The organism is Chryseobacterium antibioticum (genome assembly GCF_012927325.1).
GTDB classification, from domain to species: Bacteria; Bacteroidota; Bacteroidia; order Flavobacteriales; family Weeksellaceae; genus Chryseobacterium; species Chryseobacterium antibioticum.
Genome location: NZ_JABBGI010000009.1, coordinates 57,672 through 115,342, shown reverse-complemented (window position 1 = coordinate 115,342; position 57,671 = coordinate 57,672). Strand labels below are relative to the sequence as shown.

The window sequence follows — 57,671 nt, the reverse complement described above, 5'->3', positions numbered from 1 at the left end:
GTTCCGGGTGCATTTGAGCTTAACTATGCAAGCATGCAGCTTTGCAAAGAAAGAAAGTATGATGCAGTTATTGCTATCGGATGTGTGATCCGTGGTGAGACGCCTCATTTCGATTTTGTATGCTCAGCAGTAGCACAGGGAATCAAAGACTGTAATGTTTTAACGGATACCCCTACTATTTTCTGTGTATTAACAGATGACACTAAAGAGCAATCCATTGCCAGAAGCGGTGGAGATTTAGGAAACAAAGGGGTAGAAGCAGCCGTTACCGCTTTAAGAATGATTGATTTTAAAAAGAATCTTTCTAACAAAAAAGGAAACATCGGTTTCGGGCACTCTTAATTTTTTAATACATCTTAACAGCATACAGGACTATTTTTTAATAGTCCTTTTTTATTGATAATCAACTTCCCTCTGCTCTTTTTCATACATTTGGTTTTATGACCTAATAAGTTAATTCTTCATTAATAATTCAAAAAAATGATAAGAAATGTCATGTTTTCGTTTTTTCTTATTAAAAGTTATATACAAAAACTATCTTTGCGAAAATTAACTTATACTTAACGTACATGTTTCCAAGCAAAATAAAACCATTCTTATATTTAGGAATTTTCTACCTTATTATTTCACTGATCGTACGGATCGTATTCATTTTCCACCCGATCACTACGGCCAGTTTTAGCTTTTTTGAAGTGATAAAAGTCCTTTCTATCGGTCTGTTGAATGACATTTTTGTTTTCACCTTAGCCAGTACAATTTTGGCGGTTTACTTTTTATTTTTATCGAATTCAAAATATAAAAAACCATACGGATATATTATTTTTGGAGCCCTGGTGCTGTTTTTCCTGTACATTCTGCTTGTTCCCAATAATATTTTCAATCAGTATGGGGGATCTATTTCAGAAGTAGCTTTGGCCTTTGTAGGAATTAAGACTCTTTTTTTCGGTCTGATGCTTTTTATCCCTTCAAAGAGGATCAGGATCAGAAATACATTATATTTCATCACACTTTTGCTGTATGTTCTTCTGATCATCTTTAACGCAGTAAGTGAATATTTCTTTTATAATGAATTTGGGGTACGCTACAACTTCATTGCAGTAGATTACCTGATATATACCAACGAGGTCATTGGAAACATTATGGAAAGTTATCCTGTAGTTCCTTTGTTTTCAGCCATCCTGATCATCACTTTAGCCATTACCTGGTTTATTTATAAAAAAACGAAAGACGAGCTTTTAGAACTTCCGGATTTCAAACAGAAAATGATACTGGTCGGTACTTTTGTTGTTTTGGCAGGCATCAGTATTTTCGGTATATCTTCATTAATGCAGATCAGGTCAGATAATGTGTTTGCTGACGAGATCGAAGACAACGGACTTCCAAAATTCTATTGGGCATTTACCCACAATGAACTGGATTATTTCCAGTTTTATCCACAGATCGGTCAGCAGGAAGCTGAAAAGAACTTTTTGAGCCAGTACTCTGAACCTTCCTTAACACGAAATATAGTTGCGGAACAGCCGGAACTTAAGAAAAACGTCGTTCTGATCTCTATTGAAAGTTTATCTGCCGACTTTATGGCACATTATGGTGGTACTTTAAAGATCACCCCTTTCCTGGACAGTCTTGCAGACCGCTCGATGATGTTCACCAATCTTTATGCTACCGGAAACAGAACGGTAAGAGGGCTTGAAGCATTAACGCTTTGTATTCCTCCGACTGCAGGTGAAAGCATTATCAAAAGAGACGACAATAAGAATAAATTCACGACAGGAAGTGTATTCAAATCCAAAGGATATGATGTGAAGTTCCTGTATGGTGGCTACAGCTATTTCGATAATATGCAGGACTTTTTTGCTGGAAATGGCTATGGTATTGTCGACAGAAATAATTTTAAACCTGAAGAAATCACTTTTGCCAATGTTTGGGGCGTTGCCGATGAGGATATGGCTAAAAAAGCAATTCAAACCATGAATGCTGAGGCTAAATCCGGAAAACCGTTTTTCAACCACTGGATGACTGTTTCCAATCATAGGCCTTTTACCTATCCTGATGGAAGAATTGACATTCCGGGAACAGCAAAATCACGGGACGGAGGGGTAAAATACACCGACTATTCACTCAAAATGTTCTTTGAAATGGCTAAAAAGCAGGATTGGTACAAAAATACAGTCTTTGTTATTATTGCCGATCACTGTGCATCCAGTGCAGGAAAAACAGAACTTCCTATGGACAAATACAGAATTCCGGCGATGATTTTTTCGGAAGGCTTTATTCAGCCTCAGAAGTTTGACAAACTAATGTCTCAGATCGATGTGATGCCTACCCTGTTCGGGTTATTGAATTTTAATTATCAATCTAAATTCCTTGGTCAGGATGTCTTCAAAAAAGAATTCCAGCCAAAGGCTTATATCGCAACATATCAGGACCTTGGGTTAGTAAAAGACGGACATCTAACGATCATTTCACCGGTCAAAAAGGTAAAACAATATTCTTTACAACTGGAATCCAGCAGCCTGGCTCCTGAATTCAAACTGCATTATGAGGAAAAACTGGTAAAAAATCCAGAACAGAAACTGGTTAATGATGCGGTATCTGCGTATCAATCTACTTCATTCTGGCTTAAAGAAAAGAAACTTAACCGATAAGGTGAGGTACAAAACGGCTCTGGTTATTGGTGATCAGGTGAACACTCTCTCTGATCCCAATACCGGCAGGCTCCTGCCCGATTACCCAGCTGCCAATCACCGGATAATTGCCTTCAAAATTGGGAAGATCAAATAATTGCTGATAAATAAAACCTTCTTTGCCATATATCCCATCGTTCTCTTCAACAGGAATATTATTTTTGTGTAAGATCACATTGGCTCCCTCTCTGGAATAAACAGGCTTTTTAGCAAAGTCTTTCAGATGTCTGGGTTCAAAATAAGACTCCAACAGATACGGATGATCAGGGTACATTTCCCAAAGGACCGGCAGAATTGCTTTAGATGAAAGCAGGATTTTCCATGCAGGTTCAATCCATTGAGATCTGAAGCCATTTTTCACAAGCTTTTCTCCAAAACCATCTGCAAGAATCCATTCATAAGGATAAAGCTTGAAAATATACTCCATCACGGATAGGTCACCGGCCACGAATTCTGAAATATTCTCGGCCCAGCCAATATCCTGAACAGGAATAAACTCCGTATCAAAACCTGCCTGTGAAGCACAGTCACGCATGTATTCCACATTGGTGACATCTTCAATATTGGTAAGCGATGCGAAATAAACATGATGAGGATTCAGGTAGTTTTTAAGATGTTTCCAGTACTCTACAAGCTTCTCATGAATAGAATTAAACTGATCTTTATAGGGAAACTGTTCCTGAAGCCAATACCATTGTATTACTGATGCTTCATATAAAGAAGTAGGTGTATCGGCATTAAACTCCAGTAATTTCAAATTTTTACCATCAAAACCAAAATCAAATCTTCCGTAAATGGACGGATGATCTTCTTCCCAGCTCGTGATGATATAATTCCGGAACCATTCAGGAATACTGAATTTTTCCCAAAGATTTTTTTCAATAATATAATCTACTGCTTCCAGACACATTTGCCAGAGTTCAGCAGTGGCACTTTCAATTCTATTAATTTCCTCTGGGGTCAACTGATAATAATGACTTTCGTCCCAGTAAAGCCCATCCAGAGAATGATATCCGAAGCCCAGATTTTCAAGTTTATGCTGCCAGTTTTTCCTGAACTGTGATTGAATTCTTTCCATAATTTATGATGATGCACTGAAACCGCTTCTTCCCAGTTGGCCTCTTACGACATTTCCTTTGTAATTATTTCTCCCGATATTGGATTTATTGCTTATTGCATCACTGTAATAGCCAGCCTTCCGATAAGAACCGTAGCTGTAAGCTCCGTATGGTCTGAATGCATGGTATAGAAGGATTCCAGCCATAAAACCATGCGTCCTTGTATAGGAAGCCGTAGTATCAGACCTCATATAGACTTTCTTTTCTGCTTTATCTTTAGGCTTTTCCTGAGAACAGGCTGCCAAGACACCTGTTACAAAAAGTAATTTTATAGAACCGGACTTTTTCATTATTGAACCGTTATAAAAAATTGATAATCTTTTTTTGTTTTGGCAGTATGGTCGTAGCCATTACTGTCTTCTCCTGCTACCAGAGTATCTCCGAGACTCGGGATGGTATCTCTTTTAACAATTTCTTTAAAAAGCTTTTTGTCCTTCCAGATTTTGTGTTTGGTGATAAGAATATCTGTATTATCAAGATGTTCCACAGAAAGCTCAGTCTCAATAGAACCACTCTTATCGACACTGCTTACTTCATCTTCTTTTTCTTTTTCACATCCTGTAAGTGCCATTATGCCAACTAATAACAGGCAAAGTTTAATTTTTTTCACGAGGGCAGTAATTTTTCACAAAAGTAGTAATTTAGTAATGATATTATTTTAAATTTACAAGGCAAAAATTTTATATTATGAAATGGACAGACGATAGAGGCGGGAACGTAGACGACCGCCGTGGTTCTGGGGGTAGTGGAGGTATGATTGTAGGTGGAGGACTCGGAACTTTAATTGTAGCTGCGATTATTTTCTTTTTGGGAGGTGATCCATCGGGGATTTTGAACTCCGGAAGCATACAATCTTCCGGAAGCGGACAACAACGAGAACTCACCGCCCAAGAAAACAAAATTGGAGAAATGGTTGATATGATGGGTAAATGGAACATCGTTACCTGGGATCAGATCTTTAAAGAAAATGGAATGACATATACAAAGCCGGGGATTGTTCTTTTTGAAGAGACCACACAATCCGGATGCGGAACAGCCCAATCTGCTATGGGGCCATTTTATTGCCCTGCAGACCAGAAAATCTATATGGATATGAGCTTTTTTAATGAGCTTCAACAAAGATTTGGAGCCCAGGTAACCGAATTTACTGTTGCTTATGTTTTAGCTCATGAAGTAGGACATCACGTGCAGACTCTTCTTGGAACCACGCAAAAGGTAGACCAACTGAGAAGAAGCGGAAGGTATTCTGAGGCAGAAATGAACAGAGTTTCTGTTGCCACCGAACTTCAGGCAGATTTTTATGCTGGTGTTTGGGCAAAAAGAACAAATGATACAAAAGGTATTCTTGAACCTGGCGATATACAATCTGCCATAGATGCAGCTCAGGCTGTGGGTGATGACAATATCCAGAAAAGGTCTCAGGGTTACGTCAACCAGGAAAGCTTTACTCACGGTTCTTCAGCCCAGCGTAAAGAATGGTTTATGAAAGGGTACAATACGGGAGATATTAAGCAGGGAGACACTTTCAACCAGCTTTTGAAATAATCCCCTTTTTATACAATTAAAAACCCCTGAAGAAAATCTTCAGGGGTTATTTTTTACTGCAGCTCTATAGGATTGCTATTTCTCTTAGCTTCTTCTTTTGCTCGCTCTTCCATCCTTTTTCTCAAATCGGCCGGATTTTGATTTCCACCTCCGCCACCGGAAGCTCTCGGTGGTGCCGGAAAACCGCCTCCGCCTCCACTGTTCTGCATAAATGACATCGGATCTTTTTTATATTTTTCCTGTTGCTTTACATAATCTGATCTTTTTACTTTCAGGACATTTCCAAACTGGTTCAAAGCAGGAATTTCAGCAATTTTATAATTCTTCATTAGATCAAAAGAATATTCTCCTTTATCATCTTCCACTTTAACGATCAGTCCCGGAAGTTCATTAAATTTATACGGTCCGTCCTGATAAGGCAGATCTGTGGTAAACCAGGCTGTCCATTTTCTTCCGCCAAAATCCGTGGTTGCTTTTTGAACTTTGTACTCTCCTATTTTGGTGGTTTCAGAAGACATCTTCCAGTCCAGATGACGATCTTCCTCGTAAACATAAATATCTCTTCCTATCCTATCCTTATAAGACATTTTCTGGGTAGACTTATCTTTTTCAATAGAATAATTGATATTGGACCTGAATGCTTCCAGCTGCTCTCTATTAATTGAACCTCTTCCACCGCCGCCCTGAAAAGCTTTCTGCAAGGTAGAATCTCTCTTGTACCTGTTTTCAGAATAAAAAATTGATTTTTCTGCGGAAATATCTAAATATGCATTTTCAGTTTTAATATCGGATTTATTTTCCGCATCAGGTTTCATGGTTACCTGGTACACAAACCTGTTGTTTTGTGCAGAAATATGCTGCATAAACAGTGCTAAAGCAATAATGCCTATTTTTTTCATTGTACAATAAATTTATTCTTTGGATGTCAAAAGATTAACAAAGTTAAGCCATCAATAATAAAAATCGATAAAATAAAAATGCTAATTTTTATATCCTGATTTTTGTTCGTATTTTTGCATCATTAAATCATTCTAAATAAATACAATGATAAAAGTATCAGACCAAGCAAAGGCAAAAGCCATCCAACTTATGTCGGAAGATGGCTTCAACCCTGCTGAAGATTATATAAGAGTAGGGGTAAAAAGTGGAGGATGTTCTGGTTTAGAGTATGTTTTGGGATTTGACAATCAAAAAACAGACACAGATCAAGTTTTTGAAGACAATGATGTGAAAATTATTGTTGAGAAAAAGTCTATCCTTTATTTAGCAGGAACAATCCTTGAATATTCAGGAGGATTAAACGGAAAGGGGTTTGTTTTCAACAATCCTAATGCATCCAGAACGTGTGGTTGTGGAGAGAGTTTTTCTTTATAATTAGAAGTTAGAAACCGGAAGTTAGAAATAAGCTCATTGCAAAAACTAACGCCTAAAAACTAACATCTAAAATCTATTAAAATGAGTAAATATACTGAAGACGACCTAAGAGTTGATCTTGAAAATAAAAAATATGAATTCGGGTGGGAAACGAAGATCGATTATGAAGATTTCCCAATCGGGTTAAACGAGGATATCGTTCGTGCCATTTCTGCTAAAAAAGAAGAACCGGAATGGATGACAGAATGGCGTTTGGAATCTTTCAGAATCTGGCTGAAAATGACGGAACCAACTTGGGCTAACATTAAATATGAAAAACCTGATTTTCAAGCCATAAAATATTATGCTGCTCCGAAGGTAAACGCTGAATTGGCAAGTCTGGATGAAGTGGATCCTGAATTATTGAAGACTTTTGCAAAATTAGGAATCAATATCGAGGAACAAAAAAGACTTTCAGGAGTTGCTGTCGATATTGTAATAGACTCTGTTTCCGTTAAAACAACTTTTCAGGATACCTTAATGGAAAAAGGAATTATTTTCTGTTCTATTTCTGAAGCGATTAAAAACCATCCTGACTTAGTAAGAAAATACCTTGGAAAAGTAGTTCCAAGAGGAGATAATTTTTATTCAGCACTTAATTCCGCAGTATTTTCTGACGGAAGTTTCTGCTACATCCCAAAAGGCGTAAGATGCCCAATGGAACTTTCTACTTACTTCCGTATCAACCAGGCAGGAACAGGACAGTTTGAAAGAACGCTTGTGATCGCTGACGAAGGAAGTTATGTATCTTATCTTGAGGGCTGTACAGCACCTTCAAGAGACGAAAACCAGCTTCACGCAGCTGTTGTGGAACTGATTGCCATGGATAACGCTGAGATCAAATACTCAACCGTTCAGAACTGGTATCCGGGAAATGAAGAAGGAAAAGGGGGTGTTTTCAATTTTGTAACCAAAAGAGGATTGTGTGAAACAAAAGCAAAAATCTCATGGACACAGGTTGAAACAGGTTCTGCTGTAACGTGGAAATACCCTTCTTGTATCTTAAAAGGTGACGGAGCCATCGGTGAGTTCTACTCTATCGCTGTGACAAATAATCACCAGTATGCAGATACAGGAACAAAAATGATCCATATTGGAAAAAATACGAGATCAACGATCATTTCAAAAGGGATCTCCGCAGGAAAATCTCAAAACTCATACAGAGGTCTGGTAAAAGTAATGCCTTCTGCCAAAGGAGCCAGAAACTTTTCACAGTGTGACTCTCTGTTGATGGGTAATGAATGTGGTGCACATACATTCCCTTATATTGAAATCAAAGATCCTACTGCTCAGCTGGAACATGAAGCAACGACTTCGAAAATTGGGGAAGATCAGATCTTCTACTGTAATCAGAGAGGGATCAATACAGAAAAAGCGATCGCATTGATTGTCAACGGGTTCAGTAAAGAAGTTTTGAATAAACTTCCAATGGAATTTGCCATTGAAGCACAAAAATTATTAGAAATCTCTCTGGAGGGGTCTGTTGGATAATTTGAGTATGGAGACTACAGAAAACTTAATTTTAAGAAAACCTGAAGAAAACGACTTTGAAAGGTTTTTTGAAATTAATAAAGATCCACAAACTAATCTGTATAACCCAAGTGGACCTATGAGTTCTGCTAAAGCAGAAAATACATTCAAAAGAATGCTGGAACACTGGGATCAATATAATTTTGGAGGTTGGACCATTATAGCAAAAGAAAGTAAAAGCATTATCGGCTTTGGTGGCTTGAGCTATAAAATGTATGGAGAAGAAGAAAAACTAAATCTTGGATATCGCTTTGCCGTGGAAGCATGGGGAAAAGGATATGCAACAGAGTTTACAAAGAAAGCTATAGACCTGGGATTTACCGGCATCGGTAAGGACGAGATATTTGGAATTGTTCGTCCAGATAATATAGCTTCTGTTAAAGTTTTGGAAAAGGCAGGTATGACACATATAGGGAAGTTTAACGATGTCCCTGGTCAGCCTGAAAGTTTAGTATATAGAATTCAAAAATAATTTGTTTAGCAAATAAAAATGTTAGAAATAAAAAACTTGCACGCCAGAATTGAAGACGGCGCAGAAATTTTAAAAGGTATTAATCTTGAAATAAAGCCGGGCGAAGTTCATGCGATCATGGGACCGAACGGAGCTGGAAAATCTACTCTTTCTTCTGTAATTGCAGGAAAAGAAGATTATGAAGTAACGGACGGAGAAATACTTTTTCAGGGAGAAAACATCAGCGAAGATGCTCCTGAAGAAAGAGCACATAAAGGAATTTTCCTTTCTTTCCAATATCCGATAGAAATTCCGGGAGTTTCTGTAACCAACTTTATTAAAGCTGCTTTAAACGAAACAAGAAAAGCAAACGGACTGTCAGAAATGCCGGCAAAAGAAATGCTTGCCCTGATTCGTGAAAAATCTGAGCAATTAGGTATAAAAAAAGATTTCCTTTCAAGATCACTGAACGAAGGATTCTCCGGGGGTGAAAAGAAAAGAAACGAGATCTTCCAGATGATGATGCTTAATCCGAAACTGGCAATCCTTGATGAAACAGATTCAGGTCTTGATATCGACGCCTTGAGAATCGTTGCAGACGGGGTAAACCACTTTAAAAACGAAGGAAATGCAGTTCTTCTGATTACTCACTATCAGAGATTGCTTAACTATATTCAGCCTGACTTTGTTCACGTTCTTGCCAACGGAAAAATCATCAAAACCGGTGATAAATCTCTGGCTTTAGAACTTGAAGAAAAAGGATACGACTGGCTTCTTAACTAAGAAGGAATTTTTCAGACGGGATTTTATCAATCCTTTCCGAAGATGCGGAAAACCCGCAGTACATAATGTTATTTTTAAATATATAAAATAAGGTGTGATGGCCGAAATATCAGTAATGGCTTTATACGATCAGATTATTGACAATCACGGTGAATTTTTGGAGAGTCTTCATCACAGATTTCTGGATGAAGAGAGAAAATCTGCTCTTCAAAACTTCGAAAACTCAGGTTTTCCGACTAAAAAAGACGAAGAATATAGATATACCAACGTAAAAGAGATCACAGAGAAAAATTATAATTTTTTCCCTAAAGAAAGTCATAATATCACCAGAGAACAGCTGGACCAGCTGCATTTGGGTGAAGCGAATTTTGACTGGATCGTTTTTGTGAATGGTAAACTTCATAAAGAACTTTCGAAAGTTTCTATCGAGAACGTAGAATTCCTTTCATTCAACTATGCTTTGAATGATGAGAAACACAAAGAAGTATTTGACAAGTATTTTAATACCATTGCTTCTAAAGATACTGCTTTCACGAACTTAAACCTTGCCTACTGCAAGTACGGTTTCTTTTTGAAAGTTCCTAAAAATGTAGTGATCGAAAAACCGATCCACATTTTCTATATTTCTCAGAATCAGGAAGAAAACACATTCTACAATACACGAAATTTACTGATTGTAGAAGAAGGCGCTAAGGTAGAGGTTATAGAAAGTCACCACAATTTTGACAGCACCTATGTGCTAACGAATTCTGTGACAGAGATCTTTACTTATCCCAATGCAAAAGCAGACTGGCACAAGCTTCAGAATGACAACAATACGTCATATCTTATCGACAGTACTTTTGCAAGACAGGAAAAAGACAGCTTAACGACTGTGAATACGTTCACTTTCGGAGGAAAGTTGGTAAGAAACAATTTGGACTTCATTCATAACGGAAGCAATATTAATTCGTTTATGAACGGAATCACGATTATTGGGAAAGATCAGCTGGTGGATCACCATACAGCAGTTCACCACAATTTCCCGAACTGCGAAAGCTACCAGAACTATAAAGGTATTTTCGACGGAAATGCCCATGGAGTTTTCAATGGAAAGGTTTTCGTAGATAAATTGGCTCAGAAAACAAATGCTTACCAACAGAACAACAACGTCCTTTTAAGCGAAGGAGCGACGATTGATACCAAACCTCAGTTGGAGATCTTTGCAGATGACGTAAAATGTTCTCACGGCTGTACAGTAGGCCAGCTGAACGAAGATGCCCTGTTCTATCTGAGAGCAAGAGGAATTTCTAAGAAAGAAGCTCAGGCATTGCTTTTATATGCTTTCGCGAATGATGCGATGCAGAATATTGACATTGAGCCGCTTAAAGAAAAAATTTCGAAACTTTTAGCTGAAAAGCTGAAAGTGGATTTAGAGTTTTAAGACTTATATAAATTGATACCAAAAAAAGCACTTCTCATTTGAAGTGCTTTTTTATTGATACCCGGTGCAGAATTATTTCTTCATCCAGGACTGATTATCTTTCTTATCAGAACGTTTTCTCCCGTTATCGATATTATAGGCGAAACCAACTCCCAAAGTCTGTTTAAGCTGTGTTTTTTGGATCTGGTTGTGGTCATACAACAGATCCAGCGTAATATTGGTTGAAATAAACTTATTGATCTTCATATTAAGAATTCCGCTGTATCCAAGAACCAGTCTGCTAGGATGGTCAAGATAGTTGGAAAACACAGAAGCCGTATTCGTCAGATTAATGTTCTCCATGATTTTGATCTTATATATCGCTGTCCCCAGAAAACCGAACTGGAAAAGAGAAGAATCTCCGTCATTTTTAAGCCCGTACGTTCCTGCTGTCTGAAGATCTTCATCCAGAACAAAAGTCCATCTGGCATTGGCAGGACGAAGCGTCATCGTAAAGTTATCATTGGGACGGTAAGTAACCCCCGCACCGATATTAAGATATCCCGGAGCCATAAAATTGGAGATCTTTTTGGCTCCGGGATTATTTCCATCTTCATAACCACCGGCAAATTGCGTCTGAAGACCTATACCTCCTGAAATATACCAATTCTTGGCAAATTCCCTCCCGTAATTAGTCGATAGATTGATCACATCCTGCGTCTTTCTGGTACCAATACCTTTTGTATTGTTCTGGCCATAGCCCAGAATAATAATGTTTTCCCAAAGGTCTTTGCCTTTTTCATAGGTAAGGTTATAATTCACTCCGGCAAGCCATCCAACATTGTTGGCTCCACCACCAACCCAGTTTGAAAAGGCAGCCTGATTGAGCATTAGTGTGTTTTGTCCCTGGATAGACCATGCTTTTACAGTATCTGCTGTAGCGGCATCAGGCTTAGCCTCCTGAGCCATTGTGCATACTCCAATAGATACAGATGCGGCCAATAAAAATTTTTTCATAAGTAAGAATTTTTCGTTACAAAAATATACATATAATTTTTGTTAAAAAAATAGTCGCCCACCATTGAAATATAAAAATTATTGTTTAATCCATTATAAACAGGCATGTTACCACCAAAAAACATCTATAAAAGCGAAGAAATGAACTTATCAATACTTAAAAATACCTTTAATTGTGTGACGAAAAAAAGCCTCGTACTAAAGCACTTTCTATTTAATATGCGATGTACTCTATTTCTTAATCCACCATTGGCTGTCTTTACGGTCTGAACGTTTTACCCCGTTATTCAAGATGTACGCGAATCCTATCCCCAGAGTCTGTTTCAGCTGTGTTTTCTGGATCTGATTATGGTCATACAGAAGGTCTAAGGTAATATTGGATGAAATAAACTTATTCACTTTAAAGTTGACAGCAGCTCCGTAGGCAAGAACAAACCTCTCAGGATGATCCAGATAATTGGAAAATACGGAAGCCGTATTGGTGATATGGACATTCTCCATTAATTTCACCTTGTATAGCGCCGTTCCAAGGAAACCGAATTGTAATAGCGAAGTATCACCGTCATTTTTCAAACCGTAACTTCCTGCAAACTGGAGTTCTTTATCTAAAACAAAGGTCCATCTGGCGTTGGTAGGACGCATTGTTACCGTCAAATTATCATTAGGCCTATACGTGATCCCCATACCGACATTCAGATAACCGGGAGCCATAAAATTGGAAATCTTTTTGGCAGCAGGATTATTTCCGTCTTCATATCCGGCGGCAAACTGCGACTGCAGGCCCGCACCCAAAGAGAAATACCAGCTTTTGGAAAATTTACGCCCGTAATTGGTGGAAATATTGATCACGTCCTGTGTTTTCCTTACACCAAGGCCTTTGGTGTCATTCTGACCATAATCCAGGGCGATAATATTCTCCCAGAGATCATTGTCTTTTTCATAAGTGATATTGTAATTCACCCCGGCAAGCCAGCCTACATTGTTGGCCCCTCCACCAGCCCAGTTCGAAAAGGCAGCCTGATTGATCATTAAACTATTTTTCCCTAATACCGACCAGTATTTTACCGTATCTACGATTACTGAATCTTTTTTCAATTCTTCTTGTGCACTTGCATAAATCCCCATAAAAAAGGAAAGAATCAATAAAAACTTCTTCATTATCTTACATGATTTTCATTACAAAAATATTAATATAATTTTTTTTAAAGCAAATATTGGCTTATAAAAACCCATAAACAGGCTAAACTCTCTTTAACCAACCAAAAACAAGCCACTTTAATACATTCAATGTCAAAATATTAAGCTTCATCTGTTAAAATTGAAACCTTTTGTCTTAAATTAAACAGGCCTGATCAGAATACATCGACAAATTTTCCGAAATTTATCATTGGCTTTTGATTTGACGTACTCTCCACATGTTTAAAAATATAATTTCCAAAAGAGCTGTTATAACCCCATTGCTGATGCTTTCGGCCATGTGGTTCGGCTACTTTCTGCAGATGCAGGGCTTTTTTCAAAGCTGTTTTGGGGCTATTATACCTCTGTTGCCGGAAGGCTTGCTGGGAATCGTTACGGCTCCCCTTCTGCACGGAAATATTGATCATATCATAGGAAACTCCATTCCGGTAGCTGTCCTTCTTTTTCTTCTGTACCAGTTTTACCCATTAGTGGCCAATAAAGTCTTTCTTATCGGCTGGCTGGCTACAGGACTTCTTGTATGGATGTTGCCTCCAATAGACATCATTACGGGCGACTATATGTACACCTGCACCATTGGTGCCAGCGGAGTGGTATACGTCCTTGCATTCTTCCTGTTCTTCAGCGGCGTTTTCAAATGGAATACGAAGCTGCTTACCATATCTCTTCTTGTCGTTTTGTACTATGGTAGTTTGATTTGGGGAATGTTTCCGGAAGAATTATTTTACAATCTGCAGGAACCAAGTAAGATTTCATGGCAGGCTCATCTTTCGGGAGCTGTTGTAGGAAGTATTATTGCTTTTGCGTTTAAAAATGTTGGGGGAAGAAAGAAAAAATACATCTGGGAATTTCCTAATTATTACAGCGAAAAAGATGATAAACTATGGCAGGAATACAAGGAAAATCATCCGGACGACTTCCTAGAACTACCTTATAAAAAAAGAGATGACATTTGGGATCATTTGGAAGAATTAAGAAGGAAATAAAATTGAACTGGACGCTCGGAGAGGAAGGTTGGAAGTTACTATTAGACTTAGTATATCTTAAAGTTATCGAAAGTTCTGGTGAGTCCTATTAAAAAAGTAATAAAAACTGACCTATGGCTATTCATTAGGTGATCAATAACTTTCCTCATCAAACTTCAGGCTTCCTGACAATATTCAACTCAGGTTATTTTATTACTTTTGATAAAAAACACACATGGTCTCTGAAGAACACCTGTATGCAATCGCCCTGCGTGAATGCAGCCTGATTGGCGACATCAATTTCCATAAACTTGTACGAACTTTCGGAAGTGCTGAAGAAGCCTGGAAAACAGCAAAAAAAGAGTATAACAAAGCGGATGGTATAGGCCGGAAAACAGTCGCTGATATCGGAAATGAAGACTATTTGAAATTTGCAGAAAAAGAAATACAATTCTGCGAAAAGAACAATATCAAAATTATGTTGAGGCATCTCAATGAGCTTCCTTATTTACTCAGTGAATGTGATGACGCTCCTGCTGTCCTTTACCAAAAAGGGAAATTTGATGATTCTTTGCAGAAGATCAGCATTGTGGGAACCCGAAATATGACTTTGTACGGGAAACAGTTTATTGGGGAGTTCTTCGAAGCTACAAAGGCTTCCAAATATATCTCTGTCAGTGGATTAGCTCTTGGTATTGACAAAGAGGTTCATGAACAATCTATTCAATGTAAAATTCCTACGGCCGCTGTGCTGGCTCACGGTTTTCATATGCTGTATCCTTCCAAAAATAAAAAACTGTCCGAAAAGATTCTGGAAGAGGGTGGCGCGCTGCTCACCGAGTTCAATTCATCCCGAAAACCGGACCGTGAAAATTTCATTCAGAGAAACAGAATTATAGCAGGGCTTTCCCCTTCAACCATCGTTGTGGAGACCGGATTCGGAGGAGGATCTGTAAGCACCGCTGCCTTTGCCAATGACTATAACCGGGAAGTTTTCGCATTGCCCGGAAAGATCACAGATCCATACAGCCAGGGGTGCAATCAATTGATTTTCCAGAATAAAGCATCAGCTATTTCTTCCATAAAAGATCTTATGGATTCGTTGGGCTTTAATCATTCAAAAGAGAAAGTAGCCGATCTGTTCTCATTTAATGAGATAAGTATACAACTTACTGAAAATCAAGAAACCGTTTATGAGTGCATAAAAGCCAATCCTCAGGTATCTCTGGACGATCTGGCACAGATGATTTCGATGCCTTCCTATAAAATTCTTCCGGTAATTTTGGAATTAGAGCTTTTGGGGAAAGTAAAATCATATTCCGGGAGGCAATTTACCGTAATTTGAGAATTAACGATTTCTTAATATTGCATTATTTGAGACTTAACTTTTAATTTTCAACAAAATTTGATCATTAATTATCAATTTAATAATATTTCGGGACATTATTATTTAATTTTCAGCAATGTTGAAATACAGTATTGTGAATCTTGAAAAAAAAATTAAATTTGTTGACAATAATAATCAACCCTAATATATGGAACAATATAATATTGACCAGAAAATCCAGGAGTTTATTGCCAAGATTGAAGCAAAAAATCCTAATGAACCAGAATTTTTACAAGCCGTAAAAGAAGTAGCTGTGACTGTAATTCCGTTTATTATGACCAAAAAGGAATATACGGGAATGAAGCTTCTAGAGAGAATGGCTGAAGCTGAAAGAATCATTATCTTCAGAGTTCCATGGGTTGATGATAAAGGAGAGATCCAGGTAAACAGAGGATTCAGAATCCAAATGAACTCTGCGATTGGACCATACAAAGGAGGAATTCGTTTCCATCCTACTGTAAACCTTTCAGTTCTTAAATTCTTAGCTTTCGAGCAGGTATTTAAAAACTCATTGACGACTCTTCCGATGGGAGGAGGTAAAGGAGGTTCAGATTTTGACCCACAAGGAAAATCTGATATGGAAGTAATGCGTTTCTGCCAGGCTTTCATGACTGAATTATGCAAGCATATTGGTCCTGAAACAGACGTACCTGCAGGAGACATTGGTGTAGGAGCAAGAGAGATCGGATATCTTTTCGGACAATACAAAAAAGTAAGAAACGAATTTACAGGAGTACTTACAGGAAAAGGTCTTGCGTACGGAGGTTCACTGATCCGTCCTGAAGCTACAGGATACGGTGTGGTATACTTCGCAGAGCAAATGCTTAAGACGATCAATGAAACTTTCAAAGGTAAAATTGTAAGTGTATCTGGTTTCGGAAACGTAGCTTGGGGAGTAATCAAGAAGGCTACTGAGCTTGGTGCTAAAGTAGTAACGGTTTCTGGTCCTGATGGATACATCTATGATAAAGATGGTATCAGCGGAGAAAAAATTGATTATTTGTTAGAACTTAGATCTTCCGGAAACAACAGAGCGGAAGACTATGCTAAGAAATATCCTTCTGCCGAGTTCCACGCTGGAAAACGTCCTTGGGAGGTTAAATGTGATGTAGCATTCCCTTCTGCCACTCAAAATGAACTGGATCTTGAAGATGCTAAACTTTTGGTAGAAAACGGGTGTGTTTGCGTTACTGAGGCGGCTAATATGCCTTCTACTTTAGATGCAATCAACTATTTCTTAGATAATAAAATCTTATTCTCGCCTGGTAAGGCTTCCAACGCTGGAGGTGTTGCTACTTCAGGTCTTGAGATGACACAGAACTCTATCCGTCTTAACTGGACTTCTGAAGAAGTTGACGCAAGACTGAAAGAGATCATGATCGGAATCCACAAGGCTTGCAGAGACTACGGAAAAGATGAAAATGGCTATGTAAACTACGTGAAAGGGGCAAACATTGCCGGCTTCGTGAAAGTTGCAGAAGCAATGCTCGCTCAGGGAGTAGTATAAAAAATAATAAAGGTTGGGAATGTTCCCAACCTTTTTTGATAAAGCCTGTTCCCGGGATAATGGGAAAAAAGTAAAAAGTGAAAGGAGAAAGCGCTGTACATGTACAGCGCTTTTTTTATTTTGTGAGGACTAAAAAACCAATTGAATTCCAAGAAGCTTTCCTATCTATTACTTTAAATATTCATTGGTTTTTATATTTCTGTTTTCATTATTTGCATCTTCTATAGCTTTCAGAATGGTTTTGATTTGTTTCTTGTTAATTACATACTTATTAAAAAACACGTATTCGATAGTCTTTGTATTTTTAATATTTTCCAATGGATTTCTACTAAGCAGTACCAGATCCGAATAATATCCCACTTTTATTTTTCCTGTTTTACTTTTCATCCAATTGCCCGGCGCAACAGTCGCGGAGTAAATCGCCTGTGAATTGGTCATCCCTGAATTAGATAAAGACTCCAGCTCATTGTGAAGAGAAAACCCGGGAACAACAGTAGCTACGTTAGCATCCGTTCCGGCCATAATGGTCACTTGATGATCTGTCAAAGCCTTTGCCATCATGTGGATCGCTTCTACATACGTCTTCCAAAAAGTCAATGACCGTTTCTTTGCTGCAGGCTCATCTTTTCCATCATATTCGTATCCGTTTTTACCTGGTAACCAGCCCAGTTTGTAAAGTGGAGTTCCTTCAATAATGGGGGGATTGACATACTTTAATTCAATTTCTTTAAGTTTAGACTTTAAATCAAATCTTTGACCGATAAAACTTTCAGATAACCAAACCGTTGAAGTAACACTGATGTTTTTATCCTTCAATTTTCTTGCTATCTGCCCTGAACGTATTTTGAGAAAGCTGAGGTATTCTTCCGGATTTTCAGAAATGGATTTTCCAAATTCATCGATCGTCTTAACTGTAATTTCTTCAATATGAGCCACCTCAATTTGACCTGACTGATAAAAAGTATCCAAATTAATCAATGGGATATGCCCGATAACCGGAATGTGATTTTCTCTGCCCATTTCTATGGTTGTTTTAAACATTTCCGGATTCACAAAACCGTACATTTTAACGGCATCATAACCTTGTTTGCTTATTTTACGGATTGCTTTTTGAGCATCGCCTTTATTGGAAAAATTAATAGACTGTCTTGTCCAAGCGTAATAATAACCCGCTAATCCTTTTTCACTAAATATGGGTGGAGATGCAATAAACATTCGCGGCCCGAGACCGTTTTTACGTATTGATTTCCTCCATTCTAAAATAACCGGCTGGCCTGCCATTTCTCTAATGTAGGTCACCCCATTAGCCAGGTATAAAAACAAATCGTTTTTGCTTTCTTTTAAATGAACATGACTGTCTACAAGGCCTGGAATAAGATACTTTCCTCTACCGTCAATACTGGTAACCATTCCATTCACTATCTGATTTTCGCCTAACTGAACGATCACGCCATCCTTAAGGAGGACATTCTGGTTCTTAATAAAATGACTGCAATCTTCTGACAGGACATTCACATTCCGTATCTGAATTATTTTTGACGGTTTAATCATTGAAGAGAAATCTACAACCTTCGTACCCTTACCCAAGACCTTATTTAATTCATGATCTGCCCACATAAATCCAAAAATAAGAACGCCTGACAATAGCATAACAGAATACAGAACTCTCCTGACCCAGAGCTTTTTCATAAATTATTTATTTTTATTTGAAAGGCAAAATAAATACAAATGCTCCCTGAAACCATGTGATTTCAGGAGTTAGGGATAAAATATGAGGTTTTAGGTACGAAAATTATAAGGATAGTAAACGTTCCCTGTAATTTTTAGAAACAGGTATTTCAAGCTGGGTAAGAAAAATGGTATCCTGATTTTTCCAGGCCTTAAAATGAGACGGATTTATTAAATGGGAACGATGAACCTGAATCAAAAAATCACAGTCACTCTGAATTTTTTTTAGAGTACTTCGAATAAGCTTTGTTTTTAAATCATTACCGTCTATAAAGAAAATTTCAACATAATTTTGTGCATTGGAAACACAGATTAAATCACTTTTTTTAATGTTTAAAATATCCAGTTTATTCTCCCCTCTGATTATGATACGATCATCCCTGGCAGGAATTAATGTAACAACGTACATCCTGGCCAAAACTAATATTGGCGTGGAAATTAAAGCTAATTTAAGGGTAATTGTACTTACAAATTCAAGGAAATCATATCCTCCATCTAAAACAGGACTTTTATAAAACCCATATGTACTTATCGCGTAAAAAAGTTGAAAAAAAATGAGGCTCATTATTTCAAATCCAACGTTCCATTCTGACCGTTTATAATAAATCCTTTTCTGAATTACTGCCAGTACACCATAACATAGAAAAGCAATCAAGCTAAATCCGGTACTGATAAGAACCCATACTTTAAGGCTTATTGTTCCATCATCAAATGGTCTTATAAGAAAAGCGAAGATGAAAAGCCAGATACCGAGGAGGATTCCTATCAGTAAATGATGCTTAATCGAAGGGTTTAATCTTTTCATTGAATAAAAAGGCTGTTGGCCTGGTTGGTTTCTGTTATATTTTTCCTCAACAGGAAATATACATAAATAATACTTTGATTAATTGATTACCAATAAAAAATCCTGAGACATTACGCCCTAGGATTTCCTTTCTACTTTGTTCAATATTTACTTCGATGACTTTGCTTTTTTCTTAGCTTTTCTTTCTGCTCTTGTGGCTTCTGAAGGTTTTGCAGCATCTGTAGTAGTCTCTGCATTCACTGTGGCCGTAGCATCAACTGTTGTGGCCGGAGTGGCTGCTGCATCTACCGTTGCAGTAGCAGTGGTATTTTGTTTCTGAGCATCAGTAGAACTGCCCGTTTGTGTATTCTGCTGTTGAGTTTGAGTGGTCTGGTTATTAGTGGTGGTATCGGCTGGCTTTTGCGGTTGTGTCTGTGTTTGTGCCGATACTGCGATTACGCCGACTAAAGTAAACGCTGCTGTTAAAACTAACTTTTTCATAATACAATATTTAAATGGTTGTTTAAATTAAACGACACAGTTTTTATTAAATTATGTGTAAGAGTCTTATTTAACGTACTTTATTATTATTTAAGAGATTTTACAAAGTAGGATTTATTTTGAAATATTCTTCATCATCTTTTCAACGAATTCAAATGCAGCGGGACAGATCACTGTATTTTTCAGCATCAGATCGTTGATCTGGTAGATTTTTTTCCGGTCTGTATGCGGGTATTCACGACAGGCTTTCGGCCTTACTTCATAGATGGAGCAAGTATTGTCATTATTCAGGAAAAAACAGGGAAGATTTTGAAGTACCTTGTCATTATCTTCATCTACCCTTAAAAATTTTGATTCGAAATCAACCTGCTTCATGCGCAGATGCTTGGAAATGCGTTCGATGTCCTTTTCGGTATATAAAGGTCCGGTTGTTTTGCAGCAATTGGCGCATTGAAGGCAATCTACTTCATCAAAAACTTCATCATGGGTCTCCTGGACTATATAATCAAGGTTTTTGGGTGGTTTCTTTTTCAGTCCTTCCAGAAACTTTTTATGTTCCTTCTGCTTCTGTAAAGCCTGTTTTTTATAAAGGTCTAAATTCATTTATTCATTATCCTCGGCCATAGCCGGAAGGTCTGTTTTTTGGTATTCGTTAATTTTATCCAGATCCAATATCGTTGTCTGATCATTGGTATCCGGGTAGTACATCGGGGTAAATTTAGCTCCATACACAATCTCTTTCGAGACATACGAAGATCTCTGCACCACAGTATTGGAAAAGACTTCATCAAAGGCACGGACCTGAACAATAATCTCAATATCCGTATTCTTAAAATCCTCATCCGAAAAGCCGTAAAATGGTGAGTCTTCTTTGATCTCATGAACCACTGTCCAGTTCAGTGCCAGCGTATTGATTTTGCTTAAATGGGTCTTTAAAGAATAAAAATTACTTTTCGGAGACCCGTTTTCTATGACTTCAATAGCTGCAGAAACAATGACATCAGCATCAGTCAAAGCATTATTTTTAAAAGGTGCCAGCCTGAACATCAAAGCCCGCGACTCTTTGAACGGAGCAATAACAGCAATATCCGAAAACCTCAGGTAAGCTCTCGGCCGTGAAAATCTTCCGTAGAAAAGTCCCGTTGCAATGGCAAAGGTAAGCAATCCCAGAAAAGCTTCAAAAGTAGCCACCAGACTCGCTGTAAAGCCTACAGGCGCAATCCTCCCGTACCCTACGGTGGTAAAGGTCTGCGAACTGAAGAAAAACACATCAATGAACTCGTTCAGCGGATCACTTTTATCGATTCCGGTAAGGTGCTCTACTCCAATGAGGTAATAGATCATCGCAAATACCAGATTAATCAGAATATATGCGATTACCAGATAGGATAGGAAACGGAAAGTCGACAGGTTCAGCATGGTATGATACCAGCTCAGTCTGTTGAATACATTTACGCCTCTTCGCTTTACATTCGGAAGCCCGTCTTTATTGATGAACCTTCCGGATGCATTGCTTCCAAAACCACTGTTTTCAGTGTTTTTCTGACGAATCTTCTGTCTGAAGCCTCTTGCCATTTTATATGATTTATTTTTTGTTCAGATTAACCTCAAAAAAACAAATTTGCTTTTTTGCGATGTATCCCTTTTACCATGCAAAGATAAAATATTGTTTTCATGAAATTTATCAAGCTGATGATTGAATTTTTAATTTGATTTTGCAGTACTTTTGAAATATGAAAAAATTGGAATCAAGAGAGGATATTGAACACCTTGTTAACTCATTTTACACCAAAGTTATTAAAGATGAGACGATTGGATTTTTCTTCAGCGATGTCGCGAAAGTAGACTGGGACAAGCACCTTCCGAAAATGTATTCATTCTGGGAATCTATTCTGTTTGGGCAGATGAGCTACAAAGGAAATCCTATGGGAGTCCATTTTCCAATCAACGAAATCCAGGCTATGGAGCAGAAGCATTTTGACCGTTGGCTTGAGCTTTGGAGAACAACGATTGAAGAGAATTTCGTCGGAGAAAATGCCGAAATGGCCATTTATAAATCCGAAAATATTGCTAAGCTGATGGCTTTTAAAATGGAGCTCGCGAGGAGGCTGTGATACAAGTTTGAGAGTCGGAGAGTTTTGGGTTTGAGAGTTTGCTAGTGAGGAATGTTATGGGACGATGACCGTAAAGATATAGGCGGCAAGATTCACCAATAAAACAGTTCCATACAGGACATTCGTTTTTCCGCGGCTTAAAGAAAGCATGACAATAAATACGGATAGTGAAAGCAGAATAATATCTTTTTTATCAAGCCCTAAAACCAATGGAATATCATACACAATACAAACGGTAGATACTGCCGGGATAGTCAGTCCGATACTTGCCAACGCAGACCCCAATGCCAGATTTAAACTGGACTGTATCTGATTGCTTCTTGCGGCACGTATGGCAGCCACTCCTTCAGGAAGAAGCACAACACCTGCAATTATTACCCCAACCAACGATTTCGGAGCACCTATGCTCTGTACCATTCCTTCTATGGTTCCGGAAAGTCCTTTAGCCATCAACACTACAATAACAAGACATACGACCAAAAAGCCAAAGCTTATCAGCGTTTTATTTAATGAAGGGATATAATGCGCCTCAGGATGTTCATCGGGAACGATAAAGTAGCTTCTGTGACGCACGGTCTGCACCATTAGAAAGACTCCGTAGATCACAAGACACGCAATGGAAATAAAAATAAGCTGAGCTTCGTTATAGAAAGGTCCGTTGACACTTGAAGTAAAATTGGGAAGAACCAGAGTAAGCACCAGAATGGAAACAATGCTCACTAAATAGGTTGTCGCAGAAGTTCTTGCAAAGAACTGTTCATGATATTTAACGCCACCCACAAGGATACAAATCCCCAGAATTCCGTTAAGAATAATCATGACGGCAGCAAAAACGGTATCTCTGGCCAGCGTGATCGCCTGATCTCCGCCGGCGACCATGAGCGAGATGATCAGCGCAACTTCAATAATGGTAATACATAAGGCAAGAATGATCGTTCCGAACGGTTCCCCTACTTTGTGAGCCACCACTTCTGCGTGATGTACTGCGGATAAAACACTTCCGGTAAGCAGAAGTCCTGCGATAATATCATAAAAAACTCCGCCCCCCATCAGTCCGGAAAAATAATATCCTACCGCTAAAACAGGAAAAATATACGTATAATGTAAAAGTTCTTTTAATCTCATAAAGTGTCTACAAAATACAAAAAATCTATGAAATTTGAAATATCAAAAGAAAATATTAATCATATTTTAATCTAATAAGTAAGAAGTCTGAAGTTGGAAGAGAGAAGTTATTGGGGTCATAAAGGATAACCACTACTCCCTTTTTATTCTTTTACATCCTACTTTGTTAATTTACTATCACCGCAATTGATATTAAAACTGAATATTAACTTCCAGCCTCCTTCTTCCATCCTCTTAGTGCACCCACAGGTTAAAATCCAGAAAATCCGTCAGCATATGAAACAAAAGACCAATGGCTACAATTCTGATATTTCCCTTAAAAAAGAACAGCAAAAAATACACCGCCATGGCATAATAGGAATGTAAAACATGAAAACCTATGCTGTTTCTTGATGGATTGAACACCGGATTGGCAAAAATATGGTCCAGGTCTACCAGCATCGTGGCCAGCATAATAAGGTATGCTTTTTTCCAGTTTTTGCGGAAAAAGATCAGGACAATGAAAACCGGAAAAACCAGATGTAAAAAATAATGGGTGAACGTTTTCAGTAATGCAATTTCAGATAAAGTCATTAATACTCAGTCAGTTTTTTAGGATTACAGGATTTTTACCATCTTAAAATTAAAGGCAGTTTTCCCTTCTTAGCTTTGATCTTCACCCAATAATTTTCTGCTTTATTTCCGTAAAATATATACTCAAGGTCTGAAAGCAGTTTTTTCTCTGTTGATGTTAAAATACTTAACGATGAGAGGAGCAATGGGCTATTTTTGATGAAGATATAATTTTGTGCAAGATTTGGGGATAAAGATACCGGTTTCCTTGTAGATTGAATGACAAGCCCTCCGCTCCGTCTATCGATATGGTTGGGTTGAAAAGGAATCGCTGTGAATTGATTCTGGGCATTGATCCATTTTTTATGCTGAAAATATTCCCATGTTTTTTCGGGAACAGAACTCTGAAGATTAATCGCATAATTGGGCTGAATAATTTTCTGAACGGTTTTTTTCTCGATTTCATTAAAATTATCGTCATAGCCGTAGCTGATAACGGTATCATTCACCTGCTCAAGATCAGCGGTTGCTTTAAAATAATTGATTTGAGAGGAGTCTATTAAGCTTTTATTGAAAAATCGGGCGTAATTTTTCACATTACGGGCATCTAATTCTGCTTCTAAAAAGTGATTTTTTTTCTGAACTTCTGAAATAAGAGAAGCTAAAGTTCCGACATCTGTTGTATTCTTTATTTCAATTTCATCTGCTTTTAATTCGATAGAAAAATTCTGAATTTTCTGTCCTGAAATGAAGGAGATACTTCCTGCGGTATGAGCAATAAACTGATCGGCAGTCAGCGTATTTTTTCCGGAAGATTGGAAGAGCTGATTTTTGATAGTCTCAAAAGCTGAAGCGGAAGTTCCTATGATTCCGTTTTCACCTTCTATCTTAATGAAAATCTGATCTTTCTGGAAGAGGTCTTTCCCTTTGTTTACAAAATGATGGTTTTTTAAAAAAGTGATGAATTTTTGCGGGTCTTTCAGTTCAACCACGCTGTACCATTCCGAGAATCTGGTGTCTTTGAGATGGAAAATCTGTAAAAAATCCGGAATTCTGATGCCTGAATCTTTTAACGAAATCTCCTTTTTATCTTTTGTTTTGCTTCCCGACCATTTTGAGGGATGCACAACCAGGTTTGAAATATATTGCCTCGTTAATTTTTTCACATCGATTAAAACAACCGCATCTGCATTTCTAGGGACCAGCTTTAATGTTTTGTCTGTATAAAAAAACACAAAATAAATCGCGGCTGCGAGTAAAAGAATTAACGGGGCAATAAGTTTCTTTTTGTTCATTTACAGGATTTGAGGCTTCTTTTCTGATTCTTTAATTTTAAAAATTTCATCAAACAGATCAAAGAAATACATCAGGCTGTTTTCCGAAGAATTCTTGATGTTATAATCTATTTCTGTTTCGAAACTTTCTCCTTTTACTTCAGTTCTGAAGTAAACTTCACCTACATTTTTTCTGAACAGATCCAATGTTTTTCTTTCAGAAGGTGTTTTAAATTCTTTTTCCAAGCCGATCATAAGTTTCTGCATATCCAGTCTTCCGGATAACGGATATTTAGATGAATCTTTAGCCCATTGTTTAGAAATATCAGATTGGCTTTGAGGGGTAATATTGTCTGTAGAACTTGTCAGATACACGATCCCATCTTTTACCGTCATGTACAATTGATCCATATATCCGTCCCCTTTTTCATCCTTAAATGAGTAAAAGTTTCCGATTTTTGAGAATTTCTTAGACAAATGTTTATTGGTAGCCATTACATTGAACACACGGTTCCAATAGCCTTCGTTTTCTGTTGCAAAAGCAAACGTAAAATTCGGAACGGCTACATCTTTAGTTTTCTTTACTTCTTTTTCATTGTAGTCATCATCATATTCGTAGTCTGTATAATCTACCTTTTTGGATTTTAATTCATTCAGTACAAAAATTCCGTTTCCTGGGGCTATTTTAGCGATAGCTTCTTCATCCAGAATAATTTTCATGGTTTCCATCACCAGTTCCATCTCCTTTTTATATTCGCCTTCTCCTGAATCCTGAAGCAGGCTGTACATCATGTCAAAAGATTTAGCTCCATTGACATTCATTACGTAGTAACCAATGCTTTTTTCATTGATAAGTTCTGCCAGTTTTTTGTTCTTCTTCCCTTTATAAACGGATGAAATCGTTTTCTGGGTTTCCGGATTTTTATGCTGATAATTATTCACCAGCTTTACTTTGTCTTTATCAAAATATAAATTGTAAGATGAATCTGAATTGTATACATTTCTCAGGAACTGCCAAAATTCCAGTTGCTTCATCATTTTTCCGTAGATCCCGTCATTCACCATTTTCCCGTAATCTGTGTAGACGAACACATCAGAATTCGGGTCTCTGAAATTGAGCATGGATTTAGGAACTTCAAGTTCTAAATTGGAACTGAAATACTGATCAAAACGATCTTCTGCAATTTTCTTGACGATCTTGAAATTCTCAATATTCATGGAGTCCAGTTCTTTCTGATATGCAGAATCTACTGCAGGTTCTACATACTCCTCTTCTTTAGGATAAACATCCGGTTCACCTTCAGAATGCTGCGTATCAACGTTTTCCTTCGGATATTTATGATTCTTTTCCAGATACTTGATATCTTTCTGAATTCTGGTAATCTCCTTGTTATTTTCTCTGATGTTATCTTTTAAATATTTGATCTCATCCTTCAGGTTGATGATTTCTTCTTTGTAATCGAAAGGTTTTTCCGGCTCTATGGCATAAGCACTGTCCGCTACAGCAGCAGCCTCAACAGCCGCTGTCGCAGCACTATCTACTTCAGCATCCCATTCCAGAGCTTTATAAGGTTTGGTATAATTCACCATACTCAAAACAGCACGATCATTGTTCCAGGCCACAAAGATATTATCGTTGATATCTACAAACGAATAGTTCTTTTTCTTAGAAATTTCCAGGCCTTTTCTTTTGGTAGAGTTGATGAACTCCTGGAATTTCTCTTTATTGTCTACAATAAAATGAGTGGTATACGTTTGTATAGAATCATTAAAACTGGCGTAATGATATTGTGTAGCATCATATTTAATCCCTGTTTTGGAATAGTCATTCCACGAGGATTTTTCTTCGCTCTTTTTGCTTAACTCGTGCAGTAAAGGATTAAGCTTCTGCCAATTGATTTTCTGATTGAGTTGTTTCCCGTTGATTTCCATATAAAATACGGCATCAGTGGGAAGTTTCATGCTTTTTTGTGCGAAAACAAGCATAAAACCAAAAAGTACGAAAGTAATTGTTTGTGTTTTTAATAGAATGGATTTCATGGTTGAGTGTTAGAATTTATTGAAATAATATCGTGTTTTGTAATTGTTTTTTTTGAAAAATAAGGTCTAAAATATCCGCTTCCAGCTTCACTGCTTTTTTATTCGGAGCCAGTACATAAGAGTTGTTGGTTTGAGATTTTACCGTATTTTCAAACTGCATGATGGAGGTATATTTTGCATCATTGAAGACTTCTCTGTCTGCCTTCCCCATCTTATCATAATCTGCCTTAAAAGTATTCACCTTGTTTCTGGTCAATGACTTCTTTTGAAGACTCTGACTGTAAATCTGTGTGGGAATCATTTTGCCAAGGATATGTTTTGCCTTCAGCTGTTCAAGTCCGGCGTTGATATTTTCTATCTGTTTAAAATTACAGCTTAATTTGATGATGTAATTGTCAAAATCCATCGAGGTTTTTACATTGCTGATTCCCGGTGTTCCCTTGAAAATTTTGGCAGCCTCATTGATTTTATTTTCAATTTCAGACTTTTTTGGAATCTTTTTTCCATTAATGGTCTCCATTTTAGAGATGGAAGCCAGTCTTGTTTTGCTTTTACTGGCGTTTAGAATAATAGTGTATTCTCCGGTTCCATCAGCTTTCACATTCACTTTATCCAAAATATCAAAACAGCTGGTCAGTAATAATAAAGGAAAAAGCAGTACAAACAGCTTCAGAAAATTTTTCATAATTGAGTTTTAAAACACAAAACTACTTAATTCCGTTTGAAAATACTTTATGGACTCTGTTATTTCACTGAAAACAACCATTTTTTTTTAAATTCTGCCTTTCAAATAATCCTGTCTTACTTCTTCATCCAGCTTTTCGATGGCATATCTCAGACAGGTTCTGGGCATCTCCTGATAATGTTTATTTAAAAAATGGATTAGCTCGGATTCATTTTTCTGTCCCATTTCCCGAAGCAACCATCCGTTTGCTTTATGCATCAGATCATGAGGATGTCTCAGATTTTTGGTCACAAATTCTTTAGTCAGTTCAAAAGATCCTTTTTTTACGTAATGCATCGTGCCCACCACAGCAATTCTCTTATGCCACATTTCTTGAGAGTCCGAAAGATTCCTCAACAGCTCTTCCTGACCATTTTCATAGGCATATCTCCCTAAAATTTTATAACAGCTTGAATCTACCAGATCCCAGTTATTGACATGCGGAAGATGATCCAGATAAAACGCAATGATTTCTTCTTTCACTGCCTTATCTTTCGTTTTTTCAAACTTGGAGATCAGCATGAAAAGTGCGGTAAGCCTGTGTTCGTGATATTTTGACGACAGCAAAGTACTTAGGCCCTCTAGGCTTATTTTTGAATAATATTCTTTGGCCACAGATCTCTGATCCGGAACTTTCACCCCTAAAAATAAGTCTCCTTCGCCATATTCTCCTTTTCCTGTTTTGAAAAATTTTGGAAAGAATTCAGCTTTTTCAGGAATGGACAGTACCGCCAATGCTTCCTGTATTTCTTTGATTATAGTGCTCATGCAGATCTCAGTTAATAGCCCCGAATTTAATTAATTCTAAATAATTATCAATGATCATTTATTAAGCATGCCCATCCAAAACAACCGTTTCCTGTGCCTCTTCTTCTTTCGCAATAGCTTTCGGGTTGGCCACCTTAGCAATAGTAAGTCCCTGAACAATAATTGAGAATACAACCACACAATAGGTGATACTTAAAATGATTTCACTGTATTCACTTTTGGGAATAGACATTGCCAAAGCAATAGAAACACCACCGCGGATGCCTCCCCAAACCAGAACTTTTATCGTCTGTGGACTGAATCTTGATTTTAATGACATGAATCTTGCAGGTACCCAAATAGAAATCAAACGGGCAAATAAAACGACTGCAATGGCCAGTAATCCAGGAACCATAAAGTGTTTCAGATCTTTAATCATCAATAGTTCAAACCCGATGAACAAGAACAATACGGCATTCAGAATTTCGTCGATCAGTTCCCAGAATTTGATCAGATAATCCTGAGTCACAGACTTCATTTTAAACCTGACATTAAAATTACCCATGAATAAACCTGCGGCAACCATTGTCAATGGTCCAGAAATATGCATCTGTCTTGCAATAAGGTAACCTCCCATTACTACAGAAAGGGTTACCAAAACGGAAATAATATAGTCATCCACTTCACGCATCAGCCTGGAGGTAATCCATCCCAATACTACTCCAAGAAGAATTCCTCCACCGGCTTCTTTTATCAGAAGTAATCCTATGCTTTCAACGCCCAGATCCACTTCTTTTCCAATCGCCAGCTGCAGAACCACTGTAAACACCACTACAGCCATACCATCATTGAAGAGCGATTCTCCGGCTACTTTTGTTTCCAGCGATTTGGAAACATTAGCCTGTTTAAGGATACTCAAAACAGCAACCGGATCGGTAGGTGAAATAAGCGCCCCAAAAACAAGACAGTAGATAAACGGAAGCTGAATTCCTAAAAAGGGCAACAGATAAAACATTCCGAATCCTACGATAAAGGTGGAAATAACCACTCCTGCGGTAGAGAATATAAGGACCGGCCTGAACTGTTCCTTGAGATCATTGATATTAATATGGATTCCTCCCGCAAAGAGAAGGAAATTAAGCATAGCGCCCATTAAAACCTCTGTGAAATCTATACTGATCATTAACTTGTTAAGATGCCCAAAAGTACGCGGAAGAACCGCTTCTCCAAACATTACCAGAAAAATGGAAACTACAATGGCGATCACCATAATCCCGATGGTACTCGGAAGTTTCAGAAATCTGTAATTAAGATATGCAAAAATCGATGCTAATACTATTAAGGCTGAAAATGAATAATATAACTCCACTAAGTGTCTTTTTTAATTAATTTTTATAGGTTTAAATAAAGTATTTTAATATATAGTTTACGTCCGTCTTTTTCCCAGATATCAAACATTCCGTCTTTAGTGACCTTGGATCCTCTGGTATACTCTTTTCCAATATTCAGGATATTCAGAAGGATGTATTCATCCCCTACAGAATTCACCAGATAGGCTGTTTTTTCAGAGGCTCCGTCTCCTGAGTTCCTTATCGATTCGGTAAGCAAACGGAATTGGTTCAGGTGATGCATAAAATTGGTCCCGTCCTTCTGTGAGTCGTAAGCCCTGAGAAGTATAAGCAGAATATCCAGGTTGGTAGGATCTTTATCATAAAGAACTTTCCCTTGCTTGATACATTCTTCAAAATTACTTTCTTTAAAAGCGTCCGCCAGACTCTTGAAACTGTCGTCAAGTGTCGAAACTTTATCATCCCTGAAATTTCTGCCATAGTAAAGATACTGGGCTTCAATGCTGTCCAGGGATTTTGGATATCCTTTGTATTTAAAAATCAGCTTCTCATAATTGTAGGGAGAATCTGGTTTTTTGAGACTTTTTTCAATGTCTTTTAAATCAATCTTTGACTTCTGGCTGAATCCAAAAACTGAAAACAGAGCCAATAACAGGAAAAAGTGATATTTCATTAATCGTTGTTTTCGTCTTCCTCGTCGTTGTCGAAATATTCAAAAAGGAAATCATTGTATGGGAATCTGGAGATATGAATCTTCATCACCTCATCATAGATCATTTTCTTCATTTCGGGGAAGTTTTCTTTCGTTAAAGCAGAAATGAAAACAGTAGGATATTTAGATTTACCCATCCATGTTTTCGTCCATTCCTCCAGAGAAATATTCTTTTTTGTGGACGGTGTAAGATCATCTTCATCTTTTTTGTCGTAGCTGAAATCATCAATTTTATTGAAAACCATGATCATCGGTTTTTGATGAGCATTGATCTCCATTAAAGTATTATTAACAGATTCCACCTGATCTTCAAAGCTTTCATGAGAAATATCCACTACATGAATAAGGAGATCTGCCTCACGCACCTCGTCCAAAGTAGATTTAAAAGATTCTACAAGCTGTGTCGGAAGTTTTCTGATGAATCCCACCGTATCTGTAAGCAAGAACGGTAAATTTCCAATCACCACTTTTCTTACCGTAGTATCCAGCGTCGCAAATAATTTGTTCTCTGCGAAAACGTCAGACTTGGAAAGCGCATTCATCAGCGTAGATTTCCCTACGTTGGTATACCCTACCAAAGCAGCACGCACTACTTTTCCACGGTTATTACGCTGGGTAGCCATTTGCTTGTCGATGGTTTTCAGTTTATCTTTTAACAGGGTAATTCTATCGCGAATGATACGTCTGTCGGTTTCAATCTCCGTTTCTCCGGGACCTCTCATCCCGATTCCCCCTTTCTGACGCTCCAGGTGAGTCCACATTCTTGTCAGACGAGGCAAAAGGTATTGATATTGAGCCAATTCTACCTGAGTTCTCGCATAAGAGGTCTGTGCCCTTTGTGCAAAAATATCAAGGATAAGATTGGTTCTGTCCAGAATTTTTACTTCAATTTCTTTTTCAAGGTTTTTAAGCTGTGAAGGGGATAATTCGTCATCAAAAATAATGGTTCCGATCTCGTTTTCCTTTACATATTCTTTGATTTCCTGTGCTTTTCCACTTCCAATAAAAGTTTTGGAATCCGGCTGAGTTAACTTTTGTGTAAAACGTTTTTGAACCGTTGCACCTGCTGTGAAGGCCAAAAACTCCAATTCATCCATATATTCCGTAAGCTTATCTTCATCCTGATTTTGGGTAATAACCCCCACCAAAATGGCTTTCTCGTAATTATGTTCTTTCTTATCTAGCATTAATTTCTTTCTATGTTTATGATTTTTACAAGTTACCATTTTTCATTAAAAAAAACAAAATCATTTTTTAATTCTCTTATATTTTAATGTTAATTTAAGGTTATAGTCATTTTATTCTATGAAAAATGAATAACTTTATGAAGCAGATTTCTAATCCATAAACATTAAAAATTATAAATCTTATAAAAAACTAACACGCAGATCATGATTGCCCACATTAAATGTATGATCATTGATGATGATGAACTGGACAGACTGGTTCTTCAGCATCACATGAGACAATATGATAATATAGAGATTGTTGCGTCTTTTAATTCGGCGGAAAAAGCATTCCCCTATCTTGAATTCCCGATTGACCTTCTGATTTGTGAAACTAAGCTCGATGGCATGAGCGGTTTGGAATTCAGAAAACTGGCTCACAAGATTCCGGCCTGCATCTTTGTAAGTTCCCATCTGGAACTGGCAGCAGAAGCTTTTGAAATGGATGCCCTGGATTTTATCACCAAACCTTTTAAAACTGAACGCTTCCACTACTCGATGCAGAAAGTCTTTAATTTTTTCGAAATGAAAGAAAAATGTGATTGTTTTGATGCTCTTCTTGGGGAAAACTGTATTAAAATAAAAGAAGGCGGCCATATTTCCCAGATCAAACTTACCGACATTCTTTATCTTGAAGCTCTAAAAGATTATACCCGCCTCGTTACCCATGATAAGAAACACTGCATCCTTGATTCCCTCGGAAACCTCCTCCATAAAAGCTTCTTCGACTCCTTCGTAAGGATACACCGCAGCTATGCCGTACCGCGTCATTTTATCCGCGGAAAAAACAGTCATGAGATAGAACTCATTCATCAAATCAAGCTTCCCATAGGCAGAACCTACAAAGAGAGCTTATCTTTCCTTGATCCCTGAAAATTATTGAGTACCAACATTTTGGCGATAAAATGCTGTTGGTCGATTTTTTTAACCGTTAGTCTATTTTCCTCCGATCCGGTTGGGATATGTGGTAATTTAGTGTTCACAAATTTTCTTTTGAAAACTTGCATAACCCATTAATAACCACAAAACTATTTTACATGAAAAGAACATCTATTCACTGCTTCTTTCTCATTCTGTTCACCTTTTCCGTCAGTATTCTGAACGCCCAGTCGACAGTTCTGGCAACAGGAACAAATGCATCAGGAAGCAACGGCTCGGTTTCTTACAGTGTCGGCCAAACAACTTATCTATACAAGGGAGCAAGCTCCCAAATATTGGAAGGCGTACAACAGGCCTACGAAATCACGACACTTTCTGCCAGTGAAACCGTATCAAAGCAAGAAGGCATTTTACTCTACCCCAACCCTGTCAGAGATTATCTGTACATAGATTTTACTTCTGCACCATACAAAGGATCAGAATGCCAACTATTTGACGCTCAGGGTAAACTCATAAAAAAAGGCGTGATATCACAGTCAAAGTCTGAACTCGATCTTTCCTCTCTTCCTTCTGCGGCTTACATCCTAAGGATTAATCAGAATGGAGAAAACCTAAAAACATTTAAAGTTATAAAAAAATAACGCCATGAAAAAAATATTACTAACGCTGGGGATCATGCTTGGTCTATTTATAGGACACGCACAGGCTCCGGAAAAAATGAGCTACCAGGCAGTGATGAGAAATGGCACCGGCCAGCTCTTAACCAATCAAAGCATTGCTGTCAAAGTAAGCGTATTACAGGGCTCTCCTGTGGGAACACTGGTTTACTCAGAACGATTGACCGGAAGTACGAACGCCAACGGACTTATCAGCATGGAAATAGGAACAGGAACGGTACTTTCCGGAACATTTTCTACCATTAACTGGCCTTCAGGAAGCTATTATTTAAAAACGGAAACCGACCCTGCTGGTGGTACTAACTACACCATAGCGGGAACGAGTCAATTGTTAAGTGTCCCTTATGCCATGTACGCTAAATCTGCAGGGGGAACGGGTGGAACTTTTGCGATTCCTTATACCAATACAGTAAATAATGCATCAACTCTATTCTCATTGGTCAATGATGGGGATGGAACATCTTTGGAGGGGGTTAACAATACAACCAGCTCAAGCATTGCCTCTGTACGTGGAATTGTAAGCAATGTAGCACCAGGAGGATTCTCTAGTGGGATTCGCGGGATCAATAACGGAACCGGAGGACTCGGAATAGGTATTTGGGGAAGCCAGGCCGGAACCGGATGGGGTGTTTATGGAGTTACCCCTGCCGGTCTTGGTGTTTATGGGAATTCATCTGGTGCCGGAACAGGAGTTTTTGCCAACAGTAATACAGGAACAGGTCTTACTGCTACCAGTACTAGTGGTATCGCAGCAAGTTTATCTATCTTAAACAATGCCAACAACAGCAATGTTCTTAATGCCAATACCCTTGGAAACGGAACGGTCATCAACGTTTCCTCATCAGGAAGTGGAACCGGAGTCCTTAGCTCAACAGGAAACGGTTTCGCAGTACAGGGTATTACCAGCGCACAAACCTCCGCAGGTATCATAGGAGATAACAACGGAGCCGGTGAAGCAGTCGTCGGGAGAACAACCAGTGATATTGCCGGAGCTGTAGTGGGCAGAAACGATGGTGGAGGTTACGGTGTAAGAGGTTTTGTATCCACGAATACTACGGGAACTTCGGTAGGGGTTTTCGGACAGGTTGGCCTTAATAGTGGAAAAGGACGTGCAGGAAGATTTCAAAACTTAAATTCCAATAATGACAGAAATGCTTTTGAAGTGGAAACCAACGGTGCAGGGAATATTCCTGATAATACACAAGGTAATGCATCATCATTTCTTGTGAATAATACAAACAGTGTAGGAGCTGCAGTAAGAGGTGAAGTGAATACCATTTTCGGAAACTTTGGTGCTGCAGGTATTTTTGGGGTTTCGTCAGGGACAGGAGGACGTGCAGGATTATTCTTTGCATCCAATCCATCCGGAAACGGAGCTGCATTAATTGCTTTAACCGATGGAAATGGAAATGCCATCACCGCTAACGCGGGTAAAGATGGAAACGGTGTAGAAACCAATATCGACGGTGCAGGAAACGCTTTGTATGCATGGGTTCCTACCTTTGCAACAGGACGTGCCGGAAAATTCAACATCTTTAATGACACCAATACCAGTGATGTTATCACAGTCACCACAGTAGGTAACGGTACAGCCGGAAATTTTAAGGTTGACAGGGTATTAGGTACTTCTCCCGCTGTAAAAGGAGAAGTAAATTCACAATTTTCCAACTTTGGGACCGCTGGAATCTATGGTATTTCTTCAGGAACCGGTGGATTTGCCGGGTTATTCCATGCCAGTAACCCATCTGGAAACGGTCCAGCCCTTATTGCTATTGCTGATGGTAACGGTAACGGTATAACAGCCAACGCTTCAAATAGCGGCGATGGTATAGAAACTACTGCCGACGGAACTGGAAATGCAATTTTTGCATGGACCCCTAATTTCAGTAACGGTAGAGCGGCAAGATTCGTTAATTTTAATACAGCCAATACTAATCCGGCCCTTACAGTAGAAACCCACAGCAGCGGGTCACTAGCTGTATTTAAATCCGGCAATCCGGGGACTGTAAATGTTGCGAGAATAGATGCAACAGGACGCGGCTTTTTTAACGGAGGTACGCAGAGTAGCGGAGCCGATGTGGCAGAAGTCTTTGATGTAGAGGGAAACATTTCTGAATATGAAACCGGAGACATTCTTGTGATCTCCACAGATTCGGACCGAACAGTCGAAAGATCTTCAAAACCCTATTCAACCCTTGTAGCGGGAGTATATGCTACCAAACCGGGAGTACTGCTTACCGAGGAGCATATAGATTCTGATATTTCCGGCAAAGTTCCTATGGGAGTGATCGGTGTTATCCCTACCAAAGTATGTCTGGAAGGTGGTAAGATTAAAAGAGGAGACCTTTTGGTAACCTCATCACAATCAGGAACTGCCATGAAAGCGAATCCTAAAAAAGTAAAAATAGGACAAGTGATCGGAAAAGCGCTTCAGGATTACAATCAGAATGAAACAGACAAAATCCAAGTATTGGTAAACATTAAATAAACTATCATGAAATCACTATATATCATTGCATTTTTAGCATTAAGCATTAGTATTTATGCTCAGGAAAATAAAAAAGCTCAGGAACCTGAGGATCAGGCACAAGTTGTAAAACAACTCAGAGAACATGAAGCTCAGGCGACAAAAGCGGCTCAGGAAAATGCTCCCCGGAAACAGACGGCAACTGCTTTGGCTTCAGATCAAGGTCTTGAGGTGAAAAAACAGGACACCAAAACTCCGGCTTCCAGTTCAACTAATAATTCAGGAAAATTGCTGCCCAATACGGCAAGTATCGAGGAAATAAAGGCCTCTATTCCCAACAGACAGGCTTCCCGATCTACTACAACGAATTCTAGGAACACAAATAACAACGTCGTAGGTCTGCCCAATACAGCGACCTTAGAAGAAATAAAGAAAACGATTCCAAAAAACTGATAACCAAACAGATTTCAAAAGAAAGTCCGCTCAACGCGGACTTTTTGTATTTTTAAATAGGATTGCTTAACAATTGTAAGCTCTATAGGTTTTATTTCAAGTCTATTAAAAGGACCTAATCCCAGTCTGCTGCAACAAATTTCATAGAATTCCCATTATCATCAGATAAAGTAAGGAAATGCCCTTCGATGGAATAGTTGGTCATTTTATCAAATTTTTGACTGAAAGCGGTTTCCAGTTCCATATTCTGGCAAGCTTTCAATGTACTTCCTACTCCGGATATTTTCACTTTTCCCCCGCTTTTAAATTCAGAAGTAAAGAAGATATTATTGCATCCCATACTGGCTCCACCTTTTATTCTTCCTTTCTCCATTGCACCTGTCAGATTGACCTCTGCTTTATTTTTAATCAGTTCTTGTTTGGAGAAATTCCCAAAGGAAATGAGCATCCACTGTCTTTGGAGGTTCGGATTTTTTTCCGGAACTGAAGAGCAGCTGACAACTGCTCCTAATAGCAAAACAGCAAAAAATGATGTGAGTATTCTTTTCATAAGGATTATCCTTCCATTTTCATACCATTCCGGGACAGAATATCGTAAAAATTAGTAAATTAGCGACACAAAAATTATTTTATAAAATGAAAAGACTATTTCTACTGTTCACTTTCTTATTGGGCTTTGCTCAGATGAGGGCGGATGAGGGGATGTGGCTGTTAATGCTCATCAAAAGACTTAACGGGGTCGACATGCAAAAAGAAGGACTGCATTTGACACCTGAAGAAATTTATTCGGTCAACAATTCAAGCTTAAAAGATGCTATCGTAAGCTTCGGAGGTTTCTGTACCGGGGAAATTGTTTCTGACAAAGGACTTATTTTCACGAACCACCACTGCGGTTACGGTGCTGTTGCTGCCGCTTCTACTCCGGAAAAAGATTATCTGAAGAACGGATTCTGGGCTATGAAGCAGAAGGATGAATTTAATGCAAAAGATCTTTATGTAAGATTTTTGGTTAGAATGGATGATGCTTCGCAGAGAATCAATTCTAAGCTAAACAACAATATGACCGGAGCAGAGAGAAAAGCAGTTATTGATGCTGAAACTAAAGCAATCCAGACTGAAAACTCTGAAAACGGAAAATATACGGTAGTGGTAAAAGATTTCTTTAACGGAAATGAATTTTACTATTTCGTATACCAAGATTACAAAGACATCAGATTGGTAGGGGCACCCCCTTCATCATTAGGTAAATTCGGAGGTGATACAGACAACTGGGAATGGCCAAGACATACTGCCGACTTCACCGTATTCAGAGTATATGGAGATGCAGCAGGAAACCCTGCAGAATTTGCTCCAAGCAATGTTCCATTGAAACCTAAGCACTTCCTTCCGGTTTCTCTTAAAGGAATCAAACCTGGAGATTTCTCTATGATCTTAGGATATCCTGGTAGAACCAACCGTTACCTTACTTCTTACGGTATCCAGCAGATGGTGAACAAAGACTATCCGGCCTGGGTAGAAGCTTCAAAACTGGCTATGGATGTTATGAAAAAGTATATGAACAAAGACAAAGCGACTCAGCTTAACTATGCGTCTCAATATGCTTCTGTAGCCAACTACTGGAAAAACAGACAGGGAACTATCGATGCTGTAGACAAAAACGGAACGATCTCTGACAAACAAAAAATTGAAGATACCTACAGAAAATGGTCTGCAATGCCAGGTAACACAGCTTATGACGGTATTTTAGAAGATATTGAAGCTTATTACAAGCAGGTTTCTGAGAGAAATGTTGAAAGAAATTATGCTTCACAGTTCTCAAGAAATGCAAAGTATATTACCCTTGCTTTACAGGTAGGATCTGTGCTGAAAGCTTATTCTGCTCAGGACATGCAAGGAAGATTAGCCATGAAGGCTAAAACTGAAGCTGCTCTTAAAGCTGCTTATGAAAACTTCAATCCATCTCTGGAAGGTGAAATGCTTGCTTCTATGACTGGTCTTTACCAGACGAGGGTAACTAATAAGGAAGTGGCTTCTGCTACTATTTTAGGATTAGATTCTAAAACGCTTTCAAACGTAGCTTATTCTTCAATTTTCGCGAATAAGACTTCTGCTACGAATTTCTTACTGAACCCGGATGCATTGAAGCTAGATGCTGACCCACTTTGGAAAATTGCCAACGGAATCGTTGCAGACCAAAAAATGAGCATGGAGAAATATGCGAAAGTGGATGACAACTTCAACAAAAACAACCGTTTATTCTTAGCTGGATTAATGAAAGCTATGCCTGAGAAGAAATTCTATCCGGATGCTAACTCTACCATGAGATTAACATACGGAACTGTAGATAAACTTCCGGTTAGAAATGACAGAAACTACTTCGGTGTTACTGATAACTATTATACTGACATGACAGGTCTTGTAGGAAAATACAAGAAAGGTGACGAAGAATTCGATCTTCCACAGAGAGTGATCGACCTTTATAACCTTAAAGATTTCGGACAGTATGCTGATGCTGCAGGATATATGCCTGTTAACTTCCTTTCTAACAATGATATTACGGGTGGTAACTCTGGCTCTCCGGTAATTGACGGAGACGGAAACCTTATCGGTATTGCGTTCGATGGAAACAGCGAAGCATTAAGTGGTGATATCGTATTTGAACAGGACTGGCAGAAAACGATCAACGTAGATGTACGTTTCGTTCTTTGGACTATTGACAAATATGCCGGAGCAAGAAGACTGATCGACGAATTAAAGCTTGTAAGAGGAGAAAACACACCTCCTGATACAAAGACTAAAAATTCAGGAACAACTCAACTGCCTAAGAAAACAAAAAGCAAAAAATAATCTTTTCTGATCTATTTTTTAAAACCGTGAATTTAGGTTCACGGTTTTTTTATTTTTGGACTATAAATATTTCATCATGAAACCCATAGACTTCACAGCCGTTATAAAACAAAATGGTGAAATGATTCTGGAGGGGAAGAAAGGAGTATAAAAAGAGCTCAGGATTTCCTGAACTCTTTGATTTATTTTGAATTATACAGTTTGATAATTTTTTTATGCAAACGGAGGATTCATACTGTTGACAATATTGACTGGCAGTCCTGAAATACCAGCATATTTTACATTATTAACCAAAGACACACTGTTAGCCGAAGGAAATACATAATTCCCTGTAAAAACACAGTTTTGAAATAGAGCATGGCTCAGTTTGTCAATGCTTCCACCTTTCCATTCTACGTTTTTAAACTGGATATTGCTGATATTTAATTCCGCGGTCGAATTATCATTTTCAAAATTATTCATCTCTCCACTCTCTACAATAACATTTTTCACACTCATTCCACTAAAGCGAAACTTCTTATATCCAAAACAATTTGTTAAAAATATATCTGCTCTATTATTATAATCATTATTGTTCCTTGAATGTACATATGCACTTATGGTATTGGTTACATTAGTTGTCAATCTACCTTCAATTTCTACTGTAGTATTATAATCTTTTTGATTTACACTATCTTTTATAATAAGTGCAGCAATATATGAGGATTCAGGTTTTGCTGTCAGTATAGTATCTGTTATCTTCAAATGTTTAACATTGGTATATTCTGTATTAATTGCTCCTAAATTATAACAATAAATTTCAGTAGCATCCGTATTAATTATTGGACTTATAATATTTACTCTTTCGGGAAAAATTGGCCTAGTGGTAAATGCAGGTGGTGTAACTATGCCACCCGGGGAGGTAAGAGCAAACATATAAATATCCTTTACCGAATATGTATTAAATATTGGATTATTTATATTCACTATCCCACCTAAACTAGGGGTATCCGCCCTGATACCAAAAAAAAGTCTCGCCTTACCGTCTACTCTCGGTGAATTGAGCGTGATATCATTCCCAGCAAATTGAAATGCTGCAAGCTCTAATCCTGTTTTTAATATCGGTTCATTTGCCGTAAAACGATCCGTCCAATGGTCATCTATGCCTTCTTCCCAAACGCCTCTGTTGATGGTTACATCCACACTGTTTCTGCCGGTATATCCATGCCTGCATTCTATTACATTCCCATCATTAATGACAACGCCTATTGATTCATAGTTTGCGATACCATAGCCTACACCATCTCTCTTAAACCCTTTAACAAAAGGACAATTTACTATAATATCAGCACATGTATTTATTTCCAAAGCCGTTCCACCTACACCTACATTATTTGGATCCCCCGCCTTACTGATCTTATTAATAACCTGGGGATAATTAAGTGTTACATTATCTCTACTTACTAACAAATATCTATTCGTATTTAGATTTCCAGCTGTTTCAATATTCAAGTTGTCAATGGTAATAGAATCTTCTAAGATATATTTAGTAACTGTAAGTTTCGTTTTATCCTTATAAGTACAAACTAAAGGGGTAGTCAATTTTCCACCGTTACTTCTTACAAATTCTCTTTTCGTATAGGGATCACCGGGAACACCATCACGCTCAATTAAGATCTCTGTAGAATAAAAATGTAGATTTGCGAAACCTTCGTTAATAAAGCCTACATCTAAAGTACCTCTTAACATTTCTTGATACCAATTGGCAGTATTAATAGCTTCACCAGCGAAACGACGGGCAATCGTTATAGCTACATCCCCATTCACATTTGTAAGAATAAATTTCCCGTCACATCTTCCGCTGGTTTTAATCTCAAAGGGCTGTTTTACAACAACTTTAAACCCGCCCGGAATAACCCAAAACAGATTATTGACATTAACGTAATTAAAATAAGGCAAAACAAACGACGTATCATTGTACGTTCCATTTCCTTTCACCCCAAAGTATCTGACATCCAGATCGTGAGCAAAATTATGTTCCAGCTTGATGCCTCCTGTTTCAATAATGCTTCCTCCATCATCCGTGCCTGGTGTAGCAGACAAATGATAAATAATGGGACTTGGAGTATCTCTTTTCTCATAATATCCTAAAAGGCAAACTCCTTTATAAATGCCGTTTTGTAGATCAGCGATTTCTGCTGTTGACAGATTTCTCATCTCTGCCATCGTGTTTTTTACAATACATTGAAAACTCATAAAAATATTTTTTGTTGGTTAATTTCAAAACGAAGATCTTATTCACTTTTCGTCCTGAAGCAAATATCGTCCGGCACAGCGACAGAACTCGACGTGTTATTTTATTAAAAGAATAAAAAGGCCGAAAACCTTTCTTTTCCGGCCCTATATTCAATAATTGAAATTGAAATTATGATATTGGAATTCCCAGATATTTCAAATAAGAATCCAGCATCTGCTTATCAAATGTAGGTTCCTCAATCCCCGAGTTTTCAAGAAACTGAATAACATTCGAGCAATCCCAAACATAGGTATTCTGATACAGTTCCACGGTGGAAAGTCCTTCATGCATATTATCCTTAAAAAGGCTGGTCAGCGGGTACAGCCGGTTTTTTCTGTCATCTTCCCATTGTTTTCTCCACTCTTTATAGGGAAGTCCTTCAAAGGCAAACGGATAATATTTCTTCAATAAACCAAAGAAATCTTCAAGAGTAAGATTGGTTTCCGGTCTTGCGATGAGATTGAACTTCTTCCCTACCGCTTCTTTATTTTTTGTGATATGTGCCATGGCTTTAGTCATATAATCTACCGTGATCAGCCCTTCCCTTAATTCTGTTAATAAAGGATAGGATTTAAATTCAACACAGTTTTTAACCAAACCGGACCACCACTGATAGGGAGCACTGGCTCCCGTCTCACTATGACACATGGCATAGCCTAGACGGTAGGTGATCAGGGGAAGACCTTCTTTAGCAGCAAGATCAGCAACGGCTTCCATAACCCATTTACTTCTAACATATCCGATGTCCTTACTGACAGACATTAAGTTCTGTGCGATATCATCATTTTCCATCATTACTGTTTTACCTGTAAATACATGTCCCCAGCTATACACAGAAATCGTAGACAGAAGCGCAAGGCATTTGGTTTTTTCGGCCCCGGCAAGCTTTATAATTTCTCTTAATCCTTCCACATTGGGAGCTTTCATATAAGAATAGGGTTCAATAAAATTTACAGAACTTCCGGAGTGATAAATAAGATCCAGCATCCCTGCAAGGCTTTTGAAAAGTTCTTCAGAAAGTCCCAATAACGGAAGGGACAAATCCCCTATTACCGGAATGATCCTTGGTTTCTGCTCTTCTTTCCTTGCAATATGGTACTGTTTAAAACATCCGTCTATTTTCTCCACCGCATGAAATTCATCCTGAGCCCGGACCAGACAGTAAATATCAGCCTCAGTAGTATCCAAAAGTTCCTGAAGCAGATGAATTCCTACAAACCCGGTCACTCCAGTCAACAACAGGGTCCTGGGGTTTTCCAATTGTTTAGGATCGAAGCCGCCGGCAAAAACTGTTCCCGGAGCAAGATAGACATCCTGTTGAAGGGCAACATAAGGCTCTACATCTTCTTCTGGAATCGTATTATGTGTTTCTGTTTCTTTCGCTCTGATGATCAATTCATCGGCGAGTTGTTTAAGTACCGGAAACTGATATAGATCCCGCATATAGACTTTAGTATCAAATCTGGAATTCAGCGCGGTGGCAACTATAGCTACAAGAAGGGAATTCCCCCCAATATCAAAGAAGTTATCTGTAATATTAATCACAGGAAGCTCTAATTCTTCCGCCCAGATGTCTGCGATAATTCTCTCTGTTTCATTGGTAGGAGGTTCCGTAGAAATAGTTTCTTTCGCTTCTTTATCGGCAAGTGTCTTTAGCAAATGGGTGTCTGTTTTTCCGTTGCCGGTTAATGGTATTTTATCTATACTGATGATCTGGGCAGGGATCATATACCCCGGTAATTCTTCCTTCAGCTGTTGTCTTACCCATGCGGCATCTACTTTTTTTCCGGATTTCGGCACTATAAAAGCGACAATATATTTATTGCTTCCTGCATGATCTTTTGTAATAACGGCAGCCTCTTGTATCCCCTCCAATCGGGCAAGAATCCCTTCTATTTCTCCTAATTCCACCCGAAATCCACGAATCTTCACCTGGTTATCTATTCTTCCTAAAAATTCAATATCCCCGTCTGCTTTCCAACGGGCAAGGTCCCCGGTTCTGTACAGTTTCTCGTTTTCTCTGAATGGGCTACCAATAAATTTTGATGCGGTAAGGTCTTCATTATTAAGATAGCCTTTGGCAAGAATGCTTCCTCCGATGTACAGTTCTCCAATAGCTCCAACGGGCAGTAATTCCTTATTTTCTCCTAAAACGTAGGCCTGTGCATTGGCAACCGGTTTTCCAATTGATGATATATACTGTCCGTTCACCTCTTTAACCTTTCTGAAAGTAGCATATACCGTACATTCCGTAGGACCGTAATAATCAATCAATTCATAGGTTAATTCGCTGGTCAGTACGGGTTTTAATTTTTCCCCACCCGTAAAAAGATATTTGAGTTCAAGATCAGTATAATTTCTGGTTTCAGCAACCACAGCCGGGACAAGAACAGTAGGAACAAACCCATGCGTAATCCGGTTTTTACGGTAATAATTGACTAATTCTGAAGTTTCCATCCTTTCTTCATTATCAGCGATAAAAATCACGGCCCCGGCAGTAAGTGCCGACCACACTTCCCAAACGGAGATATCAAATGCCAATCCAGCAACCAGAGTAAGGCGTGACGTATGATCAACATGAAAATACTGATTGTGCCAGGTTACCAAATGCTGGATACTTTGATGGGAAACCATAACTCCTTTGGGGTTTCCTGTAGAACCCGAGGTATAAATCGTATAGGCTAACATATCCTGGTGAAGGGTAATTTCCGGCTGCTCAACAGATAAATGCAACAGACTTTTCATCTTCTCCAGATCAATAATTTCTGTTTTATTAGTTTCTGCCAATACATTTCCCCTGTAGCTATCTGTAAGAATGATTTCCGCAGAGGTGTCTATAATAATGTATTCTACCCGCTTTACGGGATAGGTAGGATCAATAGGAACGTAGGCTGCTCCCGTTTTTAGAATGGCAATAATAGCAACAAGCCATTCTAATGAACGATCAAGCCATACAGGAACGTACATTCCTTCTTTAACTCCTTTCGATGTCAGCACATTAGCAAGTTGAGTACTTTTCTGATCAAGGTCCTGATAGGTGATCTGCCTGTCCTGATAGACCGCAGCTGTATTGTCAGGAAAAAGGGAAACCTGTTTTTTGAAAAGAGAAACCAGTGTTTCTTCTTTTGGATAATCCCAGCTTGTTTTGTTGAAATCGTTGAGAAGTTTTTCACGGTCTTCAGAAGATAAAAGAACCGGAGCACCAGCGGACTGCCCCGTTGGCGTTGATTGGGTATTTGGCATATTAGTTTTTATTTTGGTTGATGATTAGGGTAACATATATGATCTGTATATGTAGCACAGAACAGTAGACATGCTTAAAAACAGTCTATAACAACTCAACCGGCAAAGAATTTGATTAATTCTTCAATAACATTGAACCAACGGCATCCCTAAGTGCTGTTCATTAATTGTTCTTTCATAATAATATTTTCTAAAATCTAGTAATCAAATTTAACATAATATTTTATACAAAAGATGAAATACAGTGAATTTTATCCCGAAAAAGAGAATTAAAACCACAACACCCGTGTTTATCGGCATAAACAGATATGAAACATTTAATTGGCTTAAAATCAAAATTAAACAAAACTGAATCCAGCCTATTATACCATATCAAATAAGAAGAATTTAAAATTTTCTGCCAAGATACTGAGTGTTTCTGAATTATACATTCCAAAACCCACGGTCTAAACTTCTGTACTGTATGGCTTCCGAAATATGCTGGGAAAGTATAGGTACAGATCCTTCGAGATCGGCTGCTGTTCTTGCTACTTTCAGGATACGGTCATATGCTCTGGCAGAAAGATTCAGCTTCTCCATAGCCTGTTTGATAAGGTTAAATGATACTTCATCGAGGCTGCAGAATGCTTCGATTTCTTTAGGCCCCATTTGTGCATTATAACTGATTGCAAGGTTTTTGTATCTATCATTCTGAATACTGCGTGCCTTCAGTACACGTTCTCTGATCTCTACACTCTTCTCCCCTTTCCTTTTTTCGGTTAACTGTTCGAATTCCACTTTCTGTACTTCAATATGAATATCGATCCTGTCTAGCAAAGGACCCGAAAGTTTACTCATATAACGCTGCATTTCATAAACGGATGAGGTATTCCCCGGATCGTCCGGAAAAAAACCACTCGGGCTGGGATTCATAGAGGCTACCAACATGAAGCTTGCAGGATAGTTTACGGTAAATCGGGCTCGGGAAATTGTGACTTCACGGTCTTCAAGAGGCTGTCTCATGACTTCTAAAACCGTTCTCTTAAACTCGGGCATTTCATCCAGAAACAAAACACCGTTGTGGGCAAGAGAGATTTCTCCGGGTTGGGGATAACTTCCACCACCTACCAATGCAACATCTGAAATGGTATGGTGGGGCGATCTAAATGGGCGAACGGTCATGAGGGAAGTTTCTGCTCCCATTTTACCGGCTACAGAATGGATCTTTGTGGTTTCCAGAGCTTCTTTTAAGGTTAAAGGAGGTAGAATACCGGGAATTCTTTTGGCAAGCATTGTTTTCCCACTTCCCGGAGGACCAATCAGGATAATATTGTGTCCGCCGGCAGCAGCTATTTCCATTGCTCTTTTGGCTGTTTCCTGACCTTTAACTTCAGAAAAATCAAATGGAAAGTCATTCATTTTTTCCTGAAATTCTTTTCTTGTATCCAGTACGACTCTTTCGATGGGTTTTCCTTCGTTAAAAAAATCAATGACTTCTTTAATATTTTCTATACCGTAGACTTCCAGACTATCTACAATGGCCGCTTCACGGGTATTCTGCATAGGGAGTATAATTCCTTTAAAACCTTCTTCCCTCGCCTGAATAGCAATAGGCAACACTCCTTTTATAGGCTGTAAACTTCCATCAAGAGAAAGCTCCCCCATAATAACATAGTCATGAATATTTTCGGCAAGGATCTGATCTGAAGCAGCGAGAATACCTATAGCAATACTGAGGTCATAAGCCGCCCCTTCCTTCCGAAGATCTGCTGGGGCCATATTAATGGTGATTTTCTTACCCGGAATTTTGTAGCCAACATTCTTCAATGCAGCGGATATCCTGTAACTGCTTTCTTTGATGGCATTATCGGGAAGCCCAACCAGGTGATAGCCTACTCCACCCGTGTCTACATTTACCTCAATGGTAATGGTCTGTGCCGCAACTCCATGGATGGCACTTCCATAAATTTTAACTAACATGATCTGTGTGTTTTTGTAAAAATAAATAATATATTATTTCAAAAAATCAGTCTTCAAATTAACAGAATTCTACTTCTGAATCGATTTTAAAAAAAATATACCTAAAAAAGACAAACCGGTACAGACTGTCTCTATACCGGCTTATCAGGATTAAAAAAAACTAACTAAGGATGTATCTATTTACTTTTTTATGAATTTATTCTTGTAAGAATTTCCTTCAGAGTCTTTGGACAGGATGATATAATTTCCTATGACCAGTAGGCTCACATCAATAGGCTCATTAAAGTGGTGACCGCTCTTTTGCAGGACTACTTTTCCGGACATATCGATAATGGAAATCTCTTTGTAGGTTTTATCAGATTCTTTCCCAATATAAAGAAACTGTGAGGTAGGATTGGGATATATTTTCAGACTGGATTCCTTACGTTTTGTTTCGTCTGTTGCCAGACTACAGAATTCAAAGTTTCCGAAATTCAGTTTGACAAAGCTTCCATCTCCTAAAAATTCACACTGATCGGGACAGTATTCGGTGCAGGCATAAAATCCATATACTCCTGAACCTGTTGCGATATAAGTATCTCCGTTTGCCCCGCTAATTTCGCATGGATCCACTGAAGGAGGCAAACTGCCAGGAATACATTTATACCAGGTATGGTTGCCATAAAGATCCGGAAATACATCATCAAATTTTACAGATGCTCCTGCACAGACGTTATATTCTCCTTCTCCCAGATCCTGATAAGTTCCGGGGGTAAAAGTGCTCATCATCGCAGGAAGTGCATAAGCAAATCCATCGGCCATAATAGCGGAACTTTCTGCCGTACAGTCACCGTCTATGACCTGAACTTTGAAGTAATAAAGCTGGTCATCATTCCCGTTGATGGTCAGCGTTTGTGAGGTTGCCCCGGGAATTGCGGTCCAAGGATTGGTATTCGGGGTCTGCCAGGTCCATTCCTGTTTGTACCATTGGTAACTTCCGAATGCCTGGGTGGAAAGGGTCTCCGTCTCGGTATTACAGAACACAACCTTGTCGGGAAATTTTACACCAAGCCTAGGGCTGGTAATGGTTGGATTACACTGTGCTTTTATATTCAGAATAGTCATGAATAATAAAGCCAAAAAAATCAGTTTGGTTTTCATATTTAAATATTTAATGGTTTGGTTTAGTCTTTTTTAGGGCTGTCAATCCAGCAACACCCTGATCCCGAACTTCATATTAAAGTTTAAAGGTTTTTCTTTATAAATAGTATTGAGCTGACCGTCATTCTTGAAGTGGTATCCTATTCCCGGTTCTGCATAAATTCCGAGCTTATCGATAATTTTTACCTGCAGCCCAACGGCCGAGTTGACGGAGAACTGCACAGGTTTGACATCAATACGTTCTTCCTGGGTTTCCTGGACCTCATCATTGACAATATATTTTGTCTTCAGCTTTCCTGTCACTGCTTTTTCTACCACGACTCCACCAGTCACATATCCTGTAAAACGTCCTTTCTGAATTACTTTATAATTTACCTGTACGGGAATTCCTATATAATGGACACTTTGTTCTCCTTTTATATAGTTCGAATTGCTTCCTGAGTGCAATTCTGATGTAAGTTTTGTATAGTTGACGCCTGTGCCAATTCCCCATCTTTTTCCGAGATTATAATACATGGATAATCCAATGGTGACAGGAATTTTATGTCTGATTCTGGCTTCAACTTCTTTGCTCTGATTGGCTAACAATAAGTTTGTAAGGGGATCGTTTTCTGTACCGGATATCCATACGTCACTAAAAGCCATCGGGCTTCCACTCATTGAAGCATAACCCGGAAACTTCTGTTCGGAAGAATTTGAGGAAACATTTCCTGTAAGCATGCTCAGCATCCATTTTTTTTGCTGATGGCCGGGAATTTTAGGTTGGTTGGTATCAGCCAGCTTTTCATGGAGCTCGTTTTCAGTTTGATTAAAAATTTCTTCAACTTCTTTTTGCTCTTTTAACACTGAATTTTCATTACCAGAAGAAGAACTGTGGTCAGGCAGATTTCCTGCCGTTAAAGGAGCTAAAATTTCTTGTCTTCCTATTGATTCCAATAAAAGGTTGGTTCGATTGATTTCTTTATTAATCCTATTTTGTAAAACTTTATCAATGCTAATTTTATCTGGGACTCTATTTCCTACACCGCTATATTTTTCATTAGCATCGGTGTTGATCTTATCCCTTGTATCAATGCTTACAGGTTCGGTGATTTTTCTTCCTTTCTCATTGCGATCACCTGCATTTTCAGACTTTTTTGCGATATGTGAACCTATTTTCTCTCCATTCATTTCCAGCAGTAGCTTTCCGGTAAAGAACAGGATAGCAAGAGCTGCAGCAATTCCTCCTACATGGTATAATATGGACCTTCTACCGTTGGCAGGACGGGTTATATCTTTTTTATCATCATCAGTTCCCAGCATCATAGCTCCGGCAATTCCCTTTTCTTCTTCTTCAGAAAAAAGTTCATCTTTAATATCTTCCCACACCCCATCCGGAATATCCTCTTCGTGGTCTTCCATTTTCCTGTGCAGGTCATTGAGCCACTGATTATTCATATTGTGCTTTTTTTGACATTTTAAATTCTTTAATTTTCTGAACCAGCAATCCTTTTGCCCTGTGAAACTGAGAGGCGGAAGAGTTCTCTGCTATTCCTAAAAGTCCGGCAATCTCTTTGTGACTTTTTTTCTCAAATACAAACAGGTTAAAAACTGTCCGGTACCCATCAGGAAGCGACTGTATGAGTTTCATAATAGCAGCCTGTGGAATTTCCTCAAGATCAGGTTCTTCATCATTGGGGATATCAGGAAATTCGGCCAAATCCATATCTGTTGTCATCCCGGAATGCTGTTTTATATGTTTTAAAGCTTCATTGACTGTGATCCTGATCAACCAGGCTTTCAAGGAGCCGCTGCCCCGGTATTCAAATGTTTCTATGGACCGGAACATTTTGATAAAGCTGTTCTGAAGAACATCGTGAACGTCATCTTTTCCCGGAATATAACGAGCGCAGACTCCGGCAAGGTTTCCGGAATAGGTTCCGAAAAGTTCTTTCCAGGCAGCTTCTTCCTTCGTGAGAAGGCGTCTTATCAAAATCTGCTCTTTGTTTTCTTCCATGAATGAGATCCGGTTTAATGTGACCGGTTAAAATTTTAAAGCAAAAATAGACTGCATCCGGGCAAAACACAATCTATTGTTCTATTATCTATCAATTAATTCTTTATACAGTAGGGGAAATTATAATAAATAATTTCGAAAGGACTTAGAACCGTACCGTCTACTGTAATCTTTTCTGCTGCCAGCGCAAATCTCAGCGTATGGTCTAATCCTGCAAAGTATCCTTTCTGTTTTGCCACCAGTGTAACCACTGTTTTTTTATTTACTCCGTCTACAGGGATCTGCAGTTCCAGTTCTTTTGGGACAAAAGTGAGTTCTACCCAATTTTTATCTGCATTTAATACTGATGTATATTGGAGATTATATTTCACTTTTCCCATTGCTGCCAAAGCATTCTGTGTTTTTACAGGGTCTTTCACCACTGCCATTACAATTTCTTTGATGGGAAACTCCGGAAATGTAAGGGTATCTTTTTTTATTTTAAAGTCTACAATTTTCTCAGCCCTAAACTCTCCCTGCATCGTGATCAGCCTTCCTTTATAATTTCCGTTCACATCTTCCAGCTTTACCGGTGGTACTTCTATCCTGTCCTCATTCATGCATGAGAACAGGGAGAAGATGATGGATATGATCAAAACGGCGGTAATCACCTTAAGTACTATTAAATTCTTCATTTCATTATTTTTTTAACATTAAACATTAATTGTATTGAGTACTCATCTATAAAATCCGTTTTTTAGAAAATCTTGCGTGGAATTCTGAAAAAAAGGAATAATTTTTATGTAACTGATTGATTTCATGTGAATAAAATTTCACTATTTATTTTTGGAAAATAAAAAACCAGCGTGGGTTTCACGCTGGTTTGGTACTGTTGAACATCTAAAATTTTTCTAGTTTAAAAAGAAAAACCGCCTCAGAAGAAGCGGTTTAAATTATCAAGAATAATTTTTAAATTTAATCTAAAGAATTCCTCAAGGCTTGCTCAGAGACAAAAGAGGAAAAGTTCGAAAAACGGATAGTTTTTCATAAACTAAAATAAAATTCTCTTCCGTTGAAATTCCTCCCAAGGGAAATCTTCTACAAGCTTCTTTCATTCTCTTTTTTAAACTTACACGTTAATAATAAGAAATTGAAGTTTATGGTCTTTTTTCTATAATAAAATATTTATCTTTTTCTTCATTGTAGTCAATAGTGATAGAACCATTGCGTATAGATATACTTTTTTTAACTACTCCAGTATCATCATCAATCATTAAATTTCCATAAATATATCTATCAAAATCCTCAAAACCATATGGAAAACTCAACAGCCAGCAATTAAAGTCATAATATTTTCCTTTTTCTAAATATCTAGCATCAACTTTAACATTATTATCATAATTAAAATTTATATCAGACATTACTTTTATCCCCAAAGCTAATGCCTCTTCTTCTGTTAAATTCATAGTTTTCTATTTTAATAATTGTTCTAATTCGTCTATAATTTTTGGCTCAGCTCCTTGTCTTAAACATTCATCTCTGTAATACTTATATGAATCAATTAATTCCTGTTTTGTCCAACGGTATTTTTGTTTCCAAACTCTTTCCCAGACCAGTTCTTCTAATCTCCAATTTGGTATACTATGAAATGCTTCAAAACCAAATTTTTTAAAATCATCCATATGCCACATTTCGTGCTGTATGGTAAGTTCAGTTGCATCAGCTCTAAGAAACATTATAGGAGGGATTTCATGTGTTCTACAACTTGCCAAAATATCGTTTGGATAATTGGTCCATCTTCTATATCTTTCTGGATGACTACTTTTGGTAACAATTTCAACTTTTAATCCAATATCAGAATATCTTTTTTCGATTTCTTTTGCAATTTGTCTTAAAGTACTCCTCCTATACCTTTCTCCTCCTCCAGAACCTTTTTGGGCCTTCCTGAAAATTTCTTCATCATCACCAGGAAGAAAGCCTCCATTTTTTTTTCTTGCCAACTTTTCCTGAATCTTCCGCTGATTCTCCTTCACCCTTCTCTCCGCAGGAGTCAAAGCATGATCGGCAACTTCATCTCCAAAACCAAAAACTTCGTCTAAAATTTTCTCCAATTTAGCAAAAATTTCTTTTGTCCCCTTTTTAAATTCACGAAGGATCATACTGATAAACTCCATAATCCTTGTCATAAAATTTCCTGCCTGTGTAATCGCTTTTGATATTTTTTCCAAAGGATTCAGGATAAAGCTTTCTACTGTTCTGGCTAGCTTTGCTACAGCTGCTGCCCCGCCAGTGAGGAGGGTTTCAACAATAAGATCTATGATAATTCCAATGATATAACCATAATAATATGCTGCTTTTTCTAAGGTAAGCTGAGACACTTTTGTATCAACCCACTTCACAAGACGGATAACTGTTCTTATCTGAAATGTAATGCACTGCTTAAAAAACTCTGTATAGTCAAACCTGATCATCCCTTCCATCAGATCTTCCATCAGCTCAAGAAACATCTCACCATATTCAACTTTACGGTCATTTACTTTATCCATTGCAGCCACAGCTTTAAAAATAAAACCGATGATGGAAAAAATCCCGGCAACAATATCAATCAGACTGTTGTAAATTCCACAAAGAAAAGCATTGACTATCTGGTGGCTTCTATAGATTATATGCTGCATTCCCGTGATAGGATCAACAAGAAATTGCTCTATTTTATCTATCTGTCCAAAAAACAGGTTTAAAGATTGTTTTATTTTTTTAAAGATAAAAGCAGGAAAGAAATTCTCTGCATTACTCAAAAGATTATTAAAATCCGCCTTAACTCCGCTTATTCTCTCAAATAGGGTTTTAACTATTTTAGAATTGATCTTCTTTTGGCCTTCCAAATTTTCGTATGGATTACCGGAGTCTTCATGTTCATAAAACTTTTTAAGCTCTTCATAAAGTGTAGCAGGGATAAAAGCAGGATTGTATTCCCCTTCTTTCATATGTGGATTCCATCCATTTTCTGAAATTCTCAACTTAGTAATGTTATCTGCAATACCTTCAATAAAAAAGCTTGCAGCTCCTTCTAATATTTCCTGCTTAAAAAAGGTAAATATTTGTCCTACACTGGCGTCTTTCAGCCCCAGAAACCAGCTAATGAAACTAACTTTGTTTCTATATATCCCATTTTTTATAAGATCTTCAAGTGCCTTTGGAGGAACGCTAACTTCATGCTTTCTTGTAAAAGTAAGTATGTCGTCAAATGATTTATCTTGATTTTTCGTAAGATATGCTCCTGCTACAACACGCATTACGGTACTGTAATTATATTCATCATTAATTTCCAGAAAAAGGATCAACTGTTTACTGCTTGGCAGCGCTTCCATATAACGCTGAAGAAGAAATGCTCCGTTTTTACTCGCAAAAAGAACAACATCAATTCCTCCGATCATTTGGCTAAACCTGCTTTTATAGACAACTACTTCCTCTATGCTTCCTCCGAATACCGGCTCATCCGAATAAATTTGAAAATTGTTGCCTTCCAATGTAGGTTTACCATTATAATATGTATTGGCAATCTGTCTTGCTGTAAGTTGTTTAAGTTCAGGAGGCGAAGCAAGGACTGAAGAGCTGGGAAATTTTGGTTCCTCGTTTTTAAAAAAGGAACTCACAGGATTTCCTAATAAAGGATTGTTTAATATTTCTAAACTCATTTTATGTTTTTTAATTGTTTAAAAAGGCAGAGCATTACGCTCTGCCATTAATCAATACTTCTTAGGAAAGCTTATCCAGCTGTTCTTTGTGGGTTTTCACAAATTCATCCAGGTAAGAAGCAAGAAGCTCCGTAAAGCCAACCTTCTTATTCTTTAGCATCCAAAGCATATACTGATAACTGGGAACTTTCACTTTGTCGACGACCATATCATTTTTAGGTTCAGCCAGAGGCAGCTCAATTGGCTCGCCGTAATTATCACGGAGATAGCTCCATGTTTCCTTATAGATTACCCACTCCGGGGCAGGAAGAGCAATATTGATCTCTTCGCCGGTTTCTTTGTCTTTCAGTACCTGTTCATAGTTGAAACAGATAAACTGCTGTTTAGATTTGGCATCAATATCCAGCACCCGAATACTTCTGTCGAATTGCGGAAGCTTTGGATGTTCAGATAAGGGTAATTCTGCAAGATTTAATTCAACATTTTCAATGTCATTGATTAAAGCCTGGATTTGAGTCGGTATTTCTAATTGTTCGTTCATAATAATAAATTTTAAAAAGTGTACATATCTTTAATTCTCATACTTATATACTTTGGAACAGCAGAATAATAAGTTGAATTTTGGAAAATTGCCGTGATATAGAATGCTGTTCCATCAGGTATTGTAACATTGTCTGTGTAAGTTGCAGAAGCTGTTCCTCCGGCAAGTCTCGTTTGGAATATACGTGTCAGAATATTCCCCCTCTTTATAAGAATCATCACTGCGGTTTGATTATAATCAAGACTAGGTAATGCTGCACCATTATAATTCGTCCATTTCATATAATCCTGCCTGATCCCAATATCCACGCCTCCAACACAATCATTGTTTAAGTCGTTATGGTTAGATAAGGCTGAAAGTCCAAAAGTATTGGTATTGACATTCCCGTTTACCCAAAACATAGGCAACTCAAATTCAAAATAAAAATCAGAATTTGCCGGGAATATTGGAGTTTGTGTTTTTGCCTTAAACAAGTATACAGGTTCATCAGCATTTGGTTTGACGTTTGCGTCTAATCCGTAATACACAGTATTTCCAGCTGCGTACATTTTTGAAGTCGTTGCATCGTTATAGACTTTTGTATTCCATGCCAGAGTTGAAGGATCTATTGTAGTTACTGTGTCAACCAACTGAAATGTTACAGGAGTAGTATATTCTGCGACTCCGTTTCTCAATCTTATTTTATATGTTCCAAGAGACAATGAAAATAAATTAGCCCAAAATACTAAATCCAGTCCTGTTGTATACAGTTGTACCTGTGAGGAAGGGATATTTAAAACGACATTACCGTTAAGATCTACAATGGCAACCTGAAAATTTGTAGGATTGAGATTGAGATTGGCACCCTTTAATGAAATATAGCTTATATTATTTTGCTTTTTAATGATTACCGGATTAATAATCGCAACGCTCATGGTTGCGGTAGTCCAGCCTCCATTCATAAGAGTTCTCCATGAGGATTTCTCGCTTTCTGTTAACTGGTTAGGCAGGTTCATAAATGCGCCTTTCCCGTTTGATTTCCCCATTCTGCCAGATGCATTTTGAGCTAATAAAGTATTGAATGTTGAATCACTCGAAACATCAGCTAATCCGGTTATTGAATAATAAAGCCCGGAAGTGTTCAGTGCCCAGTTGGCACCGAGTGTCAATCCGGCACCGGACACCGTAGTCAGAGAAGAATTGGCAACGTTTTTCCCTAAATCACCTGCGGGCAGTTTTGCCGTATTGCCGTTATCATCCAGGCCTACAATTTTTGTGAAATTCTGTGCATTTCCGTCGATCACTGGAGTATTGAGTTTAAGATCCAGATCCTCATTCATGTTTTGATTGAACTGAGCCTGGGTTAAAAATCCTTCAGATACCAGACCTGGATCAGAAATTTTGATAAGATCATCACTAAGATTCTGGGCACCAGAACCTGCTGCCGGAGTTTTCATATCGCCATTTTCATCAATGGCATAGTCTGTATAAGTAGCTGCACCGGGTGCAGCTACTTGGTAAATAACATTTGTTTCTCTTTCCCCTTGCGGAGGTAATGCATTTACCCTAATAATTTTTCCTATATTAGACATATTGTTTTTGTTTTTGTTAATTGTGATTAATTAATTTGTGCGGCCCAATCTCCAGAAATCACTTGCTCAGAAGATGTCCCCGATGCCTGAACGCCCAGAAGGTTGGTATTGGATTCAAAATTGAACTTATCCTCCGTAATCACTTCTGAAGGAACTTCAAAATCATCCGGATTCTCTGTACTGAAAGGCAATGCATGTTTTACTTTCAGCCCTATACTTTCTGCCTGAAGGATATTCAGAGAAGTAGGAAGTCTCGTGATCCATGATTTTCCTTGTTTTAAACCTTTAGGTTCTTTCATTTCATCAACAATTGATAAGTAAAGCTCATCTCCGATTACAGGGACTTCTCCTCCATTCCAGATCTTTCCGGTTGCCAGATAGAACTGTACAACTTCTTCAAATCCCGGACGGACTGTTACCACTACTCTTGCCATTCCGCTCTGCATAAAGGACCTGAACAACGGATCGGTATCTTCAGACTGGTAAAGATTCAGCCAGTTTTGCTTATTTCCCCAGTAATAAGGATATAGATTGTAAGAAAGGTTTTCCCACTCAAAAGCCTGCTCCATAAATTTCACAAAAGCCGTATATTTATCCAAACTGCTATTTAAAACCGTTTCATAATTGCTGAAAGAAGAACCGCTGGTCAATCCTTCCAGACCATATCCATGCGTAGATCCTGAGGCTCTGTCTGCCATGTAAGAAATACAGTTTTTACGTAAAATTGTATTTTCAATCTGACGGTAGAATGTTGGATTGGATCCTTTAATCTCCACAGCTTTGCTCTTTTCTTCAGCAAGCTTATTATTGTATTCCACCAATACATCTTCATAAGCGTCCATAATTGCCTTAAATACTTTCTGATACCATGCATCTCTAGCTTCCTGTGTCAACTGAAGATCCAAAACACAATTCGCTGTTCCTGAGAAAATTTCATAAAAAGTAGCTGAAATAGGAACTGTCTTTGAATAAGGTTTAGCAAAAGTTTCTCTCCTACGCACTTCAAGCTGAGAATAATATCCATGGAGATAAAAATCAATATCTCCTACTAAAATACACATGGCCGATTCACTACCATCGCCAGATGCGCTGTAGCCCACTCTGCAACCTACTGCCACGTAGTTGTCCGGCACTTGAATCTCGTCTTTAAAAGCAGCATGCTGAATTGCACTTTGTTCACCTGCAAACTGTCCGCTTAAAGATTTTCCAATGCTGTAATTTTCTACAGGCTTTTCAGGCACTTCAACATTGTATCTTGATACCCAGTATTTTAAAACAGCATCTGTACTAAGATCTCCGTAATTTTTCATCGCCATTACTGATGACGTTCTTGGATCTTCCGGCTTAATTAGATTAACCTGATCCGGATTTTGCTGAGAAACCATTCCTAATAAATGCAGTTTGGCGGGTTCAGGAACCATGAACTCAAACATCATACGTTTACCGTAGTTATAGATCTGGTTTTTCATCAGTTTATCTACCCATCGGTAAACACCTACTACATTTTTATCCCCCTTTCTGTTGTCAAACCCGTGAGAATTATTTTCCTCAAATTCATCAATGATCTTTTCGATTCTTTCTTCATGGACTTTTGTTACGATTCTGTCCATCGCTCTTGCCGTAATGTCCTGAGCCTGTGTGACAGCCTGTCTTGTACTTTCATCTTTTGATCGATGGTTTGCGTAATTGGCACCGACGCTCATTGAGAACATTTTGCCTCCATAACTTGCATTGGCAAAACCTGCAAAATCATTAGACTCCTGTAAGATCTTGGAAACTTCAGACTGCATTTCAAAACGATTGGCTGTCGTGGTATCAGAAAGCTGTTCTCTTTCCGTATCAGAAGATGAAGTTGTGGTATTTTCGCTTCTTCTTAGCTTTCGGGTAGATTTTTCACGGTATTCTCTTGCCATGATATTCTCAATATGAGCAACTTCTCCCTCTACATAAGCATGGGTACTCTGCTCAACTTTTAAATAATCAGCAATTCCGATCTGCTTGAAACCGAAACCTGAAGGAATAAAATTCTGTTCCTCATCAATAATAACAGGAGGATTTTCAGTTCCTTCAA

50 protein-coding genes (2 of these 50 cut by a window edge) are annotated in these 57,671 nt (G+C 38.2%); 17 read left to right on the top strand and 33 right to left on the bottom strand.

All coding sequences use genetic code 11. The features are described from left to right. Positions 1–342, top strand: partial view of a 6,7-dimethyl-8-ribityllumazine synthase gene (gene ribH, locus HHL23_RS08710; RefSeq protein WP_169234424.1) — the 3' portion only. It extends 177 nt beyond the left edge of the window; the window shows 342 of its 519 coding nt (coding positions 178–519); its start codon lies beyond the left edge, outside the window; its stop codon occupies positions 340–342. Between the two features lie 227 nt (positions 343–569). Further along, positions 570–2,648: an LTA synthase family protein gene (locus tag HHL23_RS08705; protein WP_169234423.1), complete on the top strand. Its 2,079-nt coding sequence runs from the start codon at positions 570–572 to the stop codon at positions 2,646–2,648. Here the strand turns inward: HHL23_RS08705 and HHL23_RS08700 are convergent. The 3 genes from HHL23_RS08700 to HHL23_RS08690 are packed head-to-tail and all read right to left on the bottom strand — an operon-like array spanning position 2,638 to position 4,415. Further along, complete coding sequence (locus tag HHL23_RS08700) at positions 2,638–3,765, bottom strand: glutathionylspermidine synthase family protein (RefSeq protein WP_185194865.1); 1,128 nt, start codon at positions 3,763–3,765, stop codon at positions 2,638–2,640. The genes HHL23_RS08705 and HHL23_RS08700 overlap by 11 nt on opposite strands. Positions 3,766–3,768: 3 nt before the next feature. Beyond that, entirely contained in the window at positions 3,769–4,095 is a 327-nt protein-coding gene (locus HHL23_RS08695; protein ID WP_169234422.1) for a hypothetical protein, read from the bottom strand. Next, a complete protein-coding gene (locus HHL23_RS08690) occupies positions 4,095–4,415 on the bottom strand; it encodes a hypothetical protein (protein ID WP_169234421.1) in 321 nt (106 codons plus the stop codon). Before HHL23_RS08690 ends, HHL23_RS08695 begins: the two co-directional genes overlap by 1 nt. Before the next feature lie 77 nt (positions 4,416–4,492). Between HHL23_RS08690 and ypfJ the strand changes: the two genes are divergently transcribed. Then, positions 4,493–5,350, top strand: a complete 858-nt coding sequence (ypfJ, locus tag HHL23_RS08685; protein WP_169234420.1) for a KPN_02809 family neutral zinc metallopeptidase — start codon at positions 4,493–4,495, stop codon at positions 5,348–5,350. 53 nt (positions 5,351–5,403) lie between these two features. On the opposite strand, the gene HHL23_RS08680 is transcribed toward ypfJ, so the two are convergent. Next, positions 5,404–6,249: a GLPGLI family protein gene (locus HHL23_RS08680; RefSeq protein WP_169234419.1), complete on the bottom strand. Its 846-nt coding sequence runs from the start codon at positions 6,247–6,249 to the stop codon at positions 5,404–5,406. Positions 6,250–6,394: 145 nt separating this feature from the next. On the opposite strand from HHL23_RS08680, the gene HHL23_RS08675 reads away from it, so the two are divergent. From HHL23_RS08675 to sufD, 5 genes are all read left to right on the top strand, one after another. Then, the gene (locus HHL23_RS08675) at positions 6,395–6,724 is read left to right on the top strand and encodes a HesB/IscA family protein (protein ID WP_034739378.1); all 330 of its coding nucleotides are present in this window, start codon (positions 6,395–6,397) and stop codon (positions 6,722–6,724) included. Between the two features lie 81 nt (positions 6,725–6,805). Beyond that, positions 6,806–8,254 (top strand): Fe-S cluster assembly protein SufB, encoded by a 1,449-nt coding sequence (sufB, locus tag HHL23_RS08670; RefSeq protein WP_169234418.1) that lies wholly within the window; start codon positions 6,806–6,808, stop codon positions 8,252–8,254. A gap of 7 nt (positions 8,255–8,261) precedes the next feature. Next, the gene (locus tag HHL23_RS08665) at positions 8,262–8,765 is read left to right on the top strand and encodes a GNAT family N-acetyltransferase (RefSeq protein ID WP_169234417.1); all 504 of its coding nucleotides are present in this window, start codon (positions 8,262–8,264) and stop codon (positions 8,763–8,765) included. An 18-nt stretch (positions 8,766–8,783) separates the two neighbouring features. Continuing rightward, a complete protein-coding gene (sufC, locus tag HHL23_RS08660; RefSeq protein ID WP_169234416.1) occupies positions 8,784–9,527 on the top strand; it encodes a Fe-S cluster assembly ATPase SufC in 744 nt (247 codons plus the stop codon). Positions 9,528–9,642: 115 nt separating this feature from the next. Then, positions 9,643–10,950 (top strand): Fe-S cluster assembly protein SufD, encoded by a 1,308-nt coding sequence (gene sufD / locus HHL23_RS08655; RefSeq protein ID WP_185194866.1) that lies wholly within the window; start codon positions 9,643–9,645, stop codon positions 10,948–10,950. Positions 10,951–11,022: 72 nt separating this feature from the next. Here the strand turns inward: sufD and HHL23_RS08650 are convergent, their stop codons facing one another. Both HHL23_RS08650 and HHL23_RS08645 read right to left on the bottom strand, forming a co-directional pair. Further along, positions 11,023–11,946, bottom strand: coding sequence for a DUF3078 domain-containing protein (locus tag HHL23_RS08650; RefSeq protein ID WP_169234415.1), 924 nt, complete (start codon positions 11,944–11,946; stop codon positions 11,023–11,025). Between the two features lie 231 nt (positions 11,947–12,177). Continuing rightward, positions 12,178–13,104, bottom strand: a complete 927-nt coding sequence (locus HHL23_RS08645) for a DUF3078 domain-containing protein (RefSeq protein ID WP_169234414.1) — start codon at positions 13,102–13,104, stop codon at positions 12,178–12,180. A 257-nt stretch (positions 13,105–13,361) separates the two neighbouring features. Here HHL23_RS08645 and HHL23_RS08640 point away from each other — a divergent pair, with 257 nt between their 5' ends. The 3 genes from HHL23_RS08640 to gdhA all read left to right on the top strand — a co-directional run bounded on the left by HHL23_RS08640 (position 13,362) and on the right by gdhA (position 17,002). After that, positions 13,362–14,129 carry a rhomboid family intramembrane serine protease gene (locus HHL23_RS08640; protein WP_169234413.1) on the top strand — a complete coding sequence of 256 codons (768 nt, stop codon included), beginning with the start codon at positions 13,362–13,364 and terminating at the stop codon, positions 14,127–14,129. Positions 14,130–14,343: 214 nt separating this feature from the next. Then, complete coding sequence (gene dprA, locus HHL23_RS08635; RefSeq protein WP_169234412.1) at positions 14,344–15,453, top strand: DNA-processing protein DprA; 1,110 nt, start codon at positions 14,344–14,346, stop codon at positions 15,451–15,453. Between the two features lie 190 nt (positions 15,454–15,643). Beyond that, positions 15,644–17,002: an NADP-specific glutamate dehydrogenase gene (gdhA, locus tag HHL23_RS08630; RefSeq protein WP_169234411.1), complete on the top strand. Its 1,359-nt coding sequence runs from the start codon at positions 15,644–15,646 to the stop codon at positions 17,000–17,002. A 168-nt stretch (positions 17,003–17,170) separates the two neighbouring features. Here gdhA and HHL23_RS08625 read toward each other — a convergent pair whose 3' ends face one another. The 5 genes from HHL23_RS08625 to HHL23_RS08605 form a co-directional block, all read right to left on the bottom strand. Continuing rightward, complete coding sequence (locus HHL23_RS08625) at positions 17,171–18,691, bottom strand: amidohydrolase family protein (protein ID WP_169234410.1); 1,521 nt, start codon at positions 18,689–18,691, stop codon at positions 17,171–17,173. A gap of 103 nt (positions 18,692–18,794) precedes the next feature. Then, entirely contained in the window at positions 18,795–19,535 is a 741-nt protein-coding gene (locus HHL23_RS08620) for a LytTR family DNA-binding domain-containing protein (protein WP_169234409.1), read from the bottom strand. A gap of 147 nt (positions 19,536–19,682) precedes the next feature. Beyond that, entirely contained in the window at positions 19,683–20,015 is a 333-nt protein-coding gene (locus HHL23_RS08615; protein ID WP_169234408.1) for a hypothetical protein, read from the bottom strand. 114 nt (positions 20,016–20,129) lie between these two features. After that, complete coding sequence (locus tag HHL23_RS08610; RefSeq protein ID WP_169234407.1) at positions 20,130–20,618, bottom strand: YkgJ family cysteine cluster protein; 489 nt, start codon at positions 20,616–20,618, stop codon at positions 20,130–20,132. After that, on the bottom strand, positions 20,619–21,590 hold the full coding sequence (locus tag HHL23_RS08605) for an ion channel (protein WP_169234406.1): 972 nt from the start codon (positions 21,588–21,590) through the stop codon (positions 20,619–20,621). It lies immediately after the preceding gene. Positions 21,591–21,748: 158 nt separating this feature from the next. Here HHL23_RS08605 and HHL23_RS08600 point away from each other — a divergent pair, with 158 nt between their 5' ends. Then, entirely contained in the window at positions 21,749–22,129 is a 381-nt protein-coding gene (locus HHL23_RS08600) for a group III truncated hemoglobin (protein ID WP_169234405.1), read from the top strand. 54 nt (positions 22,130–22,183) lie between these two features. Here HHL23_RS08600 and HHL23_RS08595 read toward each other — a convergent pair whose 3' ends face one another. The 9 genes from HHL23_RS08595 to hflX form a co-directional block, all read right to left on the bottom strand. Continuing rightward, positions 22,184–23,254, bottom strand: coding sequence for a calcium:proton antiporter (locus HHL23_RS08595; protein ID WP_169234404.1), 1,071 nt, complete (start codon positions 23,252–23,254; stop codon positions 22,184–22,186). A 234-nt stretch (positions 23,255–23,488) separates the two neighbouring features. Beyond that, a complete protein-coding gene (locus HHL23_RS08590; RefSeq protein ID WP_169234403.1) occupies positions 23,489–23,827 on the bottom strand; it encodes a DUF6122 family protein in 339 nt (112 codons plus the stop codon). Between the two features lie 35 nt (positions 23,828–23,862). Continuing rightward, complete coding sequence (locus HHL23_RS08585; protein ID WP_169234402.1) at positions 23,863–25,101, bottom strand: hypothetical protein; 1,239 nt, start codon at positions 25,099–25,101, stop codon at positions 23,863–23,865. Then, positions 25,102–27,120 carry a hypothetical protein gene (locus HHL23_RS08580; protein WP_169234401.1) on the bottom strand — a complete coding sequence of 673 codons (2,019 nt, stop codon included), beginning with the start codon at positions 27,118–27,120 and terminating at the stop codon, positions 25,102–25,104. Positions 27,121–27,136: 16 nt separating this feature from the next. Then, positions 27,137–27,805 (bottom strand): hypothetical protein, encoded by a 669-nt coding sequence (locus HHL23_RS08575; protein ID WP_169234400.1) that lies wholly within the window; start codon positions 27,803–27,805, stop codon positions 27,137–27,139. Between the two features lie 87 nt (positions 27,806–27,892). Continuing rightward, complete coding sequence (locus tag HHL23_RS08570; RefSeq protein ID WP_169234399.1) at positions 27,893–28,612, bottom strand: DNA alkylation repair protein; 720 nt, start codon at positions 28,610–28,612, stop codon at positions 27,893–27,895. Between the two features lie 61 nt (positions 28,613–28,673). After that, positions 28,674–29,960, bottom strand: a complete 1,287-nt coding sequence (locus tag HHL23_RS08565; RefSeq protein ID WP_169234398.1) for a cation:proton antiporter — start codon at positions 29,958–29,960, stop codon at positions 28,674–28,676. 23 nt (positions 29,961–29,983) lie between these two features. Then, positions 29,984–30,613 (bottom strand): DUF4919 domain-containing protein, encoded by a 630-nt coding sequence (locus HHL23_RS08560; protein ID WP_169234397.1) that lies wholly within the window; start codon positions 30,611–30,613, stop codon positions 29,984–29,986. After that, complete coding sequence (gene hflX / locus HHL23_RS08555; RefSeq protein WP_169234396.1) at positions 30,613–31,839, bottom strand: GTPase HflX; 1,227 nt, start codon at positions 31,837–31,839, stop codon at positions 30,613–30,615. Before hflX ends, HHL23_RS08560 begins: the two co-directional genes overlap by 1 nt. Positions 31,840–32,043: 204 nt before the next feature. On the opposite strand from hflX, the gene HHL23_RS08550 reads away from it, so the two are divergent. From HHL23_RS08550 to HHL23_RS08535, 4 genes are all read left to right on the top strand, one after another. Next, the gene (locus HHL23_RS08550) at positions 32,044–32,751 is read left to right on the top strand and encodes a LytR/AlgR family response regulator transcription factor (RefSeq protein ID WP_169234395.1); all 708 of its coding nucleotides are present in this window, start codon (positions 32,044–32,046) and stop codon (positions 32,749–32,751) included. A gap of 164 nt (positions 32,752–32,915) precedes the next feature. Further along, positions 32,916–33,398 carry a T9SS type A sorting domain-containing protein gene (locus HHL23_RS08545; RefSeq protein WP_169234394.1) on the top strand — a complete coding sequence of 161 codons (483 nt, stop codon included), beginning with the start codon at positions 32,916–32,918 and terminating at the stop codon, positions 33,396–33,398. 4 nt (positions 33,399–33,402) lie between these two features. Beyond that, positions 33,403–35,922, top strand: a complete 2,520-nt coding sequence (locus tag HHL23_RS08540; protein WP_169234393.1) for a beta strand repeat-containing protein — start codon at positions 33,403–33,405, stop codon at positions 35,920–35,922. 6 nt (positions 35,923–35,928) lie between these two features. After that, entirely contained in the window at positions 35,929–36,354 is a 426-nt protein-coding gene (locus tag HHL23_RS08535; RefSeq protein WP_169234392.1) for a hypothetical protein, read from the top strand. Positions 36,355–36,469: 115 nt separating this feature from the next. Here HHL23_RS08535 and HHL23_RS08530 read toward each other — a convergent pair whose 3' ends face one another. Next, positions 36,470–36,904 carry an META domain-containing protein gene (locus HHL23_RS08530; protein ID WP_169234391.1) on the bottom strand — a complete coding sequence of 145 codons (435 nt, stop codon included), beginning with the start codon at positions 36,902–36,904 and terminating at the stop codon, positions 36,470–36,472. A gap of 86 nt (positions 36,905–36,990) precedes the next feature. Here HHL23_RS08530 and HHL23_RS08525 point away from each other — a divergent pair, with 86 nt between their 5' ends. Beyond that, positions 36,991–39,201, top strand: coding sequence for a S46 family peptidase (locus HHL23_RS08525; protein WP_169234390.1), 2,211 nt, complete (start codon positions 36,991–36,993; stop codon positions 39,199–39,201). 213 nt (positions 39,202–39,414) lie between these two features. On the opposite strand, the gene HHL23_RS08520 is transcribed toward HHL23_RS08525, so the two are convergent. The 12 genes from HHL23_RS08520 to HHL23_RS08465 form a co-directional block, all read right to left on the bottom strand. Continuing rightward, on the bottom strand, positions 39,415–41,436 hold the full coding sequence (locus tag HHL23_RS08520) for a hypothetical protein (RefSeq protein WP_169234389.1): 2,022 nt from the start codon (positions 41,434–41,436) through the stop codon (positions 39,415–39,417). A 169-nt stretch (positions 41,437–41,605) separates the two neighbouring features. Next, a complete protein-coding gene (locus HHL23_RS08515) occupies positions 41,606–44,719 on the bottom strand; it encodes a non-ribosomal peptide synthetase family protein (RefSeq protein WP_169234388.1) in 3,114 nt (1,037 codons plus the stop codon). A gap of 423 nt (positions 44,720–45,142) precedes the next feature. Further along, on the bottom strand, positions 45,143–46,678 hold the full coding sequence (locus HHL23_RS08510; protein ID WP_169234387.1) for a YifB family Mg chelatase-like AAA ATPase: 1,536 nt from the start codon (positions 46,676–46,678) through the stop codon (positions 45,143–45,145). 180 nt (positions 46,679–46,858) lie between these two features. Beyond that, positions 46,859–47,818 (bottom strand): T9SS type A sorting domain-containing protein, encoded by a 960-nt coding sequence (locus tag HHL23_RS08505; RefSeq protein ID WP_169234386.1) that lies wholly within the window; start codon positions 47,816–47,818, stop codon positions 46,859–46,861. 42 nt (positions 47,819–47,860) lie between these two features. Continuing rightward, positions 47,861–49,255, bottom strand: a complete 1,395-nt coding sequence (locus HHL23_RS08500) for an outer membrane beta-barrel protein (RefSeq protein ID WP_169234385.1) — start codon at positions 49,253–49,255, stop codon at positions 47,861–47,863. Beyond that, the gene (locus HHL23_RS08495) at positions 49,248–49,814 is read right to left on the bottom strand and encodes an RNA polymerase sigma factor (RefSeq protein WP_169234384.1); all 567 of its coding nucleotides are present in this window, start codon (positions 49,812–49,814) and stop codon (positions 49,248–49,250) included. The genes HHL23_RS08500 and HHL23_RS08495 overlap by 8 nt, the downstream gene beginning before the upstream one ends. A 95-nt stretch (positions 49,815–49,909) precedes the next feature. Then, positions 49,910–50,488: a DUF4840 domain-containing protein gene (locus tag HHL23_RS08490; RefSeq protein WP_169234383.1), complete on the bottom strand. Its 579-nt coding sequence runs from the start codon at positions 50,486–50,488 to the stop codon at positions 49,910–49,912. A 462-nt stretch (positions 50,489–50,950) separates the two neighbouring features. Continuing rightward, positions 50,951–51,259: a hypothetical protein gene (locus tag HHL23_RS08485; protein WP_169234382.1), complete on the bottom strand. Its 309-nt coding sequence runs from the start codon at positions 51,257–51,259 to the stop codon at positions 50,951–50,953. Between the two features lie 6 nt (positions 51,260–51,265). Beyond that, a complete protein-coding gene (locus tag HHL23_RS08480) occupies positions 51,266–53,488 on the bottom strand; it encodes a zincin-like metallopeptidase toxin domain-containing protein (RefSeq protein ID WP_169234381.1) in 2,223 nt (740 codons plus the stop codon). 61 nt (positions 53,489–53,549) lie between these two features. Further along, positions 53,550–54,029 (bottom strand): hypothetical protein, encoded by a 480-nt coding sequence (locus HHL23_RS08475; protein WP_169234380.1) that lies wholly within the window; start codon positions 54,027–54,029, stop codon positions 53,550–53,552. Positions 54,030–54,040: 11 nt separating this feature from the next. Then, complete coding sequence (locus HHL23_RS08470; RefSeq protein ID WP_169234379.1) at positions 54,041–55,600, bottom strand: hypothetical protein; 1,560 nt, start codon at positions 55,598–55,600, stop codon at positions 54,041–54,043. Between the two features lie 26 nt (positions 55,601–55,626). Continuing rightward, on the bottom strand, positions 55,627–57,671 hold the 3' portion of the coding sequence (locus HHL23_RS08465) for a hypothetical protein (RefSeq protein WP_169234378.1). The gene runs 1,618 nt beyond the window's last position; the window shows 2,045 of its 3,663 coding nt (coding positions 1,619–3,663); its start codon lies off the right edge, out of view; its stop codon occupies positions 55,627–55,629.

Bases quoted from the DNA above. Each gene is read 5' to 3' on its own strand.
- HHL23_RS08705 (WP_169234423.1), top strand. From the start codon at position 570: ATGTTTCCAAGCAAAATAAAACCATTCTTATATTTAGGAATTTTCTAC.
- HHL23_RS08700 (WP_185194865.1), bottom strand. From the start codon at position 3,765: ATGGAAAGAATTCAATCACAGTTCAGGAAAAACTGGCAGCATAAACTT.
- HHL23_RS08695 (WP_169234422.1), bottom strand. From the start codon at position 4,095: ATGAAAAAGTCCGGTTCTATAAAATTACTTTTTGTAACAGGTGTCTTG.
- ypfJ (WP_169234420.1), top strand. From the start codon at position 4,493: ATGAAATGGACAGACGATAGAGGCGGGAACGTAGACGACCGCCGTGGT.
- HHL23_RS08680 (WP_169234419.1), bottom strand. From the start codon at position 6,249: ATGAAAAAAATAGGCATTATTGCTTTAGCACTGTTTATGCAGCATATT.
- HHL23_RS08675 (WP_034739378.1), top strand. From the start codon at position 6,395: ATGATAAAAGTATCAGACCAAGCAAAGGCAAAAGCCATCCAACTTATG.
- sufB (WP_169234418.1), top strand. From the start codon at position 6,806: ATGAGTAAATATACTGAAGACGACCTAAGAGTTGATCTTGAAAATAAA.
- HHL23_RS08665 (WP_169234417.1), top strand. From the start codon at position 8,262: ATGGAGACTACAGAAAACTTAATTTTAAGAAAACCTGAAGAAAACGAC.
- sufC (WP_169234416.1), top strand. From the start codon at position 8,784: ATGTTAGAAATAAAAAACTTGCACGCCAGAATTGAAGACGGCGCAGAA.
- sufD (WP_185194866.1), top strand. From the start codon at position 9,643: ATGGCTTTATACGATCAGATTATTGACAATCACGGTGAATTTTTGGAG.
- HHL23_RS08650 (WP_169234415.1), bottom strand. From the start codon at position 11,946: ATGAAAAAATTTTTATTGGCCGCATCTGTATCTATTGGAGTATGCACA.
- HHL23_RS08645 (WP_169234414.1), bottom strand. From the start codon at position 13,104: ATGAAGAAGTTTTTATTGATTCTTTCCTTTTTTATGGGGATTTATGCA.
- HHL23_RS08640 (WP_169234413.1), top strand. From the start codon at position 13,362: ATGTTTAAAAATATAATTTCCAAAAGAGCTGTTATAACCCCATTGCTG.
- dprA (WP_169234412.1), top strand. From the start codon at position 14,344: ATGGTCTCTGAAGAACACCTGTATGCAATCGCCCTGCGTGAATGCAGC.
- gdhA (WP_169234411.1), top strand. From the start codon at position 15,644: ATGGAACAATATAATATTGACCAGAAAATCCAGGAGTTTATTGCCAAG.
- HHL23_RS08625 (WP_169234410.1), bottom strand. From the start codon at position 18,691: ATGAAAAAGCTCTGGGTCAGGAGAGTTCTGTATTCTGTTATGCTATTG.
- HHL23_RS08620 (WP_169234409.1), bottom strand. From the start codon at position 19,535: ATGAAAAGATTAAACCCTTCGATTAAGCATCATTTACTGATAGGAATC.
- HHL23_RS08615 (WP_169234408.1), bottom strand. From the start codon at position 20,015: ATGAAAAAGTTAGTTTTAACAGCAGCGTTTACTTTAGTCGGCGTAATC.
- HHL23_RS08610 (WP_169234407.1), bottom strand. From the start codon at position 20,618: ATGAATTTAGACCTTTATAAAAAACAGGCTTTACAGAAGCAGAAGGAA.
- HHL23_RS08605 (WP_169234406.1), bottom strand. From the start codon at position 21,590: ATGGCAAGAGGCTTCAGACAGAAGATTCGTCAGAAAAACACTGAAAAC.
- HHL23_RS08600 (WP_169234405.1), top strand. From the start codon at position 21,749: ATGAAAAAATTGGAATCAAGAGAGGATATTGAACACCTTGTTAACTCA.
- HHL23_RS08595 (WP_169234404.1), bottom strand. From the start codon at position 23,254: ATGAGATTAAAAGAACTTTTACATTATACGTATATTTTTCCTGTTTTA.
- HHL23_RS08590 (WP_169234403.1), bottom strand. From the start codon at position 23,827: ATGACTTTATCTGAAATTGCATTACTGAAAACGTTCACCCATTATTTT.
- HHL23_RS08585 (WP_169234402.1), bottom strand. From the start codon at position 25,101: ATGAACAAAAAGAAACTTATTGCCCCGTTAATTCTTTTACTCGCAGCC.
- HHL23_RS08580 (WP_169234401.1), bottom strand. From the start codon at position 27,120: ATGAAATCCATTCTATTAAAAACACAAACAATTACTTTCGTACTTTTT.
- HHL23_RS08575 (WP_169234400.1), bottom strand. From the start codon at position 27,805: ATGAAAAATTTTCTGAAGCTGTTTGTACTGCTTTTTCCTTTATTATTA.
- HHL23_RS08570 (WP_169234399.1), bottom strand. From the start codon at position 28,612: ATGAGCACTATAATCAAAGAAATACAGGAAGCATTGGCGGTACTGTCC.
- HHL23_RS08560 (WP_169234397.1), bottom strand. From the start codon at position 30,613: ATGAAATATCACTTTTTCCTGTTATTGGCTCTGTTTTCAGTTTTTGGA.
- hflX (WP_169234396.1), bottom strand. From the start codon at position 31,839: ATGCTAGATAAGAAAGAACATAATTACGAGAAAGCCATTTTGGTGGGG.
- HHL23_RS08550 (WP_169234395.1), top strand. From the start codon at position 32,044: ATGATTGCCCACATTAAATGTATGATCATTGATGATGATGAACTGGAC.
- HHL23_RS08545 (WP_169234394.1), top strand. From the start codon at position 32,916: ATGAAAAGAACATCTATTCACTGCTTCTTTCTCATTCTGTTCACCTTT.
- HHL23_RS08540 (WP_169234393.1), top strand. From the start codon at position 33,403: ATGAAAAAAATATTACTAACGCTGGGGATCATGCTTGGTCTATTTATA.
- HHL23_RS08535 (WP_169234392.1), top strand. From the start codon at position 35,929: ATGAAATCACTATATATCATTGCATTTTTAGCATTAAGCATTAGTATT.
- HHL23_RS08530 (WP_169234391.1), bottom strand. From the start codon at position 36,904: ATGAAAAGAATACTCACATCATTTTTTGCTGTTTTGCTATTAGGAGCA.
- HHL23_RS08525 (WP_169234390.1), top strand. From the start codon at position 36,991: ATGAAAAGACTATTTCTACTGTTCACTTTCTTATTGGGCTTTGCTCAG.
- HHL23_RS08520 (WP_169234389.1), bottom strand. From the start codon at position 41,436: ATGAGTTTTCAATGTATTGTAAAAAACACGATGGCAGAGATGAGAAAT.
- HHL23_RS08515 (WP_169234388.1), bottom strand. From the start codon at position 44,719: ATGCCAAATACCCAATCAACGCCAACGGGGCAGTCCGCTGGTGCTCCG.
- HHL23_RS08510 (WP_169234387.1), bottom strand. From the start codon at position 46,678: ATGTTAGTTAAAATTTATGGAAGTGCCATCCATGGAGTTGCGGCACAG.
- HHL23_RS08505 (WP_169234386.1), bottom strand. From the start codon at position 47,818: ATGAAAACCAAACTGATTTTTTTGGCTTTATTATTCATGACTATTCTG.
- HHL23_RS08500 (WP_169234385.1), bottom strand. From the start codon at position 49,255: ATGAATAATCAGTGGCTCAATGACCTGCACAGGAAAATGGAAGACCAC.
- HHL23_RS08495 (WP_169234384.1), bottom strand. From the start codon at position 49,814: ATGGAAGAAAACAAAGAGCAGATTTTGATAAGACGCCTTCTCACGAAG.
- HHL23_RS08490 (WP_169234383.1), bottom strand. From the start codon at position 50,488: ATGAAGAATTTAATAGTACTTAAGGTGATTACCGCCGTTTTGATCATA.
- HHL23_RS08485 (WP_169234382.1), bottom strand. From the start codon at position 51,259: ATGAATTTAACAGAAGAAGAGGCATTAGCTTTGGGGATAAAAGTAATG.
- HHL23_RS08480 (WP_169234381.1), bottom strand. From the start codon at position 53,488: ATGAGTTTAGAAATATTAAACAATCCTTTATTAGGAAATCCTGTGAGT.
- HHL23_RS08475 (WP_169234380.1), bottom strand. From the start codon at position 54,029: ATGAACGAACAATTAGAAATACCGACTCAAATCCAGGCTTTAATCAAT.
- HHL23_RS08470 (WP_169234379.1), bottom strand. From the start codon at position 55,600: ATGTCTAATATAGGAAAAATTATTAGGGTAAATGCATTACCTCCGCAA.